Origin of the sequence: Nostoc sp., from assembly GCF_036917195.1 — a bacterium.
GTDB lineage: Bacteria > Cyanobacteriota > Cyanobacteriia > Cyanobacteriales > Nostocaceae > Nostoc.
On the sequence record NZ_JBALDG010000013.1, the window covers coordinates 57,672 to 115,342 of the forward strand.

Below are 57,671 nucleotides of genomic sequence, written 5' to 3' on the forward strand. Positions count from 1 at the left end.
AGCATCGTTCCTTGATGCTCTGGAATAAAAGCTTGAATTGCTGTAGGCAAAAGGTGTTTACGCGCCATCACCAACCCTTCAGTTACGTGCTTTTTGATAATTTCTACACTCTTCCAAGGGTCTTTAATCTCGGTATCGTGTTTATTCGGCCCCCCCATTTGATTTTCAATAAAGCCAAGGGGGTCGTGCATTTTGCCAATATCGTGGTATAATGTGCCAGCCCTGACTAGTTCAACGTTGCATCCTAGTTCTTTGGCAGCAGCTTCGGCAAGGGTTGCCACAAATAGCGTATGTTGAAAAGTTCCGGGAGTTTCAGTAGCGAGTCGTTTTAATAAGGGGCGATTAGGGTTCGCCAACTCTGCTAAACGGATGGGAGTGACTAAATCAAAAAGTTTTTCTAGATAAGGACTTAACCCTAAAGCTACGATACTCCAGCCTAAACCGGATAAAGCAAACAATCCGGCTTCTCGGAGGACGATATACCAGGTTGAACCAAATGCTTGACCAATTAAGATTTTAACAACCAGATAAATACCACCCTGAGTTAAGGCGATCGCAACACCTAATAATGCTAATTCTTCACGCGATCGCAATCGTTGTGCAATGTAACTACCTAATATTCCTCCCCCAACACCAGCTAAAAGCGCAGCCTTGCTCATATCCAAGCTAATGCCTAATATCGGGAATAGCAGTCCGACAACTGTCAAGCCCAAAGTGGGACCGTAGAAGCTTCCCAACAATAAACCAAGGGCACTCCAGGTTGTATAAGGCAATCCGATGGTGATCACTCCTGGCACACTCAGAGTCAGCAATAACACCAATAGACGATCACGTTGTCGCAATTCGTAATGAATATGCCGTTCTACCCAGACAAAAATACTAATGGCGATCGCAATCACGCCTGCTAACTTCACCAATTCTTGCCACTTTAGTTCCCAGCGAATCAGGTGATAATGCTCTAACACTTGAAAGTTCCATGCAGTAATCTGCTTTCCTTTTTTGACAATCACCTCACCATGCCGTATCTTCACAATCACGGGTGGCACCCCAGCAGCAGCCTTTTGAGCGTTTTGTCTCGTTTGTTCTTCATCTTCTTGCAGATTCGGCTTGAGTACAGCTAACAACAGCTTCTTTGCCAAAGTTTCAGCGGATTCTGGTACAGAGGTCTGCAATTGTAAACTCACCGCATCCTCTAAGATATTTTTTGGCAGTCCTTGTGGGATGCCTTGGGTGAGAATCCGCTCTGCACTCTGATGGATTCCCATTTGTGTTTTTTCCCACTCCACATCTGACAAATCCAAAAGCAGGGATTCCTCGTATACTACTTCTGGGGTAACAGTCTCTAATTTTAAAAGTTTGGCAGTGGCTTGGGTGTATCTTTGGCGTGCTTGGGAAATTTGGGCAATCAGTAAAGACAAGTTTTTCTCAGAAGTTGTGACACGGTAAGATTCTAGTTCTGCTACTGCTTGAGTAAAGTCAGTGTTTTGAGAAAAATCAACTGGCTCTGTCTTTTCTGGATTCTGAGAATCAGATTTGGGTATTGTGCGCGGCTGGTGTTCCTGATTAGGTGCAGCTATAGATGATGAACGGGAGGCGGTGGTTCGTCCTGTTCCTTTCTTCTGCTGATTTTTACTATTTTCTACAGCTACTAGTAGTGCTTGCCATTCCGGGTTAGGACAAGAGCGGAGATAACGCTGGATAGAGATGGACAAAACTACAGGATCAAAAAAAGGAAAAGATCCAGCAATGGTGCGAATTTCATAGCCATCATCCAGAAGTTGTTGCAAATTTTCGTTAATTTGTTGATTCATTCGTGCATCAACCATCAACATTTGTAAGGAACTTTTACTAACAGCTTTGCGCTCGGCTTCTGTTTTTTTCTGATCTTCAATGCTAGCTGTGTAAGGCGCTCTAATCGTTTGGGGCGCGGGATTTCCTACTTGGAGTTGAGTTTGGTTGTATAATTTATGGCCAATAACGCCTGTGAGGGAAACTACAGCGATCGCTAAAATCACCAAGAAACGCTGTTCATGCACCCAATTTAAACCGACTGTATAAATGCTACTCTTAGTTTTGACCGATTCTGCCTTTGACTTGAGCGCTGTTTCTTGTTTTTGGCGAAGCCTACGGCGGGCTACACCTACGCTTTTGTCATTGGTTTTTGATAAAAATAAGATTACATTCTTAAGAATAGTCTTTAGAAGTTCCCTTCTATGGCTTTTGCTTTTGGGACTTCTCATTAACTTTCCTTTACGGCGTAGTCCTTTGTACTGTCGCCGCCAGTGAGTCAATTGCTGAGTTAAGAACTGCAAAAATTGCTGTATTTTCATTATCTCTGCCTGCAATTGCTGACTTTGATAGCTCAAAATAAGACAATCATCAGGGAAGTTTTATCTGCGGCTGCTTGCAACTACGGTGGCGGGGGCTTTTTTGTTGTCGATTTGCCACAATAGCTACCTACAGAATCAGTCTGAGGGTTTGCTGAAAAATTCTAGTATATAAGACTAGTACATTGTGGCGTCAGTTTGCCTAAGTAAGTAGGCGTGAATAATTAGAGGTTTGTAATCAGCAGCTACAGACCTATTTTAAAGGCTGAAGGCCTTACTACGAGCTAATTTAATTAATTTTACATTGCGTAACATAGTTTGATTTATTCTTGCCCACTTACTTACTTTTGACAAGAACCTTAAGACCCAAGTCTTGTTTGAAATGGTAGCTGGATTTTTAGCAAGCTGTACTAGTACCGCAAGGCGGAAGTCAAAAGTCAAAAGTCAAAAGTCAAAAGTATTACGGAATTAGCTCTTTAGGGTTTTCAAATCGTTGCTCTATTTACGCCGTGTTGTACTAGTAAGTTTTTAAGTTATTGGCTAGATTGTGTAGTCTTCAGCGTTTGGCATCGCACTGTTGTTCGGTGAAAATTAGGATTAACGCGACCGAATAACGCGAGGAGCTGCGTAAACTGCAAGCAAAGCCTCAGATCCCTCCTCTGTTAACTCGCTTGGATGCAGGGCAAAATTATACACTCCTGACCACACCGCCACAAATGTATCGATTAATTTTAACATTTGGGAAAAGCTAGTTAGTCCCCATACCGAAGAATTCCTCTGCAAAAGCAAGACTTGCCAATTTACGGGAATTCCACCTATACCGTTATATGCTCCTGATAAAGCACCAGTAATTGCACTTGTAGCCTGTGAGCTTAGAGGCGTAGCATCTTCCACTTTGAAATTGCGATTGTAAGTAGCCCGCAAAACTGCAAGGCGAAAGTCTTCCAAGGTACTCAAAAAGCAGTAAAATGCCATAGCAATAGTATTACTTAGCTCTTCTTCCCTAGCAAACTCAGCTTGTGCCCTTGACAATCCAGCCCCTTGCTCTAATAAATTTTGAACTCTTAAGAATTTTTTTGGTATTGATGTCGGTGTTTCTCCGAGAAAAGAAATTATTTGCGGGATGAGGGTTAGGGGGTCGAGTTTTTCAGTTAAGGCAAGAGATATTGCATATCCTACTGCTAGTGTTCCATCCCTTACTACTGGGTCATCCTCCCAGATTTTGAGTACATGCAACAAGTTTTGTCGGAGCTTAATTGGATTTTCGTGAAAAAAAAGTGTTACTGGTAGTGTCGCAAGAATTATTTTTATCGAGATGTCATCAGTTGCTGCTAAATGAAGAGATTCTTGTTGCTGACGCCTTATCCAATCATCTAAATCTAATCTACCCAACGCAATCAAACTCTCAGTACCCAAAACCGCCATTCTGCCCAAATCCAGATAACTCTGAGACTTGATTTTACCACTAGTAGCTAAACTTTCCCCCAGGAATGCTCCGAGTAAAGTACCTCTAAACCGACTTATAGGAGAATAACGCATACAATTTTGGATTTTGGACTTCGACAACTCTTAGAGACGCTCTTGCGTTTGCTCAGTTGAAGATTTTAGATTTTACATTGAAAAATTTAATCCAAAGTCTAAACTCTAAGTAGGTAGGCATAAATAGGGTAGCGCAGCGTAAAGCCTGCGGCATGTCAACTCTTAGAGACGCTCTTGCGTTCGCTTAGAGCGATGTAGGAGCGTCTGACTCGAACGGGCATCGTCTCCCCTTAGGAGAAGACCGTAGTTGCTCCAGGGACTTCCAGTTAAAAAAACATCCCATTGTAGAGGATCTTGGCCAAGATCCCCTACAAATCTACAAATAATTTTGGATAAATTATTTTTTGTCAGTCCCCCACTTCTCACATTGAGGGGGGCTAACATCAAACGAGAAGACTGCGCTAACTCACTACAAACTTTAATTTATTTACGCCTAGCTACTTATAACTGATTCATCCTTCATGTTTTCTTAAAAAATGCACCAAAGCTTGTAAGCCTAACAAGTAACTTTGTCCGCCAAAACCACTTATTTGCCCGATTGCTACTGGAGCGATGTATGAATGATGGCGAAAATTTTCCCGGCGGTAAATATTACTCAGATGTACTTCTACCGTGGGCAAATTAACAGCAGCGATCGCATCTCGTAATGCCACACTTGTATGGGTATATGCCCCTGCATTAATCAAAATTCCCTGATGTTGTCCTAATGCCCCATGAATAGTATCTACCAAAATTCCTTCATGATTTGACTGCACAGGAAAAACTTTCGCCTGTAACTTGAATCCTTCTTCTTCTAAGAGGCGGTTAATTTGAGCTAGTGTCAAAGAACCATAAATTCCTGGTTCTCGCTGTCCTAGCAAATTCAAGTTTGGCCCATGCAGTGCCAGAATGCTTAAGGATTGTAAAGTCGAGTTCAGCACTTTTGGGCTAGTGGCGACGACGCGAGCGATCGTTCACAGGAATCGGAATCAGTTCCGGTTCCGATTCAGCCTCTGGTCCTAACAGGCTCTCAATTAGCCTACGTGCTAATTCCTTAAGCTTTTCCACTACCTTTTCTATATAGTCCATGAACTGACCGCTCCTGAGATACTACCTCAATTTTTGATTAACAGGTTCGCAGAAAATGGCATATTTTCGCACCTCTGGCTTCCAACCGGGCTGATCCACAATCCCGTATTTGGGACATAAGCCACTTCTAAAATTTGGCGTTGTGTTTTCCCTTACTTTTTAGAGTATCACACTTGCACCTACCGAACTGCATCCTATCAAGGATGGATATCTAGGGTCAAGAGTTCAAGAGTTAAGGATCGGACTTTGGACTCTTGACTTGTAATTAACCTTCTGTACCTTTTTTTTTCGCAGCAGTCGTTGATGACTTAGCAGTTGACTTAGATTTGGAACTCGTTGATTTACTCGTTTTGCGAGTCGATTTCGCTGTCGATGCCTTAGCTGCCAACAAGTTCAGCGCCGCAGCCAGGGTTACATCTTCTACCGATTGACCTTCTGGGATACTTACATTAGTTTTGCCATGCTTGATGTAAGGGCCATAGGGACCATCGTAGATGTTAATTGTTTCCCCGTCCTCTGGATGTGTACCCAATTCGCGTAAGGCTGCCTTGGACTTGCTGTTGGTGGAACTGCGCCCCTTTTTTGGTTCGGACAATAATTCCAATGCACGTTCTAGATTAATTGTCAATACATTATCAGCAGCTTTCAGGGAGCGGTAGTCTTTCCCCTCTTTACCCTGGTCATGAACGACATAAGGGCCAAAGCGTCCCAAACTTGCTTGGATTTTGCCGCCAGTGACTGGATGAACTCCCAATGTGCGGGGTAATGCCAACAGACCAACAGCCATTTCCAGGGTAACGGTTTCCGGGGTGACACCTTTGAGTAGGGAGGCTTGTTTCGGTTTGGGGTTTTCGTCGGTTTTATCACCCAATTGGACATAGGGTCCATAAGCACCAATTTTCACATAAATCGGTTCGCCAGTTTCGGGATGCCGACCTACCTGGTCAGGGCCTGTGGTTTTTTGACGCAGCAATACTTCTACCTGTTTGGGGTCGAGGTCTGCTGGTGTCAAGTCTTTGGGAATTGAGGCGGTGATAACCCCCTCACCATTTTCGACTTCAATGTAGGGGCCATATTTACCAATGCGGACTTTAGCATCTAGATTTTCCAGTTCTACAGTCCTAGCTTTGGGGGCATCAATTTGACTTTCCCGTTCTTTTACCAGGGTTTCCAGCCCTTTTTCTCCCAGATAGAATTGCTGCAAGTAGGGTAGCCATTTCGCTTCACCTGTGGCAATGTCATCAAGGGTTTGCTCCATTTTCGAGGTAAAACTGGGATCAACGATGTCCGGGAAATGTTTTTCCAGCAAGTCGGTGACGGCGAAAGCAGTGAAGGTAGGAATAAGAGCGTTACTCACCAATTGGGCATAACCCTTGTCGATAATCGTGCCAATGATGCTGGCATAGGTACTAGGACGACCGATACCTTCGCTTTCCAAGGTTTTCACCAAAGTAGCTTCCGTGTACCTAGCTGGCGGTTGGGTTTCATGACCAACTGCTTCTAAATCTGTACAATTCGGATGATCTCCCACTTTCAGATTCGGCAAAATTACTTCCTGGTCTTCCAGTGCTGCTTCCGGGTCGTCTGAACCTTCGACGTATGCACGTAAGTATCCTGGAAATTCAATCCGTTTGCCAGAAGAACGGAATCCAGCGTCTTCGACTTGCAATTGCACAGTAATTTGAGTTTGGCGGGAATCAGCCATTTGACAGGCGACAGTCCGCTTCCAAATCAAATCGTAGACAGCAAGTTCTCGACCACCCAAACCAGTTTCTTGGGGGGTGCGGAAGCTGCTACCTGCTGGACGAATTGCTTCGTGCGCCTCTTGTGCGCCTTTCGATTTGGTAGTGTATTGCCGAGGTTGGGGACTGAGGTATTGTTGACCGTAGAGCTTTTCTACACAACTCCGAGCAGCTGCGATCGCCTGATCTGACAAATGCACCGAATCTGTCCGCATATAGGTAATATACCCCTGCTCGTACAAATTCTGGGCAACCCGCATCGTGTCACGGGCTGAGAGGCGCAGTTTCCGGTTAGATTCTTGTTGCAGTGTCGAGGTAGTGAACGGTGGCGCAGGTTTGCGCGTCACTGGGCGTTCCTCGATGTCGGCAACATTCCAGGTTTTCCCAGTCAGGCGTTCCTTGAGGGCTACCGCTTGGTCAACGTTTAGCAACAAGACATTGCGACCTGCGGTAATTTGTCCAGTCGTTGCGTCAAAATCGCTGCCGTTAGCTATTTTGCTTCCTCCCAATGTGACCAACTGGGCACCAAAGGGAGTTTTTTCCTTTGACAAACTGGCTTTCAAATCCCAGTATGTACCTTCATGGAAAGCACGGCGTTGGCGTTCTCTTGTGACTAAAAGCCGCACGGCTACAGATTGCACTCGCCCAGCAGATAATCCCCAGGCGATTTTTTTCCATAGGAGTGGAGACAAGGTATAGCCCACCAGTCGATCTAAAATCCGCCGCGTTTCTTGGGCGCGAACCAACTGCTCATCGATATTGCGGCAGTCTTTGAGAGCTTTTTTGATCGCCTCTTGGGTAATTTCGTGAAACACCATCCGCTTAGTCGGAACTTTTGGCTTCAGCAATTGGTATAAATGCCAACTAATGCTTTCACCTTCCCGGTCTTCGTCCGTTGCCAGAATCAGTTCATCTACATCTTTGAGGGCATCTTTGAGCTGGGTGACAATTTTCTTTTTGTCTTTCGGGACAACATATACCGGTTCAAAGTCGGCGTCCACATTTACCCCTAGCTGCGCCCATGTTTCCCCTTTGACGGCAGCGGGAATTTCACTAGCCGACTGAGGGAGGTCACGCACATGACCCATAGACGCCTCCACCCGATAGCCTGATGGCAAGTAGTTGCGAATGGTACGAGCTTTGGTTGGAGATTCGACGATGACGAGAGTTGACATGGAAATTTCAATAAAAAGAATAGCTGCTAAGCTAAACAGTCAAATTGAGGTAATTTTTGCAAATTGTCAAGATAAAAGGTCGCGCTTAGGGCGGTGATTTAATCCTCACATAAACTGCCTGCTTGGGAGAAAATGCGCTGAACTTAGGGCCCAGTCTTTCTCAGAGGATAGGGGAGGGTAACGCTGGGTGTGAATTTCCAGCTATTTCAATCTTTAACTTATCTAACGCATAATTGGCGACTACAGTTTTCAAAATACCCCGCAAGAAGTGTAATACGACAATATCTTTTGTCAATGAGGGGACTGGGGACTGGGGACTAGAGAAAAGTTTTCTTAATGCCCAATGCCCACTTTCATAAAGCTTGTGCCAAAATTAAACCAAACTTGAGAGCAAAAGCGAAGTGGGGTTTGTACCCATGTCAGGAAAGCAAAACCATGCAACCGATTCGTCAAGGTGATGTAATCTTACTGCCTGTGCAGCAAATTGAAGGACAAAAAATACCTCACTTAACTTTGGCAGAAGGCGAAGTTAGCGGGCATAAACATCGCATTACTGAGGGAAACGCAGAATTATACGAAAAAGATAGCACACTCTACTTACGTGTGTTTTCAGAGTCCGCATTGCTAGCTCATGAGGAGCATAAAGCTATTTCTATTCCCCAGGGTGATTGGATGGTGAAAATTCAGCGGGAATACGAGCCTGAAGGTTGGCGTTATGTCGCTGATTGAAAAGTTAACGCCTGAAGAAGAGGCTTTAATTCCAGTTTATCGCCAGAAGTGGCAGAAAATTGCGCTTTCAACTGAGCGGATTGATAGAGATAAAGCAGTGGAAGTTCTTAAAGCTACATATACAGCTATCGGTAAACAACAGCCAGAAATAATTTTTTGTCAAAGTCCTTATGCTGGTTTAAAAATAATTTTTAAAAAGCTACCTAATTTAACTTTTAATAATATGAATGTCCTAAGTTTAAATAATAATTTTTGTGACTATATTATTGGAGATTTAACTAATAGAGATAGAGAATTTTCATATTAAATAAATACGCAGATTCTTGGACAATTAACTTTTGTTGAACCAAGTTTCACTCCTCAAGAATATATATTAGAAGATAAATTCCAAAATCAGCCTAAATTCAATATATATTTAGGAGATCGTCTCTGGTTAAATTTCCAAAATTTGGCGAATCGTTGTTGTCATGTGGATTTTTACGTTTCTGTATTAAATTATTATTACAGCAAAAAAAGATGGGAAACTTTACAGTCTTTATCAAGATTTTGTGGTTGGATTTCTCCATTTGAAAAATTTTGTATAGTATGCGATCGCCCCCTTCACCTGCGCTTTGACAATCAAAATCGCCTCCACGCAGAAGGCAAACCAGCCATTGAATTTACTGATGGATATAGCCTCTACTCCTACCACGGCGTAACCTTGCCTGAAAAATACGGTAAAATCCATCCTGAACAATGGCAAGCGGAATGGCTTTTATCAGAAGAAAATGCCGAACTACGGCGAGTACTAACTCAGGGTATCGGTTACGCCAGAATTTGCCAAGAACTACAAGCTATTGAATTAAATAATTGGCAAGAATATAGTCTATTAAAAATAGATAATGATGTAGATGAAGAACCAATTTATTTATTAAAAATGACTTGCCCTAGTACAGGGTTTATTCACGCCTTGCGTGTTCCACCTGAGATGAAATCAGCGCATGAGGCAATTTGCTGGGTAAATTGGGGAATAGAACCAGAAGAATTTGCTATACAAACATAACTGCTTTAGGGACTTTACACATTTAGAACCACACGAAAAAAGTCTAAGACTATTACCTTTCCTTATGGTCACGGGCTAAATGAGAATGAAATAGCCCTGGAATTTCTATATTGTTTTGAAATATCAAGCCCAGTATTTTGCTGGGTTTTATTTTTGATAGCACACAAAAAACAAAAGACGCAAAAGATAAATTTGTATCTTATTTGGAAATTTTTAAAATTAGAAAATGAATGTGGTTCTCACTGTACTAATGACGATATCATCGTTTTGATTGTCATGATCTGACGCTGTTAGCCAGATAACTCCTGGAGTAATGCTGATATTGTCACTCAGCTTATATTGATAGAAACCTTCAATGTGATATGAAGTGTCTGGATCTTTGTTAATACCTGCATTGCTGAGAGAATTGCTGACACTGGTAACTTTAGGTTCCATACTCACAATAATGCCTGCAATGTTACCTTTTTTACCAAGATCCAGGAAAGCCAGTGTGACGGTATTCCAGATGTTAGCTCAAATAATAATACAGATTTAATATTCATCTACGTATATATATATAAGATATTTTAGTCCGCAATTGTTTTCATATCCTATATTTTGGAGAGCTTTTTGCTATCTTCAGATTTATTGGCTCAATAAATAGTTTTGGTAAAAATGATTCTTGCTTACTACACAAATACTCGGATGATATGCCAAGGTATGGGTATCAAATGGTTAAGGAAATAAATCAATGTCTACTGTGCAAAAACTATCATTAGCTTTAATAGGAACAGCAGTTGTTTTCATGAGTGCTAACCCAGCCGGCGCTGTTAGCCTAACTAAAGGAGGTTCCATACCTGTTGCAGGAGAAGGTCAATATACTAATATTCAAGGAGCTACAACGATCAACTTCAATTCAGGAACCGCAACCGATCCAAACGGATTTGTTACTTACTCTCCAACCAATGGAATTGTCCAAGGGAGTGTAGATAGTCAATATGCTGCCCCCTTTGGTGATACCAGCAAATACTTAACGGTTGCGCCACAAGGTGCCCAAGCTAACGGTCAGAATATTCCAGGAAACACTGGTAATGAAACTATTACCTTTGCTAAGGCTGTTGATTACTTTGGCTTCTACTGGGGGTCAATAGACACATATAACATTGTGGATGTCTATAGTGGAGGTAATCTATTAAAAACATTTAGTGGCGCAGATGTTCCAAACGCTCCAGCGAATGGTGAACAGAGTGGTGATGCAAATAATGTCTATGTTAATTTGTTAGCAGATAGTAGTAAAGGAGAGACTTTTGATAAGGTAGTTTTAAGAACAACTGGTATTGCATTTGAAACTGATAACCACAGCTACAGACTAGCTAATGTCCCTGAACCTACCACAACATTGGGCTTGCTAGCATTCGGTGTTATGAGTGCTGGTTCATTTGTAAAACGGAAATTAAAGTCAGTTTAAAATCATCTCTTTACACCGTCTGAAAAACTAACAATGTCATTCTCCTTTTCAGAGATAAAACTCAGCAAAAAATACTGGGTTTTTATTTTGAAATCATCTAAAAAAGGAAGACGCAAAGAATAAATTTGCGTCTTCAGGCAAGATTGTGAAAATTAGAAACTGAATGTGGTTCTCAGTGCGCCAATCACAACATCATCGTTGTCATTGTTTTCATCTGGGGATGTTAACCAAATGACTCCTGGGGTAATGGTGATATTGTCAGTCAGCTTATACTGGTAGAACGCCTCTAGATGATAGGATGTATCCGCATCTCTATCCAGTCCTGGGACGTTAGAACTTGTCACTCTAGGCTCCACACCAGCGATGATACCTGCTAAGTTACCTTGTTTACCGAGGTCGGGAAAGCCGAGAGTGACGGCATAGTTCCAAATGTCAACATCTCCACGATTTCCATTCAATGTCCGGCTGTTGGTGTATCCAGCCCAACCACCTAAGACAATGTTATCAGTGATGCCAATGGATGCTTCGACACCGTAAGAATTACTGGAAAATCGGGAATCTAGCGCACCATCGCCATCTAAATCCAAGGGCGCGAGAGTTGCTGCATTGCTACCCGTGAGTAGTGGCTGATTATAGGAATTGATGTAAGTAAAACCAAAAGAAATGCGATCGCTTGGTTTAACCGTCAACTGCGCCAACGCCCCGTAAGAACCATTAAACAAACCATTATTGAGCGTAGGGTCATTAGCTGTACCACTCAAATACCCTAGACTCAGTGCCAATTTATCACTGAACTCGTGCGTTACTGCCAACCCTGCGCCATTTATCTGGCCATAAATTGGGTTGCGTGTACCAAAGGTGGACAAAGCACCAAAGGAGCCATCACCGTCAAAGAGATTGACAGTACTGGTAATATCATCTGCTGCTGCTGCGTTGGCAAGAGCAGTAACCTGTGTTCTTTCACCCAGAGGGAATTTGTAATACAAGGCATCTATAAAAGCATTAGTCGTACCATCACCAGCAAAGAATAAGTTACCCTCTGGTGTACCAATGTTAGGGCTGAGAATATTATCAGCCTGGATTCTGGTGAACAGCGTATCTTTCCCTGTGAAGCTGGTCACAAGTTCTATCCGTGCCCGTAACCCTAAAGTTGTATTCTTATCTGTAATTTCCGCACCGTTGACTGTATTTCCTGACAAAACATCGCTGGCGACTGCGATAACTTCTCCCTGTAGTTTGGTTGTGGTTGAAAACCGATTCGCCTCCAATTCAGCACTGCGTACTTCTACTGCATCTACACGACCTCGGAGTGTCGCCAGTTCAGCTGAAAAATCTTCTTGCAGCTTTTGTAATGTGGCTAAATCTTGTTTGTTAACTAAATCGCCAGTGGCTGTAGCAATAAGTTCGTTAACGCGATCAAGACAAGCATTCAAACCAGCAGCAAACTCATATCGCGTTAATGCCCGATTACCACGATAAGTGCTATTTGGGTATCCGGCAATACAGCCATAGCGCTCAACCAAAGACTGCAATGCTTGGAATGCCCAATCAGTAGGTTGTACATCGGAAAATTGAGACACGGAGGTAACTTGCGCCATTGTTTGATCTGGCGCTGTGTTCGTAGCTCTTGTGTCTGGATTAGCTAAAACTTGCGCTTGATTGATTTCAGACGTGCCAGATGTTTCACCTGCAAATGTAGCAGTATTCATAAATAGCATTACACCGCAGATTGCTGGACTAACTAGCAGATATTTACAGAATTTTTGCATTTTTCTCCTCACATTGATCTCCAATTCACACCCAAACCCAAACCACATTTTTTTAAACGTGTATTTTCTGAGAATATTTGTCAGCAATCTTATCAGAAGTAAGCAAACTTTTTAAGAAAAAAAGTCAAGAAATCCTAATTCTCTAGGGAAAACTAAATTGCAGAGGGCTGTACCGTCTGAAAAAGTTTTGTTGTTATTCATTGCACAGGAAACCCAGAATGATATTCTCTGACTTTTTTAAGAATGAGAATCATTATATAATAAAATTTAGAAAAAGGCAATTCGCTATTACCTTTAATGATGCGTTTCGATATTTAGCTAAACCCTATAACCTCAAGCAAGTTGCTGTGGTGCAAATTCCCCAAGATCAACTTTCACCAACGGATGTGCAAAATGCAGTCAATGCTGTGAAAAAGTACAAAGTTAAAGCTTTATTTCGTGAACCAGGAGTAGATAACAAATTTAACCAACCTCTCAAAAGACTTAAAGTTAACTTTGCGTTCTCTGGATTCTCTGGAAACTGGTAGAACAGAAGTAGAAGCTTTACGGCGAACCGATGCTTATTATTTACAGCATCAACCTATTGATACTCTTAGCAATGGTGAACTTAAGCGGGTTTTATTGGCTTATTGTTTGGTAATGCCTCGGAAACTGTTGGTACTAGATGAATGCTTTGCTGGTGTTGATGTGCAAGGTTCAGCAGATTTTTAGGCTTTGCTAAATGAATTAAAGCGGGAGGAGGGTTGGACGTATTGCAAGTTTCTCATCATATTTATATGGTAAATCGCCATTGCGATCGCGTGCTTTGCCTTAACCAAAACATTGTTTGTACTAGTCAGCCGGAAATTGCCCTTTGATTGCAAAACCTGTTAGCAACCTACAGCCCAAGTTTCAGTCGCTACCAGCACCAACATTAATGCCCATAAATATGAATTTCTTCAATGATTATCAGGTAAATTGGCTAGCGATCGCCAATAGTAATGACTTAGTAAAGTTGTTATAATTTCCCTTTATGTAGCGGGCGATCGCAGTGTTGATCCTTAACCCCGACGTAGTGCAAGTTCAAGGTATTCGCGTCCAATTGTACCGCTACGTGTTTGTGGTCTTGCTTTCACTCGCCGTTGCTGTAGTGATTAAAGCTGTCGGCGTTTTACTGGTGAACGTTTTTTTGGTTATTCCCGCCTCTACTGCCAACCGCCTCTACTGCCAAACTGATGAGTCACTACTTTAGCTGCTTTCTAGTCATGTCGGTGATAGTTGGTTCCATCAGCAGCATTGCTAGCATCATTGGATCAGGTATTTTCAACCTTGCTTCTGGCCCGTTTCTGCTATTTGTAGCCGTTTTGATCTGGTTCAAGTTGAGATTGAAAGCTGCATAAATATTTTTCTGCAAAGACTTGCTATTTTCTTGGATGTTTGCTACAGTCATTAATCGTGGCTCATAAAAGCCCCAGCCGGGATAGCTCAGTTGGTAGAGCAGAGGACTGAAAATCCTCGTGTCACCGGTTCAAGTCCGGTTCCTGGCATATTTTACAGCGCAATATCAAAGGATTTGGACTAAAATTCATCTCGATTGACTATGCAAGTTTTAGTCAGAAGATTTTACCGCTTTTTGATGACCTAAGATCCGGGGAACCTGGGGGCGAACGCTCTTATTCGCCATCAATTCAAAAGCTCTTTGGTGATGCTGCTGGCTAATTCAGTAATGGTAAAGTTCTGAGTTAACTTTCGCCGAATGTCCCATTTGTTGGGCTGCCAAAGAAATGTCTAAATCAAACTACAAAGTCCAGATCGCCCAACAGTGGCGCAAATTGTAGGGAGGAAAAATTGAGTGGCGGTTAAACCAGACAGTGACAACGTGACTTTTTTCCTTGGTTGCTCGAACGTTCTGTCGTCCGCACTCACGACATTTGAACCATTGTTTACCGTTGTGGATGCGACCATTCTTGACCGTTTGAGAAGATGCACAAATTGGGCAGGCAGGCATGAAAGAAAATCATTACCAATAAATTCTACTTCATCATTACATCTTGAGTACTACCTAGAGGCGCAAGGCCTTGCGCCCCTACCGTGTGGTCTATTTACCTGAAAATAGCTGTAAAGACTCGTCAGCGAGTATCAAAGACTCGTTTTCTATTCCCCATGCCCAATACCCAATGCTCAATGCCCCCTTTACTGCAATTCAAATCTTGCTTGAAAGAAGCGGAGATACTTTGGCTCGTAAATCATTTTGAGTCCGCGTAGGCGATCGCGATTATAATAAACTTCTTCAACTGCCTCAGCAGTAAGATCCATGTGAGCTTGGGTGTAAACGCGGCGTGGAATAGTCAAACGTACTAGTTCTAACTCTGGATAATAATTATCGCCTGTTTCTTTGCTGCGTCCTGCTGAAACGATCCCCCGTTCCATTGCCCGAATACCTGCTTCTAGATATAGTTCTGCTGCTAGACGTTGTGCCGGAAATTGGTCTTGGGGAATTTGTGGTAAAAAGCGTTTGGCATCTAAATAAATGGCATGACCACCAATGGGCACAACAATTGGAATATTCCAATCTAAAAGCTTTTGTCCGAGATACTCAACTTGCCCGACACGGGCACGAATATGATCATCTTGAACTGACTCTTCTATACCCCGTGCCATAGCTTCCATATCCCGCCCAGCCATGCCACCGTAAGTATGTAGACCTTCATAGATTACTATCAGGTTACGTGCTTCTTCGTAAATGTTATAGTCATTCAGAGCCAGCCAACCACCAATGTTAACTAGTGCATCCTTTTTGCCACTCATGGTGCAACCGTCGGTATAGGAGCAAAATTCATGTAAGATAGTTGCGATCGCCTGGTTGGAATAATCCTCTTCTCTCTGCTGAATAAAGTAAGCGTTTTCCACAGCGCGGGTGGCATCAAGAATAATGCGGATACCGTAGGTTTGGGCTAACTGATATACCGCCCGCATGTTAGCCATTGAAATCGGCTGTCCGCCAGCCATATTCACAGTTCCGGCGACGCTGATATAGGGAATACGTTCTGCCCCGACTCGCTCGATTAGGTCTGTGAGCTTTTGCAAGTCTACATTGCCCTTAAATGGATGCAGTGATTGGGCATCGTGGGCTTCATCAATAATCACATCTACAAAGTTACCGCCTGCTAACTCCTGATGCAGCCTGGTTGTAGTGAAATACATATTGCCAGGTATGTAGTCACCTGGTTTAATTAGTATTTGAGAAAGGATGTTTTCTGCACCACGCCCTTGGTGAGTAGGCACAATATGGCGATAGCCGTAATACTTCTGGATGCTTCCTTCTAAATTGTAGAAATTTTTGCTGCCGGCGTAAGCTTCATCACCCAGCATCATCCCTGCCCACTGGTAATCACTCATGGCTGAGGTGCCGCTATCAGTCAGCAAATCAATGTAAACATCTTCAGAACGTAACAGAAAAGTATTGTAACCGGCTTGGGCGATCGCCAGTTCGCGTTCAGCACGAGTGGTGATTTTTAATGGCTCAACCACCTTGATTTTATATGGCTCTGCCCAAGAGCGACGGCGGCGCGGGGAAGTTTGCTTGGCGTCAGTCATAGATTGATTCTCCTTTATGTATGTTGGCAAAATATTTGCATACCATTTTGGTTGCTAATACTTGCTGTTGCCAAGACCGTCATAACTAGTTTTAGCGCTCTTGAGGGGCACACCACTGAGCTATTGGTTCAATTCGTGCTTGCTGCATCAATTCCAAAACTTGCGATTGATTACAACCATAGGTAGATGCTAATAATTTCTCGCCTTGTTTTTTTGCCTCGTCGGCAGATACACCCAAGGCAATGATTTCTTCGTCTTGGTTAGCTGTAATTCTCTCAACTGGAATAATACAGATATATTGCGGTTCATTATGTCTTATTTGTTGCACTATTATTTACCTACCAATTTCACTGTTAATTGTGTCTATTTTCAAGTCTAGAGAAATCGCAAGTGAAAGTGAAACAAACTCACTATTTACGTAGTTTGTGATTTGAAAAACACTAACTTTTATCCGTGGTTAACACAACATTAAGAATTCTCTCAAAATTACTAAATTTTGGAGTGTAAACACTTACGTATGGGAAAATCAAATTAAGCATCAACAAATATCTTTTTGTAAATTTTTGTTTGTTTTTTAGATCAGTAATGCGTTGAAACATATGCATTGGCGTAGGCGTAGCCCGTCGGAGACATCGCTGCATGGATTAATTTAAATCTCTGTTGGTTAATCTCTGGGAATCAGCAAATCAAGGCTGATACCCCAAAGATGAACTTTTTTTTACTCAATGCAGGCTTAATGCATTGAGTCAGTACAAATTTCATACAAATTGGAGGTTATAAAATGGCAATTCGGAATAATTTAGTCGCCAATTTCTGGCAAAAAGTACAAAAAGATTCAGTTAGTTGGGGATCGTTAGGCCTTTGGATTAGTGCATTAGTTGTTCTATTAGTAATGCTTACAATGTTTTCTAACGCTTAATTTCAGCAAGGTTATTCTAGTTCCTGGGCAGCAGCCTGGGAACTAAGATAGGGTAGACTTTCATCCCTAGAAAACTCAAATTATGAACTGTAAACTTCTGGCAACAGTCGTAGTGCTAGCTACTACTAGCTTTGTTACTCCTGCTAAATCTCAAGAACCTACTACCGACACTCCAGGAAAATCGAATCAAGTTTTGAATGCTTGTGTCCAAAATCAAGCAGAAACTTTACCAAATCCCTTTAGTGATGTGCCAGCAGACCATTGGGCTTTCAAAGCAGTTATGACTATGCACTACTGCGGTGCATTTCGCAAGGCAACACCACCAGCTTTATTTCAAAAACTGCAACCAACAAATAACCAGCAGCAACCGCAGAAAGAACCGCAGGTTGAAAAATAGGGTGTTGCTGATAAAAGATTTGAAAATTTCACGCAGATAGAAGTTTGAGTAGCAAAAGCCACCACTCGAAATTTCGGTGGACGTTGAGAGTAAGAGAGGCAAAGAAAAGTGCCTTCATCGTGTGGTCTAAATAAATAAAAGTTACTGTAAATAGTTCAAAGTAGAGTTTATCTCGGCAATTGTGCTAAAGAGCTTGAAGTTTGGAGTTCTGAGCTTGAAGTTTCGAGTAATGATGCTGAAGTTCTGAGTTCTGAGCTTGAAGTTTCGAGTAATGATGCTGAAGTTCTGAGTTCTAAGCTTGAAGTTTCGAGTTGTAAAGCTGAAGTTCCGATATAGTAACTGGAAAATTGGGAGATAACTATATTTAGTAGACGGAAAACTTTTGCGAACGCTCTGGAAAACAGACTTTTGTCTAATTCACTGTATTTTTAAATATATTTTTCTAGATTTTTCTAAATAATTTTATGATAAGCAAACCTAATTAATAAACTTCAGAAGCAATGCAAAATCTCGTGACATGCCCTGGTGCGGTGGAAAGAGGAAATTCCCGCATACTTGCTTGCCACGGTAAGGATAACAAAAATGTTTTCGCCAAATCCGGAATGCCACAAATTAATGTTGTAGCCGTATACAGCTAAACTCAGTAAACCAAAAAGTTTTCTACCAAGAGCGATACCTACGGCGGGCTACGCCTACATTAGGATATTTTGCATTTTATGATACTTTTACTTGAGCAAATCTTGAACCAGGAAAATTATTAAACAAAAGGGTTCTAGAAAAGTTATGGCAAATCTTCTGTTCTAATAGAGACAAAATGAAATAACGACAAATATTGACGCAAGCAAAAGAGCAGCCACAGGTGTTGTCAGAGGCGAACCACAAAGCGAATCGGCAAATTCAGTTGGGGGCAATTGCGCTGAGGGTAATGCTGATGGGCGCGATCGCAGCCGGATTTTCGGCTTGGCAAAGTCCGAAAACAGTGATTGCTGCCAATAGCGAGCGAGATGATTAGCGACGGCTGAATTATGCCGTTATCCGCCTTTAAGTTATGTGAAAGGAGAGTTTTAATATGTTTGTGAGAAATTTTATCGCTATTTGCACCTTGAGTTGTGCCTTTCCTAATCTCGCTTTTGCAACTTCCATTGACAGCATTTATACCGATCTTTCATCTAATCGTTGCAAAACCATCCAAGTTGATCAGGAGACCAGCTTTTCCGTGCGGAAATGTGCAGGAGTGGCGGGTTATAGCCTGCTAGTTCAAGATGGAGATGCTCGAGAGTCCGTGACCGTGCTGACACCAGATGGGCAGCAGCATTCGCTCAAATATTCGCAGGTCATCACCACAGCTTTCTCTACTTTGGAGAAGAAAGCAGAATGGCGAGTAGAGAGGAGGGAAGGAAAGGTGCTGCCTATCGCCTTGATCGTGCGGGTGTATGCCAATGAGAATCCCAATTCACCAAATGAAAGAACGTCTTATCTGGCGGTAGCGAAGCTCACACCAGAGAAAATCTGTGTAACGAAGAGGGTGAAAGGTGGAGCAAAAGCGAATGAAGAAGCGCGGCAAGCAGCGGATGCCTCAGCAGAGAAACCTTGCCTTGAGTAATATCAAGTCCGGCTAAAGACTTATCATTTAGACCGCAGTCTGACTCCTAAATTCTTCTTCAACTTGTTCACATTCCCCGCAACACTTGCCGAATGATATCCGATGGCACCTCATCGGTAACTGTCACTACACCAATCTCCGTTGGTAAAACAAACCGTACTTTCCCTGCTTTGACTTTTTTATCTAACTGCAACGCCTGAATAATTTCTTCAATATCCACCCCAGATGGTAACTGAGTTGGTAAACCAGTTTTTTGAATTAAAGCATTTTGACGTTCCGTATCTTTTTTTTGCCACAGTCCCAAATCCACAGCAATTTGACCGGCTGCTACCATGCCAATGGCTACCGCTTCACCGTGATTCACTAAACGATAACCAGTCAAACTTTCCACTGCATGACCGATGGTATGTCCATAGTTGAGAATCGCCCGTAATCCGCCTTCTTTTTCATCTTTGCCAACAACATCAGCTTTAGCTTGACAAGAGTGCATTAATATAGCGTTTATTAATTCAGGTTTTACATAGCGGAGTTGGTCAAGGCGTTTACTTGCTTCCAACTGAGCAAATAATTCGGCATCCCAAATCACACCATACTTAATAACTTCTGCCATCCCAGCCCGAAACTCGCGCATAGGAAGAGTTTTCAATACATCTGGGTCAATTAATACTAGACGCGGTTGATGGAATGCCCCAATCAAGTTTTTACCGTGGGGATGATTCACCCCAGTTTTGCCACCAATTGCCGAATCCACCATTGCTAAAAGAGTGGTAGGCACTTGGACAACATTAATGCCGCGCAGCCAAGTTGCGGCGGCAAAGCCAGTCATATCACCAATTACACCTCCGCCTAAAGCTACCATAGTAGAAGAACGTTCTAGACGGTTTTCCAAGGCGATATCGTAAAGTTTTTGGATGGAATTAAGGGTTTTGTAGCGTTCACCAGGTGGTAGGGTGCAGCTAGCAACTTCAAATCCAGCAGATGTCAGGGATGCGTTAGCTCTTTCCCCAAAATGCTTAAAAATTGTCGGATTAGAAACTAGTAATACCTTCTTGCCTAGCTTGAGACTAGCCATCTGTTGACCCAGTTGATCTAAACTCGAAGGTGCGATCGCAATCTCATAAGACTGCTCTGGTAAATTCACATTAATTACAGAAGTCATTGCCCAACCCCAAACAAGCGCCAGTGGGCTGTATTCTATCGCAATCTGGGAGTGGGGAGTGGGGAGTAAGAATTTTAGATTTTAGACTTCGGCTACGCTCAGTCGAACGATTTTGGATTAAAGAATTGAAATTTAATCTAAAATCATCAATTCCATTATCCAAAATTGAATTGCCCAATGCCCAATCCCCAACAACTAATGATTCAATAGATTTAGGAAGTATTGTGGAGAAAAATAAATGTTTGCAATTGCAGCTTACATCGGCTTTTTAGCTTTGTTCTTTGGTTTGGCTCTTGCTCTGTTCTTCGGTCTGCGGACTGCCAAAATAATTTAACTAAGACTCTTGTGGGGCGGGCAGCGTTCGACTGAGCGCTCACGCCGAAGTCTTGCCTGCCCTCAGTTTAATAAGGATGGGCGAGATGCCCATCCCACAAAAAAATATTTATCCCACAACAGCCGGACTTGCTACCTTCTCCTGTCTTTGGGAAGGCGGACGCATTCCCAAACCAAGTAAATTCAGCATTTCTCGGTCAGTATCGTAATCTGGACAAGGAGTTGTCACCGTTAACATCTTGTTATCGTCGCTGGAAAAGATAGAATTGGCTCCCGCCATAAAGCAGAAAGCTTGTTCAACTTGAGAAAGTCTAGCCCTACCGGCACTAAGACGCACATCGGAAGCTGGCATTAAAATCCTGGCTGTGGCAATCATTCGCACAATATCCCAAATGGGGACATCAGGCTGATTTTCTAAGGGTGTGCCTGGTACTTGTGAAAGAATATTAATTGGCACTGACTCTGGATGCGGATGTAAGTTTGCCAAAGTTTGTAACATCCCAACCCGGTCATCAACAGTTTCACCCAAACCCAGGATACCGCCGGAACAGACAGTAACATTTGTCTGACGGACATTCTCAATTGTGTTCAAGCGATCGCTATAAGTTCTCGTGGTAATAATTGTGCTGTAATATTCCTGCGAGGTATCTAAATTATGGTTGTAGGCGTAAAGTCCGGCTTCTTCCAATTTCCTAGCCTGATTTGCTGTCAACATACCTAGCGTGCAGCACACTTCTAAACCCATTGCGGTTACATCCTTGACCATTTCCAGGACTTCCTCAAATTGTGAGTTATCCCGCACTTCGCGCCAAGCAGCACCCATGCAGATGCGACTAACACCAGTTTCTTTAGCTTTTTGAGCAATGCTAACTACCGTTTCTTTTTCTAGGAGTGCTTGCGCCTTTACCTCTGTTTTATAGCGGGAAGATTGGGCACAGTAGCTACAATCTTCTGGACAACCTCCGGTTTTAATCGATATGAGTTTACAAACTTGTATTTTTGTTGCGTCATGATATTGGCGATGCACGCTAGCAGCTTGATAAATAAGCTCTAGCAATGGCGTGTTGTATATCGCCCGAATCTCTAATTCCTGCCAATCGTAGCGTATTCCCACCACATCACTATCCTTCTTGTAGACTGGGTTAAATCTTGAGCTGTCTTTTGGTAGAATCTCCTGCGATAGAGCGTTTGGGCAAAGCGATTTTCTTGAAGTTATGCCATGCACTGCGCTTTATTACCCATTAGCTCTCAATCCTTCCGCTCTAGATATTAGACATCAGCTTATCAAGATTTTGGTTGAATGACAGATTACCAGCAAAAATACTCACCTGCAAGTAAAGCAAAAGGATGGCGTTTTTGGTTAAATACCTATGCCTACACCACTGATCATCCAAATTGGTACATAATACAGCTAATCTCACTGTTGCTAAACCGTAGGTATGAGAGAATTTACAAAATCTAGTGAATGTTCTGGAAAGAGATCCCGTCGATTAAGTAGTTTATGATATCAGAACTGCCATTAATTACAAGCGATCGCCTGTTCTTACGAGCGGCGATCCATGAAGATATACCCCTAATTCTCAAATACTTTATTCATAATAAAACTTATCTGACTCCATTTTACCCTCTTTGGGCTGATGGTTTTTTCACTGAAGAATATTGGCAATATCAGATAGAGAATAGTTTTCTGGAATTTATTAATGGTCAATCGTTAAAGCTATTTATTTTTACCAAAAAAAATCCCACTGTAATTATTGGAACTATCAATTTTAGTAATTTTGTCCGAGGAGCCGCTCATTTTTGCTATGTGGGATATAGCCTTGCTGAAAGTAAACAAGGTAAAGGATACATGACAGAAGGACTAAAAGCCGCAACTCAATATCTATTTGAAGAGTTAAATTTTCACCGAGTCATGGCTAATTATATGCCTCACAATCGGCGCAGTGGCAATGTACTTAAAAGACTAGGCTTTGTCATTGAAGGATATGCTAGAGACTATTTGTTAATTAATGGGCAATGGGAAGATCATATTCTCACAAGTCTGACAAATCCTAACTGGCAAACACCTAAATTTTAACCAGCTATTTTTCTAAGAAAATAAGTAGCTAGGTGTAAATAAATTAAAGTTTCTAGTGAGTTAGGGCAGTTTTCTTCCTTGGCGATTGAATTTTACTAACCGACATCCTGAGAATTTTGGTTATTTAGTCTGTTTTAATTAGCTCAACTTACTGAAAGAGAAAACACTAGGAAATAGATCCCCAACTTCTCAGATAAATTGGGGAGCTGGGTATTATGTTTATTTATACACAGCTAATTAACAAATTCGAGACATCAGTTGGCAATATTTATAAATTCATCGTAAATCCATAATAAATACATAACAACTCCACAAGCAAATGCAATAGTAATGTTTGTTCACTCTCCGGCTCAATTACCAAGGTTCGTTTTAGCCGATGTGTTCAATTTTATTAAATGATTGAGGAGTTTTTCAAAATGTCCATTAATTCTATAAAGCGCTTATCTGTCTTTTCTACTATCTTCGCCTTTGCTACAATCTTACATGCAGTTGTCTTGGCAGCACCACCTCCAAGTTCCGTCACTACACCAGCCTTAAAAACTCAGACTAGTCCTGCATCACACCAGCGAATCAAACTCACAACCCAACAGCGCCAACAAATCCAAGTGGCTCGCCAGCAAAGAGATAAAGATATTGAGGCTGAATTAAACCCGTCCCAAGCTGCTAAATTTAAGACAGCACTGCAATCCCGTCAGAGAGTCAGAACAGTGTTAACATCTTTAGATTTGAATCAAGACCAACAAAAAAAGGTTCAATCAATTTTGCAAACCTATAACCAGCAAGTGAAACAAATTCTATCTTCACAGGCATCACAACCAACATCAAACTCAGTAGGAGTTACTCCATCAACATCACAACCAATTAAAAAGTAAAAAATCAGTTTTATTTAATTAAGATTAAGTTTCGGAAGACTGGCGCATTTGATCCAAACTTCGGTTGAGCCAGTCTTCATACCAATCAGAAAAACTCAAAGGCTTATCTTCATCGCTATTTGGATGAAAATCATCAGGGTCAACGTTATGGAAAGCATGACAAAAACTCAAAGAAGCAGCATATATTCCATTATCATTAGTCCGGTCATCTATCCAGATTTTTCCTGACTGCTCCCCGGTAATGACTAACATCCCATAAATTCCACAACCATAATTTGTAATGGGAAGAGTGCCCTGGATGAACTTCTCATCGAAGTAGGCATCATTGTTGGTAATAAAACTTGTATTATTCTTGACAATCATATCCAAATCATTCCATGCTTCTGTAAAAGGAAATGGTTTAGAGAGAATTTCGTAGTTTTCGTGGTATAGTTTTTCTGGGATGACATCTTCATATTCAATTCCCGACAGTCCAGATAAGCCGTATCCTGGCCCTGCACCACCATTACCAACTTTTAAGAGAAAGTTTCGATATTCACTTGGTAGCATAATATTGTATCTGGATTCAAACACTTGAATATCTTTATTAGTCAAGCGAGGTTTAAATTGATATTGGTGTGATTGTGAGCCAAAAACCTCAAATGTTGCGTCTAAAATAGCTAATTGAGTCAACTTTTTCTTTAATTGTAAAACTTTATCCATTATGCGCTCCAGATTTTGATGGTGGCGCTGCCATATTTTAGATATGGGTCGCTTTTTGCGTCTATGCTGATGTTTGAAGCCAGAGGTAGTATTAAGGGAAGAATGAATTAAGCTTTGCTCGTAATGACTCTGGCTGAAACTCCAAACTACAAGAATTCTAGCAATCCTTTTCTCACCCTCAACTACGAAAGCGCCTTGGAATCTCTAGGCGATGACTACTATGATGAGGTTGCAGCAGCGGAATTTCCACAACACCTCCTGCGTTGGCGTAACGATGCACTACTGCCCCGTTTAGGTTTAGACCCCCAACTAGTCAAAGACGAAGATTTTATCACAGCCTTTGGTAAATTTCAGGGGCGCAAACCCTTGTTAGCACTGCGTTATCACGGCTATCAATTTGGTGAATATAACGGACAGTTGGGTGATGGTAGAGGCTTTCTCTACGGGCAAGTACGCGCCAATGATGGGGAATTGTACGATTTTGGCACGAAAGGTTCTGGGAGAACGCCCTACTCCCGTGGTGGCGACGGTATGCTCACGCTCAAAGGTGGAGTGCGGGAAGTTCTGGCTGCGGAAGCACTGCATTACTTGGGTGTACGTACCTCGCGCTGTCTGAGCATGATTGAAACAGGTTTACCACTCTGGCGAGGCGATGAACCTTCGCCTACCCGTTCATCTGTGATGGTCAGAATGAGCAGTTCTCATATTCGGTTTGGCACTTTTGAGCGACTGCACTATTTCCAGCGTCCAGATTTAACTAAAAAGCTGTTAGACCACGTAATTGAGCAGTATTATCCACACTTAAGTGCTGAACAAGATAAATATGCCTTGTTTTACGCCGAATTAGTGAAACGAGTTGCAGAATTAGCAGCGCAGTGGATGGCTGCTGGCTTTTGTCATGCAGTCCTGAATACTGACAATATGTCAATTACCGGAGAGAGTTTTGATTATGGCCCTTACGCGTTTATCCCTAGTTATAATCCCTACTTTATAGCTGCATATTTTGACTATTCTGGACGCTACTGTTACGGGAATCAACCAAGTATTTGCCAGCTGAATCTACAAATGCTCCAAGAACCTTTAAAGGCGATTATTGATAAAGGTGAAATGGAAGCTGGATTAGTTAGGTTTGGTGAATATTATGAAGCTGAATACAGTTCTTTGATGTTGAAAAAGTTGGGTTTTGAGGATTTGCAACATCCAGAAGCTGAGGAACTCTTGAATCTAACGATTGAATTCTTGAAAGAGAGCCAAGTTGGTTATCACCAATTCTTTTATGAGATGGCTCGTACTTTTTCATCTAAATGGCGAGATGAACCAGGTTTTGTGATGAACAGTTCAGATATTGTACCAGTACCGGGTGCGTCAGGAATTTTTGATGATTGGTGCATACTGTATCATCAAATTTTGAATGATTTGGAGTACGATAGCATCGATGTAATTGCCCAAACTTTAACAGTTCATAATCCGCAAACGGCATTATTAAGACCTGTGATTGAATCTATTTGGGAAGCAATTGCTCAAGAAGATAATTGGCAACCTTTTTATGAGTTAATCAAGACAATTCAGTCTAGGAAATAGACATAAAAGAAGCAAGGGAACTGGGGTACAAAACAAAGAATTTGTTTCTCCCCCTGCCTCCCCTGCCTCCTCTGCCTCTAACTAAACTGCTGGGCATAAGACCGCGCATAGCGACGCTCTAGAGCTAATAATTCTTCATGGGTTCCTGATTCGACAATTTGTCCCTGTTCAAGAACTAAAATGCGATCGCACCTCTTAACTGTCGATAAACGGTGAGCAATAATAAATACTGTGCGGTTTTGCATCAATCTTTCCAGTGCTTCCTGTACCAGTGCTTCTGACTCAGAATCTAATGCTGATGTCGCCTCATCAAGAATCAAAATTTGGGGATTGAGCAGAACAGCACGAGCGATCGCAATTCTTTGTCTTTGTCCACCAGATAAGTTTACCCCACGTTCACCCACCCAAGTCTGATAACCCCCTGGCAGTTGACTAATAAACTGATGGGCATTAGCAATTTTCGCCGCCTCTATAACTGCTTTCATTTCAAAAACATCTTGTCCAAAAGCGATATTTTGGGCAATTGTTCCGGAAAACATGATGGTTTCTTGAGGAACAATCCCAATTTGTCGCCGCAGACTATGCAGCTTGACATCCCGAATATCAACACTGTCAATCAATATTTGCCCCGCTTCAGGGTCGTAAAAACGGGGGAGGAGGTTGACAAATGTGGTTTTACCAGCACCAGAAGCACCTACAAGAGCGATCGCTTCCCCTGGCGATACCAATAAACTGATATCTTTTAATACAGGTTCACCTGGCTTATAGGCAAAAGAAATACGACGATATTCTACTTTGCCTTTGAGTGGGGGTAGAGCGATCGCATTGATCTTTTCGATCACCATCGGCTGAATCGCCATCAATTCAAAAACGCGGTCAACAGATGCTTCACCTTGCTTAAATTCGTTGTAGTTGTTAGTAGTGTGACCAATGGGATCAATTAACAGCGCCGCCGCCGCCAGATAACTGAAAAAACTCGCCACTGTCAAGTTACCTTGGGAAATTTGCCACGCTCCCACAATCAGTAACGATAACGCACTTAAGGCTTCTAGAAATCCGATGATCGGAATCTGAATCGCTTTCAGGCGTTCGGCTGAATATTTGGCTTTGAGACTGCGTTCTGCTTCATGGCCAAACCGGGCGATTTCGTAATTTTCGGCAGCAAAAGCCTGTACCAAACGAATACCGTTGAAAACTTCCGCGAGGATGGCTGACAAACCTGATACGCGATTTTGACTTTTTAAAGAATACTTGCGTAACCGTTCACCAAACCAGCCGACTAAAATACCCATCAGCGGTGCAATTAACACCGTTGCTAGTGTCAGTTGCCAATTCAGGTAAACCATGTAAATTGGAATTGCTAGCAACTGCAAAATACAGGGGATAAAGTCGTGAAATACTTTATTTACCACTTCGCCAACTCTGTCAACATCTTCCGTGAGGCGGTAAGATAAATCACCTGCTTTTGCTGTTTCAAAATAGCTGAGATTTAGCTTTTGAAGATGGGCATAGACTTGCTGGCGGAGATGAAAAGCAACTCTTAAAGCAGCTTTCGCCATGTACATATCTTGTATAGACTGAAACAAGCCTCTGACAAGAAAGACTAAGGCACAGCTGCCAGTTATTTGAGCGATCGCTACTACATTACCTTGTGCAAAGGGAATTGCCAATTTACCGGCGAGATTGATCAACACTAATGTCGCCAGTACGTATCCCAAGATACCAACAAATCCCTTGGTGATGGTTTGCCACTGGAGTCGAATATAAGGCAGAAGTTGCCAGTAATTAGAACGCGTTTTCAAGCTCGAAGGTCCACAACGATGTCTTTCCTTTGTTTGACGCTATCAGCTTTTGGGGAGTTTCTGAATAGTTAAGTAATTAGTTCCAAAAATTGACACTCTCAGTTCTGAAGGGACTGAGATTCTGCGGACAGAGTAAACTTTAAACCCAAAGCCTAACTCTCGCTGCGGTCGTCAAAACCCGCTTACCCAGTAAGCCTAAGTCGATGCGAAGAAAAGCTGACTACTTATGAGCAGTGGTATCGCGGGGTATAGACCAAAGTTTGATGGTTTCGTCAGCACTGCCACTTACTAGGGTTTGCCCATTAGGACTAAAGGCAACAGACCATACAGACTTAGTATGTCCTGCAAAGTTAGCAAGGAGTTTGCCAGTAGCTAGATGCCAGAGCTTGATTGTTGTGTCATAACTACTACTGGCTAAGGTCTGTCCATTAGGACTAAAGGCAACAGACCATACGGCTTGGGAATGCCCCGCTAGAGTATGCAACAATTTGCCATCGCCCAGACGCCACAGTTTGATGGTTTTATCCCTACTGCCACTGGCAAGGGTTTGCCCATCAGGACTAAAGGCAACAGAACATACTTCTTGGGAATGCCCTGTGAAAGTCTGTATGAGTGTCGGACTGCCAGTACTTAGCTGCCAAATTCTGATGGAGTTATCTCTACTGCCACTGGCTAACTTCTGGCTATCGGGGCTAAAAGTAACAGATTTAACCCAGCCTACATCCGGGAGCGTAAAGAGTTCTTTGCCTGTGTCCAGATTCCAGAGCTTAATGGTATTGTCAGCACTGCTACTAGCCAGCAATTTTCCATTGGCACTGATCGCAATTGCTTCTACATCGTCTTTATGCCCATCAAGGGTACGGATGAGAGTTCCTGTTTCCAGATTCCACAGTTTAATTCGATTATCCCAGCTGCCACTAGCGAGTATACGGTGATCATTGCTAATTGCCAAGGATACAACTGCATCAGCATGACCTTTAAAAGTGTGGAGTAATTTGCCAGTGTGCAGATTCCAAATCTTGATCGTGCCATTATAGCTACCACTAGCTAAAGTATTACCATCTGGACTGATAGCGATCGCATAAATCCACGCTGAATGTCCTTTGAGGGTTTGATAAGGTTGAATGATTGGCAAGGAGATAACGCCAGGTGTGACCATCTGGAACGCTAATAGTAAACGATAAGAGCTAAACCCAACCAAGGTTGCTGTAAATGTAATTGCCAGTACTACTGTAATTTTTTTAACAATTGAGTTTGACACTACAGAGCGACCTCCATTTACACAATTTGAGCAACAAATAGTACAAGAAAACAGAAGCCAGAAGAAAAGAAAGCTTGTTTTAGCTTTTTTTAACTAATTAGTTACTTTTGCCATGTTGTACTAATGCTTTTTTCTGCTAAATCTACTTTATTTGCATTTTTTTGTTGCTTACCCTGGTGTTCAATCCAAAGTCGGATGAGAAATAAAACTGTGATTATGGTAGTAGCAGCAAGGCTAATCGGTGTTAAATACGTCCAATGACCTGACATCTTATCCCAGATATGCCAAATCAAAAGAACCATAGCTACATAAGTGAGTTTATGTAATTGCTTCCAGTTCTTTTTCAGTTTTTTTACACTCCAATTATTAGAAGTTATAGATAGAAGTGTAAAAATTATGAAAGTGCTTATACCCTGGATATATATCCAAAATGTCTTGATGTCCAAAAAATCAAAGTTTCTCTTTTGAACCATTAGGAAACCATGACCTAAAGCGAAAAAGAAAGCAATAATACCGATGCTCCGGCGGCGTTTTAGCAGCCATTGGGGAATTCCAGTCTCTTTAGTTTGCGGAAAAATAATTTTTATAATTGTGGGAATTAATGTGGCTATATAACTAGCTAATGATAAAAATCCCAAAATATTAGGCAGGGGTGATTCATCGATTGAAACCATGATTAATCTCTAAAAATAATATTGTTAGCTATGGTAGAAACTACAGGTATAGGCAGTGAAAAATAACCTCTACTCATCCTAGTTAAAATAACGGATAAGCTAGGTATTTTAGGCCGATATACCAAGATAACTTTACTAGGTAATTGAAGCCAAAAGGCTTATTTAGGAAGTACTTCAAGTCTGCTATACTAAGCGAAATTTGATTGGCAGACTACTAGTACAAGTTGGTGAAAGTTTGCATACCTTTAACAAGGGATTTTGCCCCTTACTTGGTTAATTGAGATGGTAGCTGGATTTTTGCCGACTTATACTAGATATTTATCAAAAGGTAAAGCAGTGCAGTCTTAAGTGTTTCTTCTATGAGCAACTGTTGTTAGCGCAGCGGTAGTGAGTAATCGAGCGTCGGAATGACCAGTCACCCGTACCCCTACGGGGATCTTGCTACGCGCCAGCGTCTCCATTAAAAGAAGGGCAGAAGCGAAAAGGATTTTAGCCCGTTAGTTTTCTTTACATAGCTATCTTTTTTGTACTTTTCTACTTACTTAAATCTATAAATTAACCGCTTGATTACTTGTTTACATCGTAGTATGACTACTTGGAGGTTAACAGTACCCTAGAGGGTACTCTCTCCAACTGCAATCTTTCCTGGGATGATGCAGCACTAACAAAATAGTCCTGTCGCTTTTCTACGACTTGCGTTCCATTATTTAATCCATGTTTGTTCGCCTAGCGTCTCTAAGAGTTGCCCCCGAATTTACAGCAGTTTTTATGTATTTGAACCACATCTGTCGTAGGGGCGCAAGACCTTGCGCCCCTACCGCGTGGTCTATTTACCTGAAAATAGCTGTAAACGCGAGAATTCTATCATCCAAAATTAATTGACTTGCTCTAGACTTGATTGCTGGGATTGAGTGCCATTCCACTAAAGTGCTTACTACAAGCTCCCTTAACCTGTCATAATCCCTATGATGGAGTTTAGACGGTGCGTTTTGTTTTACTTTTGTTCATAAAAAAAAGCCCCCTCCTCGCTTGCGAGGAGAGGGTTAGGGGTGGGGCTAGCCTAATATCCTTCTTCTTCTTCGTATTCTGGCAGTCTCTCTTTGACTTTCTTAGGAATATTCACGGGCTTCGGCGCATCTTCCCAAGCATCGCCCTCTACGTCGTCATAATCATCGTATTCGTCAACATATGGCTTGCTGTAGGGCTGGGCTTCATACTTTAGCGGTTGCGGTTGTTGATACCTGTCGTTGCCCGTTGCCTCACTCCAGTTATCTTCTTCCTCGTCTTCTTCGTATTGAATAGATTCATACTGCCGCGCCTTCATTACCTGACGCTGTGGCCTTTGCTCTTCCACATAGTCTTCTGTCCATTCCTCTTCCCGCGCTACGGGTTCAGGGGCACGAACTCTCTGCTTGGGTGGCTGCAATGGCACTCCACTGGGCAGTTGATTGGGTGCTGCAATTGTGCGTGGTGGAGTATAACCATATTCTTCATCTGCATCCCTCTCCCACGGCGCTTTGCCAATACCCAGGCGCTCTAGCAAACCAGTTGTCAACTGGTTTACCCGTTCTTCGGCTCCCTCAAACACAATCAATCGATTGGGGCCGGTGCTGACAATTTCATCGACTGAGAACTCGTAAGTACTCAAAAATTGTTCGGGAATTTGGGGCAATCCTAAAGAAGCAATGACTATGGAGTTAAGCTTCCCGGTTTCGGCGTTGAACTTAAAGCCCCGAACTTTGCCTAATACTTCACCTGTTTCTGTAATTACTTCCCAGTTAATCAGATTACTGAGAGATTCAACTTCGATATCTTCAATTACATCTTCGTTATCAACCAGGATGACATCACCAATCTGGTTGATGTTGTTGAGGTACATGTAGCGCGGTATGCCCGAAATAGAGATCAGGCTGTCTCGCAAACCAAGAGCCACAACCTCTCGTTGATCAATATCAACCCAGACTTGACTGACGATGCCTAGCCGCTTGCCGTTGTCGCGGGTAATCACCTGGGTATTTAATATGTCGGAACGCCTAATTATCTGTTCAGAGGTCATTCTATACCGAGTCCTGATCTCGAATCCGGTTTATCTATACACTATTATTAACAAAAACTCAAGCGGATGTATTGGATGATTGTAACTTAATCCCCAAAACTTGAGTGTAAGCTCCTCGTGCTTGAGTAACGCCGATTGTGCGTTCGGCTGATTCTATCATCGGACGACGTAAACTCACAACTATAAATTGCGCTTGTTGTGATTGTTGCTTAATCATTCTAGCTAATCGTTCTACGTTTGCCCCATCCAAGAACATATCCACTTCGTCAAAGGCGTAAAAGGGCGATGGGCGATAGCGTTGGAGAGCAAAGATAAAGCTCAAGGCTGTGAGTGATTTTTCTCCCCCAGACATGGAAGCTAGGCGCTGTACAGGTTTCCCTTTGGGATGGGCGACTAAATTTAGCCCACTGCTAAAGGGATCTTCGGGATTTTCCAGTTGCAGGAAGCCGTCGCCGTCTGAAAGGATGGCAAAAATCGATTGAAAGTTTTCGTTGACAGCATCGAAAGCTTCTTTAAAGGCAAGTTGGCGTAATGTTGTAAAGTTTTCAATCCGCAAAAGTAATTCGGTGCGTTCCCCTTCTAAGGTTTGCAACCTTTGCGTCAGTTCCTGAAGGCGGTTTTGGGTGCGTTCGTACTCTTCCAACGCCAGCATATTTACGGGTTCCATCGCTTGCAAGCGTTTGGTAAGCGATCGCAATTCTTTCTGCAATTCTTCCAAATCTACCTGATCTGGAACTTCTGGCAATGGATTTGGTAATTCTGCTCCCACATCCCGCAACTGGCTTTGCAGTGCAACTAATTCCTCCCGCCGCTTCTCTTGGGTTTCTCTGAGTTTTTCTATTTCCCATTGCAATTGTTGTTGACGCAAAAGGTACGATCGCACTTCCTGTTCTGTAGCGTCGCGTTTTTGTTTCTCTTCTCCCAAATCCTGTTCCATTTGACTCAACGATAGACGGGTTTGGGTGATTTGGTCGTCTATCGTTGTGATTTGTGTAGAGACGCGATAAATCGCGTCTCTACATGAGATTTTTTGGGTTTCATATTCTGCGATTCGTGTCTCTGCTTCTTGGATTTTTTCTTGCAAACGTTGTTGCTGATTTTCCAAATTTTTTAATCTTTGTTCAGCTTCTCTTAATGCCGTCTCCCGTTGTTGCAATTGTTGCTCTTGAATTTTAATCGTTGCCTGGATTTGCTGCCATTCACTGGGAGTTTGAGATGCTTCCAATTCTGCTAAAGCGTGTCGCAATTGTTGCAACTGATTTTCTTGTCCCGGTAATTCCCGCTCTAAAATTTCCAATCGGGATTGAGCAGTGGCTAACTTTCCGCTATTTTGTGTAAGTTGCGATCGCGTCCCCTCTAATTGCGCTGTCAAACTCTTAATGTCTTTCTGCAACTGTTCCAATTGCAACTGCTGTTCGCGCCGCGCCTGACGTGCTTCTGTGAGTTCCGGCGTCAGTTTTTTTGTTCGGGTTGACAAAGTAGCGATCGCCTCAGTACAACGCTCTAAAACCCGCTCAATATCCAGCAAGCGACTTCTTAAAGCGATCGCTTCATCAGATTCCGCCGCTTCCGCATTGCCAAAACGTAACGCTGAACGCTGGGTGTTACTACCACCAGTCATTGCACCGCTGGTTTCTAACAATTCCCCATCTAAGGTGACGATGCGATATAGCCCTAAATTTTTCCGCGCCGCCTCAAGGTTGGCAAATACTACCGTATTACCGAAAACATAGCTAAATACATCTTTGTAACGGCGATCGCAATCGACTAAGTTAACAGCATAATTAACGAAGCCATTGGCAAAACGCAGCGTTGCATCTTGAGTAAATTTGGCAGCGTGAATTTTATTTAGCGGTAAAAAAGTCGCCCTCCCTGCACGTTTTTGTTTGAGCAATTCAATACCCGCTGCGGCGATGCTGTCATCTTCCACCACAATATGTCCCAAGCGTCCACCGCCGGCCATTTCCAAAGCTAGCTGATGGCGGGGTTCCACCTTTCCTAACTGCACAACTAAGCCACAAAGTCCAGGCATTCCCGATTGTAAAATGACTTTACTAGCTTGGGTTCCTTGGACTTCTTGCTGTGCTTGCGTTTGCGCTTCTATTTTATCCAACTGGCGTTGTTTTTCTCGTTGTTCAAAAAGTAACCGCTTTTGGGTTTCCTGTTGGATTTGCAATTCTTGTTCTATGGCTGAGAGATTTTCGGCTAAATTTTGGATGGGTTCACTAGAGGCGTTAAATTCTGTTTCAACTCGACTGCACTCAGCTTGTTTTTGGGCTAACTGGGGTTCGTCGCGTTCAATTAACAGGGTTTGTTCGGAAATTAGTTGCTGTAACTGATTATTGCGTTCCCTAAGTTGTGCTTGTTCCGTGCGTTGCGGTTCCAGAGTTTGCAGCAGAGTTTCAATTTGACGGTTGAATGCCGTTTGTTGCTGCACCCACGCTTCCGAAGCTGAAGCAATTTCTGTTGCTGCTTCGCGGGAAGTTTGTAGCGCTTGCTGTACCTCATCCCTTTGCTGCTGACAATAGACAATAGATTGCCCCTCTACAACCTCTGTTTCGGCAATTTCTTCTAAGGAAAGACGGTGTTTTTGAATCTCTTGCTGAGTTTGAGCCAGACGTTTGGCAGTTTCCTGGGTTGCTGTTTCTAATTCCGTTAGCTGACGCTGGAGTTGTTTTCGTTCTGCTTCTTGGGTGGCGAGGGTAGATTGTACCGCCAAAAGTTCATCTTCTCCCAATGCTTTCACATGGGCATTGAGTTGTTCAAGTTGATCTGTTTTTTGAACGATTTCAGAATTTAGGTTGGTGAGTTGGGTAGTGAGTTCACCAGAATTGCGATCGCCCGTTTGAATTTCCTTAACTAACTTTTCTTGTTGTGCTTGTAGCGATCGCCATGATAAAACTGCTTCCCACGATTGTTTAGCCAAAAATTCCGTGCGGAGTTTTTGATATTTCTCAGCTTTAGCCCGATCTTGGGAAAGGCGATCGCGCTGTGCAGTTAATTCCGTCTCAATAATCCGACAGCTATCTTCTTTTTCCTTCACCTCATCTAAAGTTGATTTAGCTTGGATAATTTTGCGATCGAACGCCGCCACCCCCGCCAATTCATCAATAATTTCCCGGCGTTCTCGCGCATTCATCGAGATAATGCTGGTGACATCCCCTTGCAGCACGACGTTATAGCCTTCGGGATAAACCCGCAGGTTACTTAGTTCCTCATGTAATTCCGTCAGCGTGCAAGATACACCATTGATATAGTAATTGGACGTGTAACTTCCTTGGTGAGTAACCCGCAGCCTTCTAGTGACACTCCACTCTGCCAATTTTGGATTTTGGACTTCGGCTTCGCTCACTCGAACGATTTTGGATTTTGGATTTTCTTCCTCTGCTTCCTCAACTTCCTCAACTTCCTCAACTGTCTCTAAGTTTTCCTCATTTTGCGCTTTTGTGGCTTTGAGTGAGATATCCTCCCCTGACAAATCAAACGTCACAGTGACGCTAGCTTCAATAGAAGCGCGTCCTTTAGACGTTTGAGTGTTATTTACCAAATCTGGAAGGCGATCGGCTCGCATTCCCTTAGAACTGGAGAGTCCCAGGCAAAATAGCAGAGCATCTAGAATATTAGATTTACCGGAACCATTTGGCCCAGATATGACAGTACACCCCGGTAGCAAAGGGACTGAGGTAGTGCCACCGAAGGATTTGAAGTTCGTAAGTTCCACGCGCTTGATGTGCACCATAGGCGCTGGTTCACTGGGCTAATGAAGAACAAGTGTATCAACTAATTAAAAATTCGCAAGAGGGTAGAGAGGAGAATTGGGGATCATTGTAGACGTGTAGCAGTGAGCCAGCGCGGTCTTGAGGAGCCACCACTGCGGCAACAGGGGATTTCCACGCCACTTGCTTCACTTGGGGAGACCCCAAGACCGCAATGGCTCCCCATGAGCGACTGGCTTACCTGAAGGGCTTACCGCAAGGCGATCGCATCTTTATTTCAGGATATAACGAGTTTGAAAATACGCTCTAGGCGTTCTCACACAGTAACATCACCTGTTAAGGAACAGAGGGAGCAAGGGAAAAAAGCAACTCAACCAAATGCCAAAGGATATTAAAAGCACCAACGGAACTTATAATATAGTAATCTTTACGATTGTCAAAGCGTAGAAAGAAAGCCCTCTTTACTACCTCAATCTGCTCTCTGTGATTTGGCTCTTAACCTGCAAATATTTGTAGAACTTAGTAATGAAGAGATTAATTAAAGGTCTGCGCGAATTTAAATCTAGCTATTTTTCGACACATCAACAATTATTTGAGCAACTTTCACATGGTCAAAAGCCCAGGGTATTGTTTATTACCTGTTCTGATTCGCGTCTCGATCCAAATCTAATTACACAAGCCCAAGTCGGTGAATTATTTGTCATTCGCAATGCAGGTAACATAATTCCACCGTATGGGGCAAGTAATGGCGGTGAAGGTGCGACAATTGAATATGCTGTTCAAGCTTTAGATATTCGCCAAATTATTATTTGTGGTCACTCTCATTGCGGTGCAATGAAAGGACTAATGAAGTTACACAATCTCAGCGATGAAATGCCGCTTGTACATGATTGGCTTAAATATGCAGAGGCAACTCGAAGGTTAGTTATAGACCACTACAGTGACTACGACGGAGAAGAACTGCTAGAAATTATGATTGCTGAAAATGTTCTTACTCAAATTGAGAATTTGCGGACGTATCCAGTGGTTCACTCTAAGCTTTATCACGGGGAACTCAGCATTTATGCTTGGATTTATCACATTGAAACAGGAGAAGTTTTCGCATACGATCCACAGAAGCACGCTTATGTTTTAGCTCAAACTCAGCTTTCAGAATCAGAGATAGATGAGTCGGTCAAGGCTCGGTTTCCAAATAACAATGTAGTAGTGCATTCCCCTCAAAACCAGCAGGATGATGTTCAACCTTATGAGAAGCAGTCTGTTTCTCCATTTGAGTGGTTTCCAATGAAACGCCTTTCTCCAGAGCAGATGGAGCGAATTTATCGAGGTTCAAATAATGGAAGTTGAAAGATGAAAATACAGAATTTTAACTTTATATATCACCATGACTGAAACCTATTTGATAGGATTGGATTGCTAGTTAAATAAGCTTTTCAAGTATTTATAAAAAGAAGTCATAGCTAAACTGAAGTCTCTTCAAGTAAACTAAAACCATTTTTTAGTCTTTTTGATAAGACTTTAACTATTATCTATAGGTTTCTAAAGTCATTCAAGTGGTATCAATTACCTACTGCTTACTTTTATTTAAGCAAGTAAACAACAGAGACTTACACAGATGTAAGTCTCTGTTTGGCTTTCATGCTGATGCTAACTGAAAGCTTCAGTTATTCTTTTATGACTTTTTTACAGCATCAACTTTTGCTTCTATCTTCACCATTTTTACACCTTGAACTTCTTTAGCCAGGGTTTCAGCTTTCTTTAGTTCTTCAACAGAAGCTGCTGTGCCTTTGAGAATAATTTCACCCTGTTTGTTTTCAACTTGTAACTTATTGCCTGGTAAGCCTTTATTCAACTTTTTGCTAACTTCAGTTTTTAAGTCGCTCTTAACTTTTGTTGCTGCCGTTTTTTCAGAATCGGTTTTAACTTTAGTATCTGTACCAGCTGCTAAAGGAGTCGTTGCTGTTCCGGGAATTTTGGCAGTTTGAGTTGTCTGGGAAGCTGGTTTGGCTGGTGTTTGAGCGGCTTCATTAGTAGTGCTAGGAGTTTCCGAACCAGTTTTAGGAGCCTCTTGGCAACCAAAAGTACCAACTACCAAAATGCTACTAACTAGTAATGGAATTAGCTTTTTCATTATCTATCTCCGAATTGAGTACTTGAAGCGATTAATTGAGGTGTGTGTCATGGTGAGGAGCAGATGTTAAAAAGCAATTAAAGGTGAAGTAGCAAAAGTGCCCAAGCAAGCACTCAGGTTACTGAAAATTGAAACTTGGACGATTTCTTCAGGCTAAGATTTTGCAGCCATTTTTGAGAAGCGCCAATTCAATTTTCCTAACGGCTGGTAACCAGTATAGTGCATAGAGTCTGTGGCTCTGTGTCAATTTAACGTAGATGCTAAGGAGCTTTTTTTGAAGGTAGATTATGCAGCCTTACAGTGGTGACTCGATGTTATCAGATTTGAGGCAAGTTTGGCGATGTCTACGCTTAAGCAACTCAAAACTTTAGCGTTTTTGCAATACTGTACCAGCAAAATTACCAACAAAATGTTACTTTATAAAACTATGGCTTGCTTACAATGCCCCAAATATCAGGAAAGATTAGCCAATGCCGTACCTTACTTCCGGCCGCGAAATTAGTGCCATTGTTGCTGAATATACCAACGCTAAAACGCTGTGGATAGATACAGAAGTAGCTGACTACAAAAGTCGTAATCCCCGACTATCGCTGATTCAGGTATTAGATAATCCTCAAGATATGAGTGGCGATCGCGTCTACCTTTTAGATGTCCTAGATAAGCCTAATATTATAGCTGAATTTATTGAAGAAATTATGATAAATTCTGCCATTGAAAAAGTTTTTCACAATGCCAGTTATGATATAAAGCTTCTCGGTAACAAGAAAGCCAAAAATATTACTTGCACTCTGGAAATGGCAAAAAAATTCCTTACTATCTTTTGCCATTACCCAACTACCAACTCAAAACCATAGCTACAGCACTTTGTAGCTTTAACAATATCGACAAACAAGAACAAGAAAGCGATTGGGGAAAACGTCCCCTGACTGAAGAACAGATCGAGTATGCTTACTTAGATTGTATTTATCTTGCTCAAATCCACTTAAATTTGTTAGGATTACAAGCCCAAGCCAGCCCCGAACCCACAACAGAAGACTTAATATCACTAAGTACTAGATACTCGCAACTTGAGCAGCAATGGAAGTTGTTGAATTCAGAATTTGAGCATTTGCAAGAACGTATAAAAAAAGCCATGCAGGCTCAGAATATATTGGAAACTTCTGATTATAAGCTGACTAGTTATGAGCGGACTACAGTCAAAGCTGCATTTACAGAATTGGCAAGACTAGCACAAACTCAAGGTATTAATTTAGATTTTCCAATCACACTAACTCAGAAACTCCAAAAAGATTTAGGGCAAAATCTGGAACAACTGTCTGTAGATATTGACAAAACCACCTCTTGGAGGCTAACTCACAAAACTCAAGCGAGTGAAACTGAGGATGAGTAAATTGTCCATTAGGCTACAAATGCCAAAAATTATAGAGTTATTGTGAAGGATAAATCTTGAAGTTTCATAATTATTTCGTCCAGCAACAACTACCTTCTCTTATAAATCGATAAAATATCAGGGAAATTTGTCAATTGACTTTAAATGTATATCAAAAGTTAGAATAATTATTGAGTTAAAGAATTAAAATATAGATTTCAGAATTAATTTCGTTCAGGTATCATGGCAGTTTATATTAACTTATGAGACGGCGTTTATTTAGGCAAAAGCGAACAAGGGTAAATCAAGTATTTACCATAGCTATTTTTACTACATTGACCGCAATTAGCAGTGTTTCTTGTAGTAAGAATGACAATGTATTGGTAACAGAAATAGGAGTAAGTCAACCTAGCCGTCCAGCTACAACTTTCAAAGGTGGGGAATTCTATATTCAAGGAAAGAATCAGCATTTAAATGGCGACTTACAAGCTGCGATCGCTTCCTATGACAAGGCAATTAATCAAAATTCTCAATATGGTGCTGCCTACAACGGCCGGGGATTAGTCTACTTTGATTTAGGAGACAAGGAGAAAGCGATCGCAGATTACAATCAAGCACTTAGCATCAACCCTAACGACGCCGAAGCCTACAATAACTTAGGGAATGCCCGCGCCTCACTAGGAAACAACAGAGAAGCAGTTAAAGATTACAGTGAAGCGATTCGCCTTAATCCCAACTATGCCGAAGCCTACAATAACCGGGGGAATGCTCGCGCCACCACTGGGGACAAAAAAGGGGCGCTAGATGATTTTGACCAAGCTATTCTCCTCGATCCAAAATATGCGATCGCCTACAATAACCGCGGAAATGCCCGTGCTGCTGGAGATCCACAGGGAGCGATCGAAGATTATAATCAAGCCATTCGCCTCAATCCTAACTTTGCCCCTGCCTACAATAACCGAGGAAATGCTCGCGCTACCAATGGAGACAAGCAGGGAGCACTCAAGGACTTAGAACAAGCAGCAAGCATTTTTCAAAGTCAGGGTAACAACGACTTATACCAACAAGTGACGAAAAACATCAAAGAACTTGGACGGTAGGCAAAAGCAGGGTTTTAGTTAAAAGCAGACAGACTGCCGAGTTATGTTATCAGATAACAATTTATTTGTCGTGTTATCAAATTAATGTCGTTAAACTTTTAAATTGATGGTGCATCAAGTGAGCGACACTAATGTGTTAAGGACGACAAATAATTTTTTATTTTACAACTGCGCCTAGCGCAGATGAGAGTGCGATCACTGCCGAAAGTATAATTACTTATATAAATCCTAGTTGAATCTTGCTCAGTATAGTGAGAAAGAAACGGCGTTTCATAATGGTGGTATGAATTGAGGTAAAACTGGATCAAATGTCCGCGTTGTGGGTTGTCACATATCCGTAAAAATGGAATAAAAAGAGCTAAATATAATAACACTATAAAATAATTTTGGACAACTTTTGTATCATTACCGCATCTATTACGCAGTACCTGCAATGGAGAGCGATGGCGATTCCACGTCAACCAAGAATGCGATCGCCTGACCCATCCAACCACTGCTCAATGGCCTTGAAAGGCTGTAATCCTTTCTTTCACAGCTTTTAGCTTTTCAAGCGTGCCATTCGCCTTTGACCTAGCTACTATTAATATTCGAGGAAAAATAAATTAATTATGTCCCTTTTAGATTATGTAATAATTGCCAAACTGTGCTGTAATAATGCTAGTTTGTAAAATAATAGTGAATATTCAAGATAAATTAAGCAACGAATTATTTGAAAAGCGTTGTTTAACTTCTTGAACTCAGAAAGAAGCTTGTATATTTAGAGATTCTTTCTAGTTGATACTAATTAAATTGAGGTTAAACAGATGGGAAATCCAAAACTAGAGGATTTAGATAACGAACTAATTAGTTTTGATTTAAGTCCAGAAGATATGGAGGCAATCAAAGGTGGTACAAGTGTGCCAAAACCTATCTCGACTGGTAGTAACTGTCCATCCCCTCCGAAGCACCCTTTTGGAATTCTAATCGTTGCAGAACCACCCAAGCACCCTTTTGGAATTCTAATCGTTGCAGTACCACCCAAGCGCCCTTTTACAATTACAATCGTTGCAGTACCACCCAAATGCAAGGATGATTAATCATTAAATTAAAAGATTAAGTTTAAGAGGATGTTTGAAAAGTCTAATTTATTACTAGCCCTGGCGACTATAAATCGCGGTTACACGAGACTTTACCCACCTCTTTGGGTTTAAAACCCTTAATTTTTTATTAGTCCGCACATAGAGAAGTCTGAGCGCCGACTTCCGACGTTCAGAACTTCAAAGCGGACTTCCCTGCGAGACCCTACGCGAAGGTTTATGTAATAGCGAATTATATTCGCCCAATACTTTTAAGGTTTGTATCTACACCTATGCTTTAATAGCTATGTGCTACTCATAATTATCCAATCAAGGATAGAAATTATACTAAATCTAGTTTTTTTTAAGATAAAATATATGAACAATGTTAGTGAGTTGGCGCTCAATTATCTACAACGTTATAACTGCCAGATTCTTGAAGATTATCAAAGTGTTTTGAGACAGGCTTGCGAAATTCATCCACCACCACACGGTATGGCATGGTACGGTAATTCCTATCGTCAGTTTGCTCGTAATGCTGAATGGTTCTCTAATTCCCTGATTACTAACGTCGTTGAAGAAGGAACTGGTTCTAAACAAGTTTGGCAATTCTCCGAGCAGATCGAAAATCAGGAGTTTGCCCAGTTAGTGAGAAATCACTCTATTGATGAGTCACGCCACTCACTAATGTTTGTCGCACTGTTGAATATTATTTTTCCGACGAAAGTAGAAGCAGATTTCCGCACACAGTTAAAAGCTTTCTCTCCGCAATACTATCATCACAAGCATCCGCCCCTAATACCCATTTCTTCGGCTCAAATAATGGATGAAAAGTTAGTGATGGATGAGATTATTCAAATCAATCTCTTAGAAATTCGGGCATTGATCCTACAATTATTGTTGCGTCCAGTACTGCAAGCATATGCTACACCTAATAACTTAGCAAAAGTAACTCGAATGTCTGATTTGTTGATTTTCGACGAGACTAAGCATATTGAGTACTCTGGTTACTGTATTGGTAAGTACATTGAGCAAGGTCATGACTCTTGGGTGCGGGAAATGATGATTTACCGTCAAAAGACTATTAATGAAATGTTTTTAGAAGATGTGGAATTAGCGGGTTCTGTTGGCACTACTATTTTACGGACACAAGATCGCTCGTAAGTGTTTAGGTTTACCTAGCCCAACAAATCAAACCATCCATTCCACTCAATCGGGCGCAGATACGATCAGTTGACCAAACTTCTCTGGTTCAATACCTTCAAACTTCAACATCACCCCCCAACGCTCATCACTCGTTATCCTACGCATTTCCACGAGAGTTATGAGCGGCTTTCGCCGCTTAGACTTGTTTGTGCGTTGACAAAATTACATCCCAGAACCAATGTGGATGCGATCCTCAACTTCGGCAAATTTTTCCTGTGCCTGGTGTTCAGTAGTCAATAGGGAAACGACAATCGCCACTAGAAACGATAGAGGAATAGTAACTAATCCAGGATTTTTTAGCCCAAAGGGTGCAGAAGCGTGCTTGAGAATTGTTACCTGAATAGTAGGTGAGAAATAAATCAGCAGTAACGAGGAGAAGGTACCCACTAACATACTCGCAACCGCCCCGTTGGTGGTAAAGCGTCGCCAAAGCATTGATAAGAGCAACGCTGGAAAGTTGGCACTAGCAGCGATCGCAAATGCTAAACCTACCATATAAGCGACGTTTTGTCCTTTAAACAAAATACCTAAGAGTATCGCCACTAACCCCAAAACCATTGTCGCACCGCGAGCTACCTTTAGTTGTTCTGACTCGTCAGCATGACCTGATCGCACCACGTTCACCCACAAATCGTGAGACAGTGCAGCGGCTCCTGAGAGTGTCAACCCAGCTACAACCGCCAAAATCGTCGCAAAGGAAACAGCGGAAATAAAGCCTAACAAAGCATCACCACCGAGAAATTCTGCCAACATCGGTGCAGCCATGTTACCACCAGTCCCAATTTGCTTGATCGCATCTTGACCTACTAGCACCATTGCTCCAAAGCCCAGGATGAAGGTAAGGAGATAAAAAACGCCAATAATAGCTGTAGCATAAGTAACAGAGAGCCGCGCTGCTTTGGCGTCGGGTACTGTGTAGAAACGCATCAGGATGTGGGGTAGTCCAGCGGTGCCAAACATCAACGACATCCCCAAGGAGATAGCATCAAAGGGATCAGAAACCTGTTTGCCCGGAGCTAATACACCTGGATACTTATCTGCGGCTGCGGCGAAAAGAGCGATCGGGTTAAAACCAAATCGTGCCAGTACCAAGATAGCTAGCAAGATAGTTCCGCCCAGCAACAGAACTGCTTTAATAATTTGTACCCAAGTGGTGGCAATCATCCCCCCAAAAATCACATAAGCCATCATCACGCAACCGACGATCACCACGGCTAATTCATAATCAAAGCCAAACAGCAGTTTGATTAGCTCCCCAGCCCCTACCATCTGGGCAATTAAGTAAAAGCTAATCACTGCCAGCGTTCCAATTGCAGATGCGATGCGGACTGGTTTTTGTTGTAAGCGATAAGCCACCACATCAGCAAAGGTGTATTTACCTAAGTTACGTAGTGGTTCTGCAATCAAAAACATCACAATCGGCCAGCCCACCAAAAAGCCAATAGAATAAATTAAGCCGTCAAAGCCGTTGAGTGCCACCAGCCCAGCGATACCTAAAAAGCTAGCTGCACTCATGAAGTCTCCTGCTAAGGCTAGCCCATTTTGGAAACCGCTGATTTTGCCGCCAGCTGTATAGAAGTGGGCAGTATTTTTGGTCAGCTTTGCCGCCCAAAAGGTAATGCCTAAAGAACTTGCAACAAACAGAAAAAAGAAAGCGATCGCCAACGGGTTAAACTTACCAAGACTGGTAATATCCGCCGCTAGTGGCAGATCGAACCACACACTATTCATGCTTTTTTGGTTTAGTATTTTGGATTTTGGACTAGAAATTGCTCATAGCTAATTCACTTGCGTGTCAGCCTTGCGATTTGGTCGTCATAACTGCTATTTGCCCAACGCACATAGATAAAAATTAATACCCATGCTGAGACAATTACCAGCGCCCCCAGTAAAATTCCCAAACTGAGGCCAGGAACTACTAATGACCCCAGCAGGGGCTTATTGAACGCGATTAGCAAGATAAAGCCAAAGTAAATAAACATCATGACTCCACTGAGAATCAGGGATACCCGCCAACGTTCAGCCGCGAGAGCCTGGAGAGCCTTTGTGCGATCGTTCATGTCTTCCTTTGGGTTGAGAAGATTAGGTCAGATTGTCTCATTGAAGTTGATTTCTGCGTTATTTTCTTAAAGATTATTAGTAAATGTATTGTTATTTCAGGTAACAAAATTAACTTTGCTAAATAATATACAATTGATTTTTTGTAATAATTATTATTCTTATTTGCTCAGACACTTGTTTGCCTCAAAATCCTCTCTTGTTGTGGGATTGACAAATTCCGCCTTGATCAAACTATGGCGCTACAGGGTATCAAGCGATCGCAATTAGTCATGAAAAAGAGCAGTAAACTGCTCATATTGGTACTCAAAAACCCTATTTATAGAGTATTTCAGCCGATTGTGTTGAATAATTTACAAAACATATTTTATTTACTTCAGAATAGAATCCTAAATTTTGCTAATTCCAGGAATTTTTTCTGACTGATGAGAAATCCGGGGTAGGTCTTTTGCGATATTGCCACATCATAAAACCAGTGATAAATAAAATTAACGGCGCAAGTCCTACAAATACATAGAGAATGCGACTAGATAAGCCACCAAAAGTACCATAGTGTAGGGGAGTAAAGGAGTTGAGGATGCGATCGCCTAATAACGGTTTGAGGGCATTGTCCACTTGCAAAACCTTGCCGCTATACTGGTCGAGGTAGACATAGCTAATTCCATAATCGCCTATTTCTTCAGGAAATTTATAGCGAATCATCAAAGGGCTGTCTGGTTTTTGCGGAAAATAAACGCTTCTAAGTTCTGCACCAGGTAATTGAACTTGAGCGGTCTGAAGTTGCTCAGTAAGCTTTAAAGGAGACTGACCAGGGATATATTGAGAAACAGGTTCTTGCTTTACACTAAAGGTAATTACCCGAATCACAGGCTCACTAAACTCACCAAAATTCCAGCAAAAACCTGTGAAAAATGTGAAAAAAAGAAACACACCTGCGATCACACCAGCAACTTTGTGAATATCAAAGTTCACTCGCTTGGGATGAGCATTCCACTTGATTTTAAAGCCTGCGAGTAAGTTCCTCCACCCAGGCCAGAGAAATATTCCTGTGATCGTCAGAATGCATACAAGTAAACCAACAGTACCAACAATTTTGTATCCAATGTCACCTACTAGCAGACTGTAGTGGAGTGCATAAATAATTTTGTAAAAGCGCTCTACAGGATTGGGATTAAGATTATTAACGAGAACTGCTCCTGTATAAGGATGAACGTAATTTTCAATCCAATCATCTTTCTTGGTTACATAAACTACATCAAATGGTTCATCTGGTTTTGTCGGCACATAAACTCGATTGAGCTTAAAATCAGGCTGGCTGGCATAACTCTTTGTCACTGTATTCAGAACGACCTCTATTGGCAGCATTTCGCCTTTGGGAGTGATGCTTCCAATTTGAAAATGCTTTTGATAGGTAGTAATTTCGGATTGAAAAACCAGCAAGCTACCAGTTAAACCAATAATAATCGCAATCAGTCCAACACCTAACCCAATGTAGCGGTGTAAAGCAAATACGAAGTTACGCAGGGTTTTGTAAGTCATGGTAGATATTCGTACTAAATAAACGTCAAAGCTCAAACGAAATCGTTCCCAACACAGTCAACGGTGCTTGAGGAACGACGAAGTAGCCCTGAGTGTCGTAATATTTGACATCAAAGATATTCTTAAAGTTGAGCGCAGCCCGCCAATTATCATGTTTGTAGGAAATGGCAGCATCAGTTCTCAGATAAGAAGGAACAGTAAATGGATCACTCTGGTTAGCAATGCGCGAACCGACAAAAAAGATGCCTCCTCCAAACTGTAACCCTTTCAAACTCCCGTGTTGAATCTGATATGTTGTCCACAGAGTTGCACCATTATATGCAGTATTTACCAAACGCTGACCTTTGATGGTCGGATCATTATCTTCGCTGACAAAGGCATCATTCAAATAGCCAGAAGCAATGATCTTCCAACCTGGTAAAATTTCCCCTGCCAGATCTAGTTCAATTCCTCGACTTTTGACTTCCCCAATCGCGATGGAGAAGTCAGTATGGTTCGCGTCTGTAGTGGGTATATTTGTTTTAGTGATGTCATAGGCAGCTAGTGTTGCAGAAAGCCGTCGATCAAAAAACTCAGATTTGATACCAACTTCGTACTGTGTACCGCGAGAAGGTTCCAGTGATACTCCACTAAACGTTGTCGCGTTGTTGGGAACAAAAGAACGGCTGTAACTGGCATAAAGCGAAATTGGCTCTATGGGTTGATAGACTAATCCCACACGTGGTGAGAAAGCACTGTCGTAAAAATTAGAGTTAGTGGTGTTTTCATCTCCGATTTTTGCACTGTTATCGCTAAAAACAAAATCGTATCTACCACCAACCAATAACTTCAGATTGGATAGTAGAGTTACCTGGTCTTGCAAATAAACACCGATTGTGGAGATCCTCGTACCGAATACACGTTGCACCACTGTCCCTGTCGGACGAGCACCATAGACTGGATTGAAAATATCTATTGAGGCGATATCACCACCAAAGAAGTTAGGATTAATGTCTGTGTTGCGACGTAACTCCAAACCCAGCAGGAGTTGATGGGCAATTGAACCTGTGTTGAACTTACCAATTAAATCAGTTTGCCAGGAGTAGTCTTCATTTCTGCGATTGCGATTTACGATGATGTTGCCGCGCAGTGCACTACGACCGTCTGGTTCAAAGTCAGTACCGGCTTGGGTATAGATATTGTTGTCAAACGTCGATTGCACAGAAAAAGAACTTCGCAATTGTAAATTCTCACTGAAGCGATGATCTACTGTCACGGTTCCCCGTTGGAAATCTATATTTAAAAAATCGCTAGGCTCTCCCAAGAAACGACTGATGGGAAGAGTCAGGAACACAGGTCCTGGTGGCAAACCGCGATCAAATGACCCACGTCGTCTGCCATATTCGTATTCAAAATTCAGGGTTGTATTTTCGCTGGGCTTGTAAGTGATTACAGGTGACACAGAGAAAATATCCTGATGATAGAAATCTCGGAAACTACCGGAATTTTCGTAGGCAACGTTCAAGCGATATAGTAATTTTTTGTCTGTGGTCAGTGGAGCAGAAAGGTCTATGGCACCTCGATAAAAACTGAAGCTCCCGGCGGTCAATTCTGCTGCGTAGTAGGGACTGCTCAAGGGCTGCTTAGTGACAAAATTGATGACACCACCAGGCTCGACCTGACCGTATAGTACAGAGGAAGGACCTTTGAGAACTTCAACTCTTTCTACGTTGGCACCATAGGTGAAAAAGTTGCTGGTTGTGAAGCCATTTCTCAGAAGGTTGGAGTTGGTGAATCCTCGAATTGTGTAGTCATCAGAGAAACCACCGTAGCCCGATAAGGGTGATACTCCGGATACATTGCGGGTAGCATCGCTAATCCGCGTAATTTGCTGATCTTTAATCACCTGTTGCGGAATCACTTGAATCGACTGAGGAATGTCGCGTAACGGCGTATCGGTTCGGGTGGCAGTTGATGAATCGGGTACATTGTATCCGTCTTGCTCACCCGTCACCACTAACTCAATTGGCTCATCACCTTGTGTTGATGGTTTTGGCTGTATCTGATTCTCAGGCTGACTTGGTGGCTTTGGTTGCGTTTGAGGTTGTTGCACAGATGCAGCACTAGCGACCTCGAAGATTAGACCCTCATCTGGACTGTCTGATAACTCAACTGTTGGTACACTTCCCTCACCAATAACTGTCACCCGAATTGTATTGACATCAAAGTTACTAACTGTTATTTCAGTAATACCTGCAATTGGTTTAGTCGAGCGGAATGTAAAGGCTTCACCCGACGGTAAACGCAGTTGAGTATTAGGAATATCTGCGATAAAGTTATTACCAGCACTGCGATTTATAACTTGCAACTGTTGCCCCTTAGTTGTCTGTAAAATTATCTCCACGCCTTGATTCGTGGGATTGGCTTTCACTCCCATCACCTGTATAACTTCATTCCCTTGATTAAGGGGGTTGTTTGGTGTTGGCGACTGTACCAGTAACATTTGGGCGCTGGTAATAACAGGTTCTATTTCGCTTAGTTGTCGAATCTTTTTAGTTGTTTGAGGTAGCTTCGCTTCTTGTACTGTTTTCGTTGGAAGAAGCCGATTAACCAATAAATCAAATTTAGAAATATCTTGCGCTTTCGCTGGCTGAACCACTAAAACTGTAAAAAGTATTAACAACGATTTCAGTCTGCAACTGAAGATTTTGAATATTCGCTTGCTCATTTTTCTCTCACACACCACAATATCCCAGATCACAACAATCTTGATTTGGGATTTATTATCAACAGCATACGGGAATCTCTAGTGAAAAATTCGAGCTAAGTATATGCCGAAACGGATTTTTTTAGGTATTTTTGGCAACAATAAATCTATCTAAGTATTGACTAGGTTGGATGTCAAAGCGCTTTTTAAAAGCCACTGCGAAACGACTAGGACAGTCGTAACCCACTATCTTAGCTACCTGTTTTATGGTCATTTGCTGACTCATGATTAGTGTTCTAGCTTTTTCCATCCGGTATGCCCATAAATAGCCAAATACTGTTGTGTTAAAAACCTGACGGAACCCGATTTTCAGCTTGTAATCGTTCAAACTTACTTTTCGCGCCAATTCTAGCAACGAGGGTGGATTGTCAAAATCGGAGATTAAAATTGCTCTGGCATGGTAAATTCGGTCAATATCATCTCCTCGCAAAATGCGCGATCGCATCAATTCCCGTTCCCCAGATGTATCGGGTTCCAACTTCAAAGCCATTAATTCTAGACACTTGGCTTGCAAGTAAATTTCTTTAATTAAACCTTGGAAAGGACAATTAACTATTTGATGCAAAATAATTTGCATTTCCGGTGTAGTTTGCCCGATGCGGAAGTAGTTGAGAAAGGATATATTGTCAGTTTCTAGATACAACTGGAGTGATTTGGGTAGAAAGTCTAAGCCACTAACTTCATCTCTGCAAAAGAATTCCTGTGGATTGATCCCAATCTCTACCTCCAGAATGCGTTGACCTGCCCGCCAATAAGATCCACTACCAGGAATTTCCTTATCCAAATCAAAATAAGTTGCAGTGAAATTTTTTCCTCCAGGTATCATTTCTGACTCATTGTCTCCGATAACTGCAAAACTAAACTCCATTAAGGGAAGGTTATATGCCTCTGTCTCAACAATTAAATCTTCGGCTAAGTCGTACTGTTTTAGTAGTAAGTTGATACCTGTAGGGAAAGCCATTACGTGGTAATAACCCTGACTTTGCTGTTTTGGATCGTCCAACACTGCTAAATACCCAGTATTATATGAGTTGGTTTTTGTAGGTTCAGAGGTTAGAGTAGTATTTTGCTGTTGGTGATAGGCTTCTCTTGCTGAAAGAAACAGAGTCATTTTTGTGATTTATTGATATTTTCTCCTAATTATCATATAGTTGGTTGTTTGGGTGGTAGTAATGCGATCGCCTATCTGCCCTACAACAAGACAAAATTTAAATATTTTTACACAGGTTCTTGCTTGAAAGTAAAGGCGATCGCTCTAATCATAGGTACAGTCAAAACTTAGTTACGCAGACTTTTGATAGTCATGGTAGATATTCCTGCAAAATAAAGGTCAAAACTCAAACGAAATCGTTCCCAACACAGTCAAGGGTGCTTGAGGAAAGAGGTAGTAGCCATTCGTGTCGTAATATTTGACATCAAAGATATTCTTAAAGTTGAGCGCAGCCCGCCAATTATCACGTTTGTAGGAGATTGCGGCATCAGTTCTGACGTAAGAAGGAATAGTAAAGGGATCACTCTGATAGGCAATGCGCGAGCCGACAAAAAAGATACCTGCACCAAACTGTAATCCTTGCAAGTCACCCTTTTGAATTTCATAGGTTGTCCATAAAGAAGCGCCATGATAAGCTGAATTTTCCAGTCTGCTTCCTACTGGAATGCTGTTATCCTTGCTCACAAATGCATCATTCAAATACCCAGAAGCAATAATCTTCCAACCTGGTAAAATTTCTCCTGCTACATCCAGTTCAATCCCTCGACTTTTTACTTCTCCCACTGCGATTGAGAAGTCGGTATTGTTAGGGTCTGTTGTGAGTATGTTTGTTTTAGTAATATCATAGGCGGCTAGCGTTGCCGAAAGCCGTCGCTCAAAAAGCTCAGATTTTATACCAACTTCGTACTGTGTACCGCGAGAAGGTTCGAGTATTTCTCCACTAGCCGTTCTGCCAGTGTTGGGAACAAAGGAACGGCTGTAACTAGCATAGAGCGAAATCGGCTCTATGGGTTGATAGACTAATCCCACACGGGGCGAAAAGGCATTACCGTTAAACTCAGAGCTATTGATGTCTCCACCTAATGGTCTTGTACTATTGACGCTATCAACAAAATCGTATCTACCACCAACCAGCAACTTCAAATTAGATAGTAGGGTTACCTGGTCTTGCAAATAAAGACCTAGTGTGTCGGTTTTGCCAGAATAATAAGTAGCATTTTCTAAGGTTGTAGGACGGCCAGCACCATAGACAGGATTGAAAATATCGATTAAGCCAGTACTATAGTTATAGTTAGATAAAAGACCAGGTGGTGATGTGTTTCGACTCAACTCCAAACCTAGCAGGAGTTGATGGGCAATTGAACCAGTATTGAACTTACCAATTAAATCATTTTGCCAGGAGTAGTATTTAGTGAGGAGATCGTCGTTTACTGAGTAGTCGCGCTGCAAAGTACGACCATCTGATTGAATGCTGTCAATGTTGACATAGGCACTGTTATCAACGAACGATTGGAAAAAAAGAGCGCTTCGCAGTTGTAAACTTTTGCCGAAATGCTGATCCAGCGTTAAAGATGCGCGATGATAGTCTAGATTGTTAAAGTCATTAGGCTCTCCGAAGTTGCGAGTGATGGGAAGCGTCAGAACGGGGTTATTCGGTGGAAAGGCGCGATCAAATCCTCCACGTCGTCTACCATACTGGTATTCAAAAGTGAGAGCTGTGTTTTCGCTAGGCTTATAAGTGATGACAGGGGACACAGTGAAATTATCGTAATTATAGAAATCCCGGTAACTGCCGGAATTCTCGTAAGCAACATTCAAGCGATAGAGTAATTTTTTGTCGGTGGTGAGTGGTCCAGAAAAGTCGATGGTACCCCTATAAAAACTGAAACTACCTGCTGTAAATTCTGCTGCATAGTAGGGATCGCTCAAGGGTTGCTTAGTCACATAATTGACGACACCGCCCGGTTCAATCTGACCATACAATACAGAGGCAGGACCTTTAAGAACTTCAACTCTCTCTACACTGGCTGTAGCTGGAGGATAGCTGTCGGTTTTGAAACCATTTGTCAGAATGTTGTAGTTGGTAAATCCTCGAATCGTGTAGATATCAAATGCATTGGCAAAGCCTGTTAACGGGGACACGCCGGACACATTGCGGGTCGCATCGCTAATCCGCGTGATTTGCTGGTCTTTGATTACCTCTTGCGGGATAACTTGAATCGATTGGGGAACATCACGTAGAGGTGTATCGGTTCTGGTAGCAGTTGATGAATTTGTGACACGATAATTATCTTGTTCGCCAGTCACCACTAACTCAATCGGCTCATCACCCGAAGCTGATGGTTGAGTTGGTTGTGTCTGATTCTGTGGCTGACTAGTTTGGGGTGGTTGTGTTTGCGGTTGCTGCTGTGATGGTGTGGGTGATGCCGCGCTGGCGACAGAGAAAATTATCCCCTCATCTGGACTATCAAACAACTCCACAACTGGCTGACTCACTTGGCCTGTGACTATTACCCTGATAGTATTGGCATCAAAGTTTGTCACCGTGATTTCGCTAACACCCGCTATTGGTTTATCTGAGCGAAACGTAAACGCATCGCCCGACGGGAGGCGCAATTGGGCATTTGGAATATCAGTGATAAAATTATTACCACTAGAGCGATTTACTAGCGGCAACTGTTGTCCCTTAGATGTCTGTAAAATTACCTCTACACCTTTATCGGTGGGGTTTGCTTTGACTGCTGTAACTTGCACAATTTCTGATGTGGGTGTTGGCGACTGCACTAATAACATGCGAGCACTAGTCAAAACAGGTTCTATCTCACTTAATTGCCTAATCCTCTTATTTGCATTAGTTGCTGGGATCATCTGAGGTAAGCTCCGATTTTCTCGGTTGTTTGTCAGATTCTGGCTAGGACTAATTTCTTGTGCTGATACAGTCTGTCCAAAAAACACTGACACTAAAGTAGCCACCAACAATGGCAGTTGCAAATTCCACATATTTTCCTCACACCAAGATAATTAAGCAGGCGTTAGCAACAGAGCAAATATTTTTGCTCATTAGTCGAGAAAGCTTCTCAAATTGCTCTTGGTAGTACAATACAGGATTTCAATCAAAAAAATGGCTCCCAAACGGAATTTTTTTGCGCCATAATTGGAACTTAGGAGTAGATTTATACAGTAAGAGGTCTAAATATTCTTTTGCGTTTGATATGCTTTGGGATTTATGCCGTATTTTTTCCTAAATGCACTCGCAAATCGACTGCGGTTAACATAACCAACTATTTGAGCGACTTGTTCAATTTTCATTTGCCCTGACAGCAGTAATTGCCTGGCTTGTTCCATGCGATAGTCGTGTAAGTAACCAAACACTGTAGTCCCAAAAATTTGACGAAACCCGCGTTTAAGAGTGTATTCGTTAATACCCACTTGTCGAGCTAGATCGATTAATGAAGGTGGATTACAGATATTTCTTAGTAAAATCTCTCTGGCGTGATGGATGCGATCAATTTCTTGAAGCCGTAACAGCTTTTCTGTTGGCGCTGCTACTCGATCTGCTAGCTTGAGGGAAACCAATTCTAGCACTTTGCTCTCGAGATACATTTTGCGTGTTAGTCCCTGATAAGGACAATGAAGAATCTGCTGAAGCGCGACTTGTTTGGCTGGGGTAATTAGACTAGGACGTAGATTAAAATATTCTGGTACACCTGCGATCGCCTTTTCCAAATCTTTTGGTACTTGTTCTCCATAACTTTCGATCAACGTCAAGAGTGTTTCTGGCTTAATTATCAAACTCACCCACCTCAGATTACCTGCTCCATCAATGTTGTTATTCGATTGTGGATACACACCGCCAAAAATATAGTCTTCTCCTGACTTTTTTGGTTGTCCATCACAATCTTGTCCCAATCCAGCTAAAGTGAATCCAAATTCTAAACTATTTTGGTGATGGGCATGAGTGATCCACTTGATTGACTGCGGCAAATAGGTTTCAAGAATTTCGATGAGAATGCCTTCACGCAGCGGTATCCAGCGATAATAGCCTTCGCCCAGTTCTTGAGGATACCGACAAAGACGATCTTCTTGATGGATTGGATCGATTAGGAGTTGTGGATTTGCTGCTTTCCTCAAATCCCAAAAATCATATACCGTGATGTTAATTGTCATCGTGTGTGTACTATGCGATCGCCGTTGTTTAGATATATTACATCTGTGCGATCGCTATCTTCATACTTGCATCAAGTTGAAAAATTACTAGAATAATTGAATTTGTAAAAAAAACAAGGTGCAGAATTTGAGAAAAAGACTGAACTAGTGCTGAACGCAGCTAAACCAATATTATCGCCGCTGTTTATTGAATTCGGGCAGTCGTTTATTGAATTCGGGCAGTTGTTTATTGAATTCGGGCAGTTGTTTATTGAATTCGGGCAGTTGTTTATTGAATTCGGGCAGTCGTTGATTGAATTCGGGCAGTCGTTTATTGAATTCGGGCAGTCGTTTATTGAATTCAGGCAACCACCAAGAATTCACGGAAAGTAATTTATTGCTAATTTCTCGCCCTCTCTAAAACGGGAGCATCCCAAATGTGCAAAATGCCCTTAGATGTCTTAGCAGAATTAATTTTCACTTTTATGTCTATTTATAATTGCGATCGCTAGGTCAAAAACTTACACAAATTGTGCATAGCTGTAAGATTTACGTATCCATTTTATGATGGGCTGTATTTAGGGTGGTGCAGTAATGCCTACGCAACTTACCGACTAGAGATATAAATTTGATGTTGGGGAGCCAGTGTGTTAGATTTAGATCCCCGAATCCTTGAACAAGTCGGGGATCTGGGCGGCAACTTTTGCTTAAGTAAGTGCCATTCTACCCTACGGACTGCTGTTAAAACTGCACAGAAACTGTTCCTAGCACTGTCAACGGCGCAGCGGGATAAACACTGAGTGTACTAGTGGCACTTTCAAAGTAGTAGGTATCAAACAAGTTCTTAATGTTTAACCCCACACGCCAGTTATCTCGCCGATAATAAAGGGCAGCATCCACGCGGGCATAACTGGGTAAGGTGAATATATTTCCTAAATCACCCTGCCTGTCGCCCACAAATGTAACACCGCAACCAAATCCAGACCCTTTCCAGCCTCCGGTTTGATAATTCATAGGTTGTCCATAAAGAAGCACTGTTACGGGACACATTATTAGGTATATTTCCCTTAAAATCAGGATTGGTATCTTCAGTGATTTCAGGATCAATGTAGGTATAGCTCCCAATAATTTTCCATCCCGGCAAGATTTCTCCGGCGATATCAAACTCAATGCCACGGCTACGCTGTTCACCCACTTCAATGCTGAATCCTGGATTGTCTGGATCGCTAACGATAATGTTTTGCTTGGTGATTTGATACGCCGCCAGGGTTGCAGCTAATTTACCATCCAAAAACTCGGTCTTGACTCCCACTTCAAAGGCTTCACCCGTGGTGGGTTTAAACGGGCTGTTGTCTGTATTGACACTGAAGGGACGAGAGGGTTGGAAGGAGCGACTGTAACTGGCATACAGAGAAACAGGGGGAATGGGTTGATACACAATCCCCACACGCGGATAGGTAGTATGGTTTCTTAGGGGAGCAAGCGGCTACGCAGCTAATACAACAAGGCAAAAGTTAAAAGAAAGAATCAAGATTGTGCAAACATTTTACTTATTTGGTGGTGGTAGTTTTATTTACGCCTTGCTGTACCAGGTTTTTCCGATAGCGATACCACCACATCACAAAACCACTAACAAACAAAATTAACGGTGCAAGTCCAACGAACACATAGAGAATGCGAGTAAGCAAGCCGCCAAATGTGCCGAAGTGTAGGGGAGGAAAAGAATTGAGAATGCGTAGCCGCTTTGCGGCTTGTCGCTAGACATCGCCTAATTGATACTTCAATCAAGTTGAAAAATTGCCAAAATAATTAAGGTGTAGGGTTGTGTTGGTTTGGAATGTTTCGCGCTGTGCGCTGATCGCACTCACGTACAGAATTGATGGACAGAAACTTTGCTAAGGGAACTCCCTCAAACTTGGTTAGGTAGCGATGTCTACGACGGGCTACGCCTACGCTCAAATCCTGTAGGTTGTTGGTTGCTCTGGCGGGGTTTGTTGTGACCCTGGCGCAGGCGGGGTGGGGTTTTGCGCTCTAGATGCAGCACTGGCAACCTCAAAGATTAGACCCTCATCTGGACTGTCAGATAACTCAACTGTTGGTACACTTCCTTCACCGATAACTGTCACCCGAATCGTATTGGCATCAAAGTTAGTGACTGTTATTTCAGTAATACCTGCAATTGGTTTAGTGGAGCGGTATGTAAAGGCTTCACCCGATGGTAAACGCAGTTGAGCATTGGGAACATCAGCGATAAAGCTATTACCAGCACTGCGATTTATAACTTGTAACTGTTGACCAAGAGAAGTCTGTAAAATTATCTCCACGCCTTGATTGGTGGGATTGGCTTTCACTCCCGTCACCTGTACTACCATTACACCATCTTGAGCCAGCAGTGCAGCACTTCTTTGAGGATGAATAATATCCTGAAGGCGAGAAATATCCGAATCTGCTTCAGCAGGTTGCATCGTCAGAATTGAGATTACACCTACTACGAAAAGAATATAAGATTTTTGACCCATAGCTCTACACACCATGATCGCAGATTTGCAAAACAGTTGCAAGTAAATTTCGATAACTTTTAGGTAGAATAGGGCATTTTCTGATTTCAGGTGATCTCTACAGGGTCATTTGCGATCGCTAGCCGGACTTTTTTGCCACTGTGCTTATATCTGTTCTATTGAAGCGATCGCCTTCCTACCTTTATTTCTGCAACTGCTGCACAAACGCACTATGCTCCGGTGATTTCAATCCCGCTTGCACCACCTCTAACACCTGCATCATCTGATTGTTCAACAGCGCTTTCACCGCCAACCATAAACCCGGAAACACCTGAGAGCGAATAATTCCATCTGCATCGGGAGATTGCAATCGATAGTCGCCATCACTTAGGCAAAACCATTCAATTTGATTCTCGTAGGATTGCCAAATTACATACTCCAATACCCCATTACGGCGATAAACCTGCTTTTTGCTGCCTCTATCAATAGCGACACTACTCGCTGCAATTTCAACAATCAATTCGGGAGAGCCTTCAATGTAACCGTCGCTGCTCAAACGGGTTTGTCCGCCTGCGTCCGGCTCAATAAACAGCACTGCATCTGGCTGGGGTTCATTATCTAAATCTAGTCTGACTGTCGGTGCATCACTCAAATCAACACCAGGAGTCAGTGATTGGTAGACTCCTAACCAAGTTATAACTCGACTGTGAGGTTTGCCATGCTGCTCATGTCTTAAGGGAGATGCCACGTAAACGATTCCTTCAATGAGTTCTGCTTTCTTAATATGGGTTGCAGCCGCATAACGCCGTTCAAATTCGGGGCGAGTGAGGCGATCGCCACTTTCAAGCGGAGGCAGATGTCTCTGAGACGAATTGGATTGTGTTTCGGGTGAGTAGTCTCTAACCATTTGCCAATCCTTGAAGTTGCCGGATACTTTTGACTTTAGCAAACCTCTTGTGCAGGTTGGCTAAATCATGCCATCTATTTGCTTTTAATACGCTTTTGGATTTACACCGTATTTTTTTCTAAACGTACTAGCAAAGCGACTGCGGTTTGCATAACTAACTTTTTGAGCGACTTGTTCAATTTTCATTTGCCTTGACAGCAGTAATTGCCTAGCTTGTTCCATGCGATAGTCGTGTAAGTAACCTTGTGTGTTGTACTGTGCGATCTGCGTATCGCCGTTGATTAGATATATTACATCTATCTATGCGATCGCACTGCGAACCGTAGGTTTATTGCCTTTGGTTGCTGTTATGTGAGTCC

46 protein-coding genes, 1 tRNA gene and 8 pseudogenes (1 of these 55 only partly in view) are annotated in these 57,671 nt (G+C 42.2%); 23 read left to right on the plus strand and 32 right to left on the minus strand.

Translation table 11 applies throughout. The features are described 5' to 3' along the window. The 5 genes from V7K40_RS04455 to topA form a co-directional block, all read right to left on the minus strand. Positions 1-2,330: the 5' portion of an HD family phosphohydrolase gene (locus V7K40_RS04455; RefSeq protein ID WP_334957101.1), read on the minus strand. 406 nt of this gene lie to the left of the window's left edge; the window shows 2,330 of its 2,736 coding nt (coding positions 1-2,330); its start codon is at positions 2,328-2,330; its stop codon lies beyond the left edge, outside the window. Positions 2,331-2,924: 594 nt separating this feature from the next. Then, positions 2,925-3,866, minus strand: coding sequence for an ADP-ribosylglycohydrolase family protein (locus V7K40_RS04460; RefSeq protein ID WP_334957103.1), 942 nt, complete (start codon positions 3,864-3,866; stop codon positions 2,925-2,927). A 452-nt stretch (positions 3,867-4,318) separates the two neighbouring features. After that, the gene (gene aroQ, locus V7K40_RS04465; RefSeq protein WP_334957105.1) at positions 4,319-4,786 is read right to left on the minus strand and encodes a type II 3-dehydroquinate dehydratase; all 468 of its coding nucleotides are present in this window, start codon (positions 4,784-4,786) and stop codon (positions 4,319-4,321) included. A gap of 7 nt (positions 4,787-4,793) precedes the next feature. Next, entirely contained in the window at positions 4,794-4,934 is a 141-nt protein-coding gene (locus tag V7K40_RS04470) for a hypothetical protein (RefSeq protein WP_334957106.1), read from the minus strand. 265 nt (positions 4,935-5,199) lie between these two features. Continuing rightward, the gene (gene topA / locus V7K40_RS04475) at positions 5,200-7,851 is read right to left on the minus strand and encodes a type I DNA topoisomerase (RefSeq protein ID WP_334957108.1); all 2,652 of its coding nucleotides are present in this window, start codon (positions 7,849-7,851) and stop codon (positions 5,200-5,202) included. A gap of 336 nt (positions 7,852-8,187) precedes the next feature. Between topA and V7K40_RS04480 the strand changes: the two genes are divergently transcribed. From V7K40_RS04480 to V7K40_RS04490, 3 genes are all read left to right on the plus strand, one after another. Next, the gene (locus V7K40_RS04480; protein ID WP_334957110.1) at positions 8,188-8,580 is read left to right on the plus strand and encodes a hypothetical protein; all 393 of its coding nucleotides are present in this window, start codon (positions 8,188-8,190) and stop codon (positions 8,578-8,580) included. Next, entirely contained in the window at positions 8,567-8,887 is a 321-nt protein-coding gene (locus tag V7K40_RS04485) for a hypothetical protein (RefSeq protein WP_334957112.1), read from the plus strand. Before V7K40_RS04480 ends, V7K40_RS04485 begins: the two co-directional genes overlap by 14 nt. Before the next feature lie 141 nt (positions 8,888-9,028). Further along, positions 9,029-9,622: a DUF6745 domain-containing protein gene (locus tag V7K40_RS04490; RefSeq protein ID WP_334957114.1), complete on the plus strand. Its 594-nt coding sequence runs from the start codon at positions 9,029-9,031 to the stop codon at positions 9,620-9,622. Positions 9,623-9,841: 219 nt separating this feature from the next. On the opposite strand, the pseudogene V7K40_RS04495 reads toward V7K40_RS04490, so the two are convergent. Next, a pseudogene (locus V7K40_RS04495) lies at positions 9,842-10,132 on the minus strand (carbohydrate porin); the annotation flags it as partial. 220 nt (positions 10,133-10,352) lie between these two features. On the opposite strand from V7K40_RS04495, the gene V7K40_RS04500 reads away from it, so the two are divergent. Further along, complete coding sequence (locus tag V7K40_RS04500) at positions 10,353-11,069, plus strand: PEP-CTERM sorting domain-containing protein (RefSeq protein WP_334957116.1); 717 nt, start codon at positions 10,353-10,355, stop codon at positions 11,067-11,069. Between the two features lie 152 nt (positions 11,070-11,221). Here V7K40_RS04500 and V7K40_RS04505 read toward each other — a convergent pair whose 3' ends face one another. Then, positions 11,222-12,838 (minus strand): iron uptake porin, encoded by a 1,617-nt coding sequence (locus V7K40_RS04505; RefSeq protein WP_334957118.1) that lies wholly within the window; start codon positions 12,836-12,838, stop codon positions 11,222-11,224. A gap of 287 nt (positions 12,839-13,125) precedes the next feature. Between V7K40_RS04505 and V7K40_RS04510 the strand changes: the two are divergent. From V7K40_RS04510 to V7K40_RS04530, 5 genes and pseudogenes are all read left to right on the plus strand, one after another. Next, positions 13,126-13,378, plus strand: a pseudogene (locus V7K40_RS04510) (zinc ABC transporter substrate-binding protein); the annotation flags it as partial. Continuing rightward, positions 13,376-13,695, plus strand: a pseudogene (locus V7K40_RS04515) (ATP-binding cassette domain-containing protein); the annotation flags it as partial. The pseudogenes V7K40_RS04510 and V7K40_RS04515, both read left to right, overlap by 3 nt. Next, entirely contained in the window at positions 13,692-13,841 is a 150-nt protein-coding gene (locus V7K40_RS04520) for a hypothetical protein (protein WP_334957120.1), read from the plus strand. The pseudogene V7K40_RS04515 and the gene V7K40_RS04520, both read left to right, overlap by 4 nt. 27 nt (positions 13,842-13,868) lie before the next feature. Continuing rightward, a pseudogene (locus V7K40_RS04525) lies at positions 13,869-14,217 on the plus strand (metal ABC transporter permease); the annotation flags it as partial. A 74-nt stretch (positions 14,218-14,291) separates the two neighbouring features. After that, positions 14,292-14,364, plus strand: a tRNA-Phe gene (locus V7K40_RS04530). Between the two features lie 356 nt (positions 14,365-14,720). Here the strand turns inward: V7K40_RS04530 and V7K40_RS04535 are convergent. From V7K40_RS04535 to V7K40_RS04545, 3 genes and pseudogenes are all read right to left on the minus strand, one after another. Continuing rightward, positions 14,721-14,825, minus strand: a pseudogene (locus tag V7K40_RS04535) (IS1 family transposase); the annotation flags it as partial. Positions 14,826-15,010: 185 nt separating this feature from the next. Next, on the minus strand, positions 15,011-16,414 hold the full coding sequence (locus V7K40_RS04540) for a tyrosine phenol-lyase (RefSeq protein WP_334957122.1): 1,404 nt from the start codon (positions 16,412-16,414) through the stop codon (positions 15,011-15,013). A gap of 91 nt (positions 16,415-16,505) precedes the next feature. After that, positions 16,506-16,745, minus strand: a complete 240-nt coding sequence (locus V7K40_RS04545; protein ID WP_334957218.1) for a hypothetical protein — start codon at positions 16,743-16,745, stop codon at positions 16,506-16,508. A 670-nt stretch (positions 16,746-17,415) separates the two neighbouring features. Here V7K40_RS04545 and V7K40_RS04550 point away from each other — a divergent pair. From V7K40_RS04550 to V7K40_RS04560, 3 genes are all read left to right on the plus strand, one after another. Next, complete coding sequence (locus V7K40_RS04550) at positions 17,416-17,730, plus strand: S-layer protein (protein ID WP_334957124.1); 315 nt, start codon at positions 17,416-17,418, stop codon at positions 17,728-17,730. A gap of 832 nt (positions 17,731-18,562) precedes the next feature. Next, on the plus strand, positions 18,563-18,742 hold the full coding sequence (locus V7K40_RS04555) for a hypothetical protein (RefSeq protein WP_334957126.1): 180 nt from the start codon (positions 18,563-18,565) through the stop codon (positions 18,740-18,742). Positions 18,743-18,799: 57 nt separating this feature from the next. Continuing rightward, positions 18,800-19,333 carry a hypothetical protein gene (locus V7K40_RS04560; RefSeq protein WP_334957128.1) on the plus strand — a complete coding sequence of 178 codons (534 nt, stop codon included), beginning with the start codon at positions 18,800-18,802 and terminating at the stop codon, positions 19,331-19,333. A gap of 67 nt (positions 19,334-19,400) precedes the next feature. Here the strand turns inward: V7K40_RS04560 and aroB are convergent, their stop codons facing one another. Further along, the gene (gene aroB, locus V7K40_RS04565; protein ID WP_334957130.1) at positions 19,401-20,492 is read right to left on the minus strand and encodes a 3-dehydroquinate synthase; all 1,092 of its coding nucleotides are present in this window, start codon (positions 20,490-20,492) and stop codon (positions 19,401-19,403) included. Positions 20,493-20,730: 238 nt separating this feature from the next. Between aroB and V7K40_RS04570 the strand changes: the two genes are divergently transcribed. Then, a complete protein-coding gene (locus tag V7K40_RS04570; RefSeq protein WP_273765714.1) occupies positions 20,731-20,826 on the plus strand; it encodes a cytochrome b6-f complex subunit PetL in 96 nt (31 codons plus the stop codon). A gap of 108 nt (positions 20,827-20,934) precedes the next feature. Here V7K40_RS04570 and bioB read toward each other — a convergent pair whose 3' ends face one another. Next, the gene (gene bioB / locus V7K40_RS04575; RefSeq protein ID WP_334957132.1) at positions 20,935-21,942 is read right to left on the minus strand and encodes a biotin synthase BioB; all 1,008 of its coding nucleotides are present in this window, start codon (positions 21,940-21,942) and stop codon (positions 20,935-20,937) included. Between the two features lie 384 nt (positions 21,943-22,326). Between bioB and V7K40_RS04580 the strand changes: the two genes are divergently transcribed. Beyond that, positions 22,327-22,902 (plus strand): GNAT family N-acetyltransferase, encoded by a 576-nt coding sequence (locus V7K40_RS04580; RefSeq protein WP_334957134.1) that lies wholly within the window; start codon positions 22,327-22,329, stop codon positions 22,900-22,902. Between the two features lie 416 nt (positions 22,903-23,318). Next, complete coding sequence (locus tag V7K40_RS04585; protein WP_334957136.1) at positions 23,319-23,774, plus strand: hypothetical protein; 456 nt, start codon at positions 23,319-23,321, stop codon at positions 23,772-23,774. 24 nt (positions 23,775-23,798) lie between these two features. Here the strand turns inward: V7K40_RS04585 and V7K40_RS04590 are convergent, their stop codons facing one another. Next, complete coding sequence (locus tag V7K40_RS04590; protein WP_334957138.1) at positions 23,799-24,476, minus strand: SMI1/KNR4 family protein; 678 nt, start codon at positions 24,474-24,476, stop codon at positions 23,799-23,801. A gap of 123 nt (positions 24,477-24,599) precedes the next feature. Between V7K40_RS04590 and V7K40_RS04595 the strand changes: the two genes are divergently transcribed. Continuing rightward, entirely contained in the window at positions 24,600-26,057 is a 1,458-nt protein-coding gene (locus tag V7K40_RS04595) for a YdiU family protein (RefSeq protein WP_334957140.1), read from the plus strand. A gap of 77 nt (positions 26,058-26,134) precedes the next feature. Here the strand turns inward: V7K40_RS04595 and V7K40_RS04600 are convergent, their stop codons facing one another. From V7K40_RS04600 to smc, 5 genes are all read right to left on the minus strand, one after another. After that, the gene (locus V7K40_RS04600; RefSeq protein ID WP_334957142.1) at positions 26,135-27,859 is read right to left on the minus strand and encodes an ABC transporter ATP-binding protein; all 1,725 of its coding nucleotides are present in this window, start codon (positions 27,857-27,859) and stop codon (positions 26,135-26,137) included. A gap of 220 nt (positions 27,860-28,079) precedes the next feature. Then, complete coding sequence (locus V7K40_RS04605; RefSeq protein WP_334957144.1) at positions 28,080-29,120, minus strand: WD40 repeat domain-containing protein; 1,041 nt, start codon at positions 29,118-29,120, stop codon at positions 28,080-28,082. A 101-nt stretch (positions 29,121-29,221) separates the two neighbouring features. Then, on the minus strand, positions 29,222-29,794 hold the full coding sequence (locus tag V7K40_RS04610; RefSeq protein ID WP_334957146.1) for a ferric reductase-like transmembrane domain-containing protein: 573 nt from the start codon (positions 29,792-29,794) through the stop codon (positions 29,222-29,224). A gap of 1,060 nt (positions 29,795-30,854) precedes the next feature. Continuing rightward, on the minus strand, positions 30,855-31,850 hold the full coding sequence (locus V7K40_RS04615) for a PRC-barrel domain-containing protein (RefSeq protein WP_334957148.1): 996 nt from the start codon (positions 31,848-31,850) through the stop codon (positions 30,855-30,857). A gap of 58 nt (positions 31,851-31,908) precedes the next feature. After that, complete coding sequence (gene smc / locus V7K40_RS04620; RefSeq protein WP_334957149.1) at positions 31,909-35,589, minus strand: chromosome segregation protein SMC; 3,681 nt, start codon at positions 35,587-35,589, stop codon at positions 31,909-31,911. Between the two features lie 502 nt (positions 35,590-36,091). On the opposite strand from smc, the gene V7K40_RS04625 reads away from it, so the two are divergent. Next, on the plus strand, positions 36,092-36,913 hold the full coding sequence (locus V7K40_RS04625; protein ID WP_334957151.1) for a carbonic anhydrase: 822 nt from the start codon (positions 36,092-36,094) through the stop codon (positions 36,911-36,913). A gap of 325 nt (positions 36,914-37,238) precedes the next feature. Here the strand turns inward: V7K40_RS04625 and V7K40_RS04630 are convergent, their stop codons facing one another. Then, entirely contained in the window at positions 37,239-37,697 is a 459-nt protein-coding gene (locus V7K40_RS04630; RefSeq protein ID WP_334957153.1) for a BON domain-containing protein, read from the minus strand. Between the two features lie 470 nt (positions 37,698-38,167). Here V7K40_RS04630 and V7K40_RS04635 point away from each other — a divergent pair. The 4 genes and pseudogenes from V7K40_RS04635 (at position 38,168) to V7K40_RS04650 (ending at position 42,385) form a co-directional block, all read left to right on the plus strand. Continuing rightward, positions 38,168-39,087, plus strand: a pseudogene (locus tag V7K40_RS04635) (ribonuclease D). Positions 39,088-39,329: 242 nt separating this feature from the next. Continuing rightward, the gene (locus V7K40_RS04640; protein WP_334957155.1) at positions 39,330-40,166 is read left to right on the plus strand and encodes a tetratricopeptide repeat protein; all 837 of its coding nucleotides are present in this window, start codon (positions 39,330-39,332) and stop codon (positions 40,164-40,166) included. Between the two features lie 803 nt (positions 40,167-40,969). After that, positions 40,970-41,242: a hypothetical protein gene (locus V7K40_RS04645; protein WP_334957157.1), complete on the plus strand. Its 273-nt coding sequence runs from the start codon at positions 40,970-40,972 to the stop codon at positions 41,240-41,242. 357 nt (positions 41,243-41,599) lie between these two features. Continuing rightward, positions 41,600-42,385, plus strand: a complete 786-nt coding sequence (locus V7K40_RS04650) for a hypothetical protein (protein WP_334957159.1) — start codon at positions 41,600-41,602, stop codon at positions 42,383-42,385. Between the two features lie 204 nt (positions 42,386-42,589). Here the strand turns inward: V7K40_RS04650 and V7K40_RS04655 are convergent, their stop codons facing one another. From V7K40_RS04655 to V7K40_RS04675, 5 genes are all read right to left on the minus strand, one after another. Then, on the minus strand, positions 42,590-44,158 hold the full coding sequence (locus tag V7K40_RS04655) for a sodium/solute symporter (protein ID WP_334957161.1): 1,569 nt from the start codon (positions 44,156-44,158) through the stop codon (positions 42,590-42,592). Positions 44,159-44,211: 53 nt separating this feature from the next. Further along, a complete protein-coding gene (locus V7K40_RS04660) occupies positions 44,212-44,487 on the minus strand; it encodes a DUF485 domain-containing protein (protein ID WP_334957163.1) in 276 nt (91 codons plus the stop codon). Between the two features lie 397 nt (positions 44,488-44,884). Next, positions 44,885-46,024 carry a PepSY-associated TM helix domain-containing protein gene (locus tag V7K40_RS04665; RefSeq protein ID WP_334957165.1) on the minus strand — a complete coding sequence of 380 codons (1,140 nt, stop codon included), beginning with the start codon at positions 46,022-46,024 and terminating at the stop codon, positions 44,885-44,887. A gap of 25 nt (positions 46,025-46,049) precedes the next feature. Beyond that, positions 46,050-48,731: a TonB-dependent siderophore receptor gene (locus V7K40_RS04670; RefSeq protein WP_334957167.1), complete on the minus strand. Its 2,682-nt coding sequence runs from the start codon at positions 48,729-48,731 to the stop codon at positions 46,050-46,052. A 121-nt stretch (positions 48,732-48,852) separates the two neighbouring features. Continuing rightward, complete coding sequence (locus V7K40_RS04675; RefSeq protein WP_334957169.1) at positions 48,853-49,881, minus strand: AraC family transcriptional regulator; 1,029 nt, start codon at positions 49,879-49,881, stop codon at positions 48,853-48,855. A 12-nt stretch (positions 49,882-49,893) separates the two neighbouring features. On the opposite strand from V7K40_RS04675, the gene V7K40_RS04680 reads away from it, so the two are divergent. Further along, complete coding sequence (locus tag V7K40_RS04680; protein WP_334957171.1) at positions 49,894-50,052, plus strand: hypothetical protein; 159 nt, start codon at positions 49,894-49,896, stop codon at positions 50,050-50,052. A 48-nt stretch (positions 50,053-50,100) separates the two neighbouring features. Here the strand turns inward: V7K40_RS04680 and V7K40_RS04685 are convergent, their stop codons facing one another. Both V7K40_RS04685 and V7K40_RS04690 read right to left on the minus strand, forming a co-directional pair. Beyond that, positions 50,101-52,761, minus strand: coding sequence for a TonB-dependent siderophore receptor (locus tag V7K40_RS04685; protein WP_334957173.1), 2,661 nt, complete (start codon positions 52,759-52,761; stop codon positions 50,101-50,103). A 189-nt stretch (positions 52,762-52,950) separates the two neighbouring features. After that, complete coding sequence (locus tag V7K40_RS04690) at positions 52,951-53,928, minus strand: AraC family transcriptional regulator (RefSeq protein WP_334957175.1); 978 nt, start codon at positions 53,926-53,928, stop codon at positions 52,951-52,953. A 147-nt stretch (positions 53,929-54,075) separates the two neighbouring features. Here V7K40_RS04690 and V7K40_RS04695 point away from each other — a divergent pair, with 147 nt between their 5' ends. Next, a complete protein-coding gene (locus V7K40_RS04695; RefSeq protein WP_334957177.1) occupies positions 54,076-54,300 on the plus strand; it encodes a hypothetical protein in 225 nt (74 codons plus the stop codon). A gap of 348 nt (positions 54,301-54,648) precedes the next feature. On the opposite strand, the gene V7K40_RS04700 is transcribed toward V7K40_RS04695, so the two are convergent. From V7K40_RS04700 to V7K40_RS04725, 6 genes and pseudogenes are all read right to left on the minus strand, one after another. Next, the gene (locus tag V7K40_RS04700) at positions 54,649-54,864 is read right to left on the minus strand and encodes a hypothetical protein (protein ID WP_334957179.1); all 216 of its coding nucleotides are present in this window, start codon (positions 54,862-54,864) and stop codon (positions 54,649-54,651) included. Next, positions 54,845-55,345, minus strand: coding sequence for a TonB-dependent receptor (locus V7K40_RS04705; RefSeq protein ID WP_334957181.1), 501 nt, complete (start codon positions 55,343-55,345; stop codon positions 54,845-54,847). The genes V7K40_RS04700 and V7K40_RS04705 overlap by 20 nt, the downstream gene beginning before the upstream one ends. 112 nt (positions 55,346-55,457) lie before the next feature. Continuing rightward, positions 55,458-55,643 (minus strand): annotated as a pseudogene (locus V7K40_RS04710) (PepSY-associated TM helix domain-containing protein); the annotation flags it as partial. 300 nt (positions 55,644-55,943) lie between these two features. Beyond that, positions 55,944-56,372: pseudogene (locus tag V7K40_RS04715) on the minus strand (AMIN domain-containing protein); the annotation flags it as partial. 235 nt (positions 56,373-56,607) lie between these two features. Next, positions 56,608-57,312, minus strand: coding sequence for a Uma2 family endonuclease (locus V7K40_RS04720; protein WP_334957183.1), 705 nt, complete (start codon positions 57,310-57,312; stop codon positions 56,608-56,610). 84 nt (positions 57,313-57,396) lie between these two features. Beyond that, positions 57,397-57,612, minus strand: coding sequence for a helix-turn-helix domain-containing protein (locus tag V7K40_RS04725; RefSeq protein WP_334957220.1), 216 nt, complete (start codon positions 57,610-57,612; stop codon positions 57,397-57,399). Positions 57,613-57,671 lie beyond the last annotated feature (59 nt).

What these genes read in the sequence shown, in the direction of transcription:
- aroB (WP_334957130.1), bottom strand. Translation starts at nt 20,492, where the DNA reads ATGACTTCTGTAATTAATGTGAATTTACCAGAGCAGTCTTATGAGATT.
- V7K40_RS04615 (WP_334957148.1), bottom strand. Translation starts at nt 31,850, where the DNA reads ATGACCTCTGAACAGATAATTAGGCGTTCCGACATATTAAATACCCAG.
- V7K40_RS04570 (WP_273765714.1), top strand. Translation starts at nt 20,731, where the DNA reads ATGTTTGCAATTGCAGCTTACATCGGCTTTTTAGCTTTGTTCTTTGGT.
- V7K40_RS04645 (WP_334957157.1), top strand. Translation starts at nt 40,970, where the DNA reads ATGGGAAATCCAAAACTAGAGGATTTAGATAACGAACTAATTAGTTTT.
- V7K40_RS04685 (WP_334957173.1), bottom strand. Translation starts at nt 52,761, where the DNA reads ATGTGGAATTTGCAACTGCCATTGTTGGTGGCTACTTTAGTGTCAGTG.
- V7K40_RS04460 (WP_334957103.1), bottom strand. Translation starts at nt 3,866, where the DNA reads ATGCGTTATTCTCCTATAAGTCGGTTTAGAGGTACTTTACTCGGAGCA.
- V7K40_RS04500 (WP_334957116.1), top strand. Translation starts at nt 10,353, where the DNA reads ATGTCTACTGTGCAAAAACTATCATTAGCTTTAATAGGAACAGCAGTT.
- V7K40_RS04595 (WP_334957140.1), top strand. Translation starts at nt 24,600, where the DNA reads ATGACTCTGGCTGAAACTCCAAACTACAAGAATTCTAGCAATCCTTTT.
- V7K40_RS04670 (WP_334957167.1), bottom strand. Translation starts at nt 48,731, where the DNA reads ATGAGCAAGCGAATATTCAAAATCTTCAGTTGCAGACTGAAATCGTTG.
- V7K40_RS04585 (WP_334957136.1), top strand. Translation starts at nt 23,319, where the DNA reads ATGTCCATTAATTCTATAAAGCGCTTATCTGTCTTTTCTACTATCTTC.
- V7K40_RS04640 (WP_334957155.1), top strand. Translation starts at nt 39,330, where the DNA reads ATGAGACGGCGTTTATTTAGGCAAAAGCGAACAAGGGTAAATCAAGTA.
- V7K40_RS04650 (WP_334957159.1), top strand. Translation starts at nt 41,600, where the DNA reads ATGAACAATGTTAGTGAGTTGGCGCTCAATTATCTACAACGTTATAAC.
- V7K40_RS04675 (WP_334957169.1), bottom strand. Translation starts at nt 49,881, where the DNA reads ATGACTCTGTTTCTTTCAGCAAGAGAAGCCTATCACCAACAGCAAAAT.
- smc (WP_334957149.1), bottom strand. Translation starts at nt 35,589, where the DNA reads ATGGTGCACATCAAGCGCGTGGAACTTACGAACTTCAAATCCTTCGGT.
- V7K40_RS04550 (WP_334957124.1), top strand. Translation starts at nt 17,416, where the DNA reads ATGAACTGTAAACTTCTGGCAACAGTCGTAGTGCTAGCTACTACTAGC.
- V7K40_RS04560 (WP_334957128.1), top strand. Translation starts at nt 18,800, where the DNA reads ATGTTTGTGAGAAATTTTATCGCTATTTGCACCTTGAGTTGTGCCTTT.
- V7K40_RS04690 (WP_334957175.1), bottom strand. Translation starts at nt 53,928, where the DNA reads ATGACAATTAACATCACGGTATATGATTTTTGGGATTTGAGGAAAGCA.
- V7K40_RS04655 (WP_334957161.1), bottom strand. Translation starts at nt 44,158, where the DNA reads ATGAATAGTGTGTGGTTCGATCTGCCACTAGCGGCGGATATTACCAGT.
- V7K40_RS04720 (WP_334957183.1), bottom strand. Translation starts at nt 57,312, where the DNA reads ATGGTTAGAGACTACTCACCCGAAACACAATCCAATTCGTCTCAGAGA.
- V7K40_RS04610 (WP_334957146.1), bottom strand. Translation starts at nt 29,794, where the DNA reads ATGGTTTCAATCGATGAATCACCCCTGCCTAATATTTTGGGATTTTTA.
- V7K40_RS04660 (WP_334957163.1), bottom strand. Translation starts at nt 44,487, where the DNA reads ATGAACGATCGCACAAAGGCTCTCCAGGCTCTCGCGGCTGAACGTTGG.
- V7K40_RS04540 (WP_334957122.1), bottom strand. Translation starts at nt 16,414, where the DNA reads ATGACTGACGCCAAGCAAACTTCCCCGCGCCGCCGTCGCTCTTGGGCA.
- topA (WP_334957108.1), bottom strand. Translation starts at nt 7,851, where the DNA reads ATGTCAACTCTCGTCATCGTCGAATCTCCAACCAAAGCTCGTACCATT.
- V7K40_RS04505 (WP_334957118.1), bottom strand. Translation starts at nt 12,838, where the DNA reads ATGCAAAAATTCTGTAAATATCTGCTAGTTAGTCCAGCAATCTGCGGT.
- V7K40_RS04485 (WP_334957112.1), top strand. Translation starts at nt 8,567, where the DNA reads ATGTCGCTGATTGAAAAGTTAACGCCTGAAGAAGAGGCTTTAATTCCA.
- V7K40_RS04665 (WP_334957165.1), bottom strand. Translation starts at nt 46,024, where the DNA reads ATGACTTACAAAACCCTGCGTAACTTCGTATTTGCTTTACACCGCTAC.
- V7K40_RS04625 (WP_334957151.1), top strand. Translation starts at nt 36,092, where the DNA reads ATGAAGAGATTAATTAAAGGTCTGCGCGAATTTAAATCTAGCTATTTT.
- V7K40_RS04470 (WP_334957106.1), bottom strand. Translation starts at nt 4,934, where the DNA reads ATGGACTATATAGAAAAGGTAGTGGAAAAGCTTAAGGAATTAGCACGT.
- V7K40_RS04580 (WP_334957134.1), top strand. Translation starts at nt 22,327, where the DNA reads ATGATATCAGAACTGCCATTAATTACAAGCGATCGCCTGTTCTTACGA.
- V7K40_RS04590 (WP_334957138.1), bottom strand. Translation starts at nt 24,476, where the DNA reads ATGGATAAAGTTTTACAATTAAAGAAAAAGTTGACTCAATTAGCTATT.
- V7K40_RS04480 (WP_334957110.1), top strand. Translation starts at nt 8,188, where the DNA reads ATGCCCAATGCCCACTTTCATAAAGCTTGTGCCAAAATTAAACCAAAC.
- V7K40_RS04630 (WP_334957153.1), bottom strand. Translation starts at nt 37,697, where the DNA reads ATGAAAAAGCTAATTCCATTACTAGTTAGTAGCATTTTGGTAGTTGGT.